The organism is Salmonella sp. 5800 (assembly GCF_046558195.1).
Lineage (GTDB): Bacteria > Pseudomonadota > Gammaproteobacteria > Enterobacterales > Enterobacteriaceae > Salmonella > Salmonella enterica.
Window position 1 is genome coordinate 1 of sequence record NZ_JBGDOX010000007.1, and the last position, 57,671, is coordinate 57,671.

Consider the following 57,671-nt stretch of genomic DNA (forward strand, 5'->3'; position numbering starts at 1 on the left):
TGGGCCCGAACGTGGCCGGGGTGATTGGCTCGGCCATTGCGGCGGGCGTGATGCTCAAGTACGTGCTGGCGATGTAATAGTGGATGGGATACGCATGTCGTATCCCATTTTCATCCAAATTTTTTCTGAAAGAAAAGTAAGTATGAACTGGTTCAGGTTCCGGTGATGCCGAATGCAAGAAAATACCGTAATTAAATATCTAAATACCAATATGTTTATACGGGAAATTACACGCTGGTTTGCCAGACGCTCGTTTCAAAACCGGATATTTCTACTGATCCTGTTTACATCCACCATCGTGATGCTGGCAATCACCTGGTATCTGACCGATATCACGAAAGAGCGCCTGCATTATCAGGTGGGCCAACGTGCGCTTATTCAGGCAATGCAAATATCCGCTATGCCAGAATTAGTTGAAGCCGTAGAGGCGCATGATTTGTCACGCATCAAAGCGCTGATTGACCCAATGCGCTCGTTTTCGGATGCGACTTACATTACCGTTGGCAACGAAAAAGGTCAGCGACTGTATCACGTCAACCCGGATGAGATCGGCAAATATATGGAGGGCGGCGATAGCGACGACGCGCTGTATAACGCTAAAAGCTACGTATCGGTGCGCAAAGGTTCATTAGGCTCTTCCTTACGTGGTAAATCCCCGATTCAGGACAGTACCGGTAAAGTCATCGGTATTGTTTCCGTCGGCTATACTCTGGAACAGTTGGAGAGCTGGCTTAACTTACAAATCAGCTCGTTGCTGTTCCCGATGGCGTTACTGCTGCTGGTACTGTTGTACTGCGCCCGCCGCTTCTCGCTGCATATTAAAAAGCAGATGCTTAACATGGAGCCGCAGCAGCTTTCACAACTATTAATTCAGCAAAGCGTGTTGTTTGAGTCGGTATTTGAAGGGTTGATCGCCATTGACTCCCATCACCGTATTACCGCCATTAACCAAACGGCTCGCCGCTTACTGAATCTGAGCCAACCGGAGTCTGAACTCATTGGCTATGCAATCCACCATATCGTGTTGCCGGAGGCCTTCTTTTACGATGCGCCGCAAAAAAACAAAAAAGATGAGATCGTCACCTTTAACCAAATGAAAGTCATCGCCAGTCGCATGGCGGTCATTATTGACAGCCAGCCTCAGGGCTGGGTTATTAGCTTTCGCAACAAAGACGATATCAATACACTCAGCCTGCAGTTAAGTCAGGTGCGGCAATACGCCGATAACCTGCGCGCCGTGCAGCATGAGCATCGCAACCTTATTTCCACCATTGCCGGACTGCTGTTCCTGAAGCGCTACGATAATGCGCTGGCGCTGATTCAGCAGCAGTCGGAAAGCCACCAGAAAGTACTCGATTTTATTTCCCATAATTTCCGTGACCACCACCTTGCGGGGCTATTAATCGGTAAATATTATCGGGCAAAAGAGCTGGGGCTGGAGCTGATTTTCGATCCTTCAAGCTTTGTTGAACACCTGCCGTCATCGCTCTCGCATAATGAATGGATTTCGATTGTTGGCAATTTATTGGATAACGCCTATAACGCCACCCTGCTCAATCGCGAAGGCTCGCGACAGATTGAGTGCCTGATCAACAGCGAAGGTAATGAAGTCATTATTGAAGTTGCCGATCAGGGATGTGGTATTGACGAAAATATCCGCCAGCATATTTTCGAGCGTGGAGTGACCACCCACAACAACGGCGATCACGGAATTGGATTATGGTTGGTGCACAGCTACGTCAAGCAGGCCAATGGCGACATTATCGTCGATAACAATAATCCTTTTGGCACCATTTTTACCCTCTATATCCCTTTTACCAGAGAAGAATAACATGGATAGCATTACGACACTCATCGTTGAAGACGAACCGATGCTAGCGGAAATCCTGGTGGACACCATCAAGCTTTTTCCCCAGTTTTCAATCGTCGGCATCGCAGACAAACTGGAAAGTGCAAAGAAGCAAATACGCCTCTATCAACCACAGTTAATTCTATTGGATAATTTTTTACCCGATGGCAAAGGGATCGATTTAATTCGTCATACCATCAGCACCAACTACACGGGGCGAATTATTTTCATTACCGCCGACAATCATATGGATACCATCAGCGATGCCTTACGCATGGGCGTATTCGATTATCTGATTAAGCCGGTACATTATCAGCGCCTGCAACATACCCTGGAGCGGTTCACCCGTTACCGCAGTTCATTACGTTCCAGTGAGCAGGCAAACCAGACGCACGTTGATGCCTTATTTAATATCCAGGCCAAAGAACAAACCGCAGAACCGAATAGCGGACTGCGGGGAATTGATGAAAACACCTTCAACCGGGTACGACAAATATTCGCCGACCCGCAGGCAGTACATACAGCAGACACTCTGGCGCAAATTCTGGGCAGCAGTAAAACCACTGCCCGACGCTATCTGGAACAAGGCGTGAAAAATAACTTTCTCGAAGCGGAGATCAGCTACGGGAAAGTGGGCAGGCCGGAGAGACTCTATCGCGGCAAAGTATGAGATTATGGCGCCAACATGTAATTACGGCGCATAGGCAAACACCTCAGCCACCCACTGACGAAAACCGTCCACATCCAGCGCCAGCGCCACCTGCGCGTTGGCGGGCTGCCCCAGACGCCCTTCAATATCTACCACCGTGGTACCGGCGGTATATTGCCCCTGCGTTTCTACGGCCACAAAACAGGATTGCAGGGTAAAAAGCTCCGGACGCACCAGCCAGGCGATCGCGCAGAGATCGTGCATCCGGACGCCAGTGCGCATACTACCGCTGCGATAATGGTTGAACAGGCTGTGCAACATCTTACCGGTGCGATTCAGCGCGGGCAGTTTACTCAGAAAATCTGGCGAGAGCATTGCCTGATTGGTGACGTCCAGCCCACACATCACAATCTCCAGACCGCTGCGGAACACCAGCGCCGCGGCCTCCGGATCGACAGCAATGTTAAATTCAGCATTAGGCGTAAAATTGCCGCGCCCTGCGGAACCGCCCATCAACACCAGACGGCGAATGTTACACGCACACTCCGGATAGTGCATCAGTAGCAACGCAATATTGGTCAATGGCCCAATCGCCACTAATGTCATGGGCTCCGGGGCGTTCATCAACACATCCCGGATAGCGATAAACGCAGGCTTCGCCAGCGGTTGGCGCTGATGGTCGACAAAATCATAGCCTTCCATACCGGATTCGCCGTGGACGTATGCCGCATCGCGTAACGGACGCAGCAGCGGCGTCGCAGCCCCTTGTGCAAGTGGCACATCGGCGTCCCAGAAATGCAGAAGCTGCAACGCATTACGGGTCGTTTTTTCAACGGAAACATTGCCTGCGACGGTGGTTATCAGTTGCAGATCAAGCTCGGGGGCAAACAGCGCAGCGGCAATCGCAGCCGCGTCATCAATGCCCGGATCGGTATCAAGAATAATGTGTAGGGATGCTGTCATTAATGCTCTCCTGACCTATTGTTTTATATCTTCATACTCAGCGCGACTGATACAGGTATCAGGCACATCGTCATCCGTCACCAGACGCGGACTTAGCTTATTACCTTCGACAAACGGAACTAATGGGCAAAAACGCCCTGGCGATACTTTGTTTTCCTGCCACTGAATATCAAGCGATTCGCGCTCAGCGCCGGGTTTTTCTGCCTGAATCACGGTACGAATATTATCGGTTAGCCGAAAAGGTTGACACGTCTCATCAAGGCTAAAAGGCGGCGCCAAATGACCATTTTTACGTACGAGCGGATAAATAATACGCCCATCAGCGTAGGAAGGTATCACGTAGCAGTTATACATTTTGCCTTTGCTTATCACAGGCTGAAAGTAGCTTTCACCGCGATCGATCAGTTCAATCGTTTTTCCTTTCCAGCGATACACATTGACGCCATGGCTGCAGCAACCGCCGCGCCAATAGCTGACAATCTGTTTATGTTCAGCATCGATCTCTGGTGAAGTGATTTCCTGATAAGACGCTGGCGCATCAACATAACGCTGTTTGGCGGGGTCATAGAGCCATGTTTGTACTGGAGCATCCGGCCCAGCAAGTAACTCTGTTACAATCGACAGATCCGGGTAGCCATCAAAATTGACATCCCCCCATTGAGGCATAAACGGGCTACAAGTGCCCACCGAGGCGGTATCTAAGGTCTGTATGAGTTTACCATCACGGTATAATTTTATCGCCGAAATGGCCGGCGTATTGCCGCAATCAATCTCTTTGGAAGGGTCGTAACCCCCTGCATCATTCGTGTTCGTGACCAGCACAATATCAAGGGAGTTTTTAGGTTTGAGGTAGATAAGAGCAACAGGAAAATGTCGTTTTTTATCTGCGGACGTCCATTCGCCTTTAATCTCACTGCTGGAGATTTCCGCATTCCAGTAACCCGAAAGCGCCTTTACGCGTTCTTCAAGATGTACCTCTTTATCCTGGAGCGAGCCGCGTAGAACAATCACTGCCTTGTGCTGATTGCAAGGTTCATAGCAGTAATACCCATTAAGAGAGTTACCAAATCGCGTGATATTAACGTTTACCGATTTCCCCGCGATAGTCCCGGTATAGTTTCGCTCCCAGGCGGGTAGCTCCAGCACCGTGGCGCTTGCCACGTCCATCCAAAAGCCGATGGCGAGTAACGTTGCCAATCCATATTTTATTTTGCCCATTTCCCTTATCCCTGTAGGCATTACAACCCAAAAACCAGCAACGATTGTGCTGGTTTTTCAGATGAATAGCAAAAAGGTGGGGCATTAGCAACGGATGACAACTACGCCTTATTTTTCCTGTCGCACATTGAATATCAAAAGAAATTCTTAAGATCTGGTCAGCGTAGCGTCATCAGGCAGATTTCTGAATTATGAAATCTTATTCGACCTCACGAACATCCACACGCAGCTCTTTCGGCACTTCGAAAACAATATTTTCTTCGCGCCCCTCAAGCGTGACAGCTTCGCCGCCGCCAAACTCGCGCAGACGCGCAATAACATTCTGCACCAGAATATCCGGCGCGGAAGCGCCAGCGGTGACGCCGACGCAGGCGGCTTCTTTCACCCACGCCTCCTGGATATCCGCCGCATCGTCGATAAGAAACGCGGTTCTTCCCATCCGTTGGGCCAGTTCCGCCAGCCGGTTAGAGTTAGAAGAGTTTTTCGAGCCGACCACCAGCACCACGTCAGCCTGCTCCGCCAGCGCCCGCACCGCTTCCTGACGATTAGTAGTGGCATAGCAAATATCGTCTTTGCGCGGGCCGACGATTTTCGGAAAGCGTTTACGCAGCGCATCAATCACATCGGACGTATCGTCCACGGAAAGCGTGGTTTGCGTCATGAAGGAGAGCTTGCCTTCATTTTTGACATTCAGCGTCCAGACGTCCTCTGGCGACTCAACCAGATACATCCCCCCTTCCGGGTTGCTGTACTGGCCCATGGTGCCTTCCACTTCCGGGTGCCCGGCGTGGCCGATGAGAATAGATTCCTCACCGCGACGGCTGGCGCGCGCCACTTCCATATGGACTTTCGTCACCAGCGGGCAGGTGGCGTCAAAAACGGTAAGATCGCGGCTTTTCGCCTCGTTACGCACCGCCTGGGAAACCCCATGAGCGGAGAAGATCAGAATGGCGCCATCCGGCACTTCGCTAATTTGCTCTATAAAGATCGCCCCGCGCTGGCGCAGGCTGTCCACTACATAGCGGTTATGCACGACTTCGTGCCGAACGTAAATTGGCGCGCCGTAAATAGCGAGCGCATTTTCAACAATGCTGATAGCGCGGTCTACCCCGGCGCAAAAACCGCGTGGGTTGGCCAACAGGATCTGCATGTTTATGCCTCCAGCGCCGGATCGATTTCCAGCACTTCAATATCAAAGTGAACGGTATGCCCGGCCAGCGGATGGTTAAAATCAACGGTAATCGAGTCGCCGTTGATTTCGCGAATCACGCCAGGCATTTCGCTGCCATCCATTGCGGTAAAAAGCATAATCGCCCCGACTTCCGGTTCGCCCGCCGCCATAAACTCACGGCGCGAGAAATACTGGATCAAGTCCGGACTGGGGACGCCAAACGCGGCGTCAGGCTCCAGCGAAAACGCTTTCTTTTCCCCTTCTTTCAACCCCAGAAGCTGCTGCTCCAGACCTTCGGAAAGCGAGGTATCGCCAAGACGGAACAGGGCTGGCTTGCCGTTATTGCGGGTAGATTCCGCCGTTGAGCCATCATCCAGTTTCAGGGTGAAGTGAACGAGGATCGCGCTGTTGCTCTGTACGGATTTAGACATGCAAATTGCTCACGTGTTTTGCCCGGAGGCACAAAGAACGATAAAACCGTAGGCCGGATAAGGCGTTTTCACCGCCATCCGGCACCACGTTTGCCTGATGGCGCTGCGCTTATCAGGCCTACAAAACCGGATAAGCGCCACCCGGTATTTACGCTTATGCCTGTTCTTTCGCTGTCGGCTTCGGCAAAAAGCCTTCCAGTACTATCAGCGCCGCGCCGATACAGATCGCGCTATCGGCAAGGTTGAACGTCGCGAAATGCCAGTCGCCGACGTAAAAATCGATCATATCGACAACGAAGCCGTGCCACAGACGATCGAACAAATTCCCCAGCGCGCCGCCGATGATTAACGCATAAGCGATGTTATTCAGCTTCTGCGTCGCTTTCGAGCGATACATCATCACCAAAAGAATTACGCAGATCCCTATCGCAATCCCGGCAAAGAACCAGCGCTGCCAGCCGCCGCTATCCGCCAGGAAGCTAAAAGCCGCGCCGTAGTTACGCGCATAATGCAGATTAAGCGACGGGAACAGCCCTACCGTATCCCCCAGAGCGAAATTCTGGAGGATCAGGTATTTGCTGCCCAAATCGATAATCAGCACGACTACTACCAGCCATAGCCAGCGTAGTCCTGTTGAACAGAGTGGTTTACTCATCAGGCAAATTTACGTTGTTCGCCATTACCGGCGATGTTGCTGACACAGCGTCCGCAGATATCTGCATGTTCCGCCACCTTGCCGACATCAGTAGTGTAGTGCCAGCAGCGCGGACACTTATCACCCTCGGCACGCGTTACCACTGCCTGAACTGTCGTATTACCAGCATTGTACTGAATATTTTCATCATCAATACCCCCCGCTTGCTCAGAAATCACGAACTGGGAAGTAATGAAGATAAATCTGACCTCTTCACCCAACAGTTTCAGCTTCTTAATCGTACCGTTAGCATCGTCAGCATATTTCAGCGTCACTTTTGCTTCCAGGTTCGATTTGATGCCATTGGCTTTCTGATTTTCCAGCTCTTTGTTGACCTGGTCCTTGATATAGCGGACATCGTCCCAGAATGCGTCATTAAATTCTTCATTCTCTTCCAGGCCAAACAACCCGTCGTACCATTCGCCGGTGAAGACATATTTTTCACGCTCGCCCGGCAGGTAGCCCCAGATTTCATCAGCCGTGAAGGACATGATCGGCGCCATCCAGCGAACCAGCGCCTCTGCGATATGATACAGCGCAGTCTGGCAGCTACGACGCGCGACGCTATCGGCCTTCGCGGTGTACTGGCGGTCTTTGATGATGTCGAGGTAGAACGAGCCCATTTCAACGGAGCAGAAGCGCATCAGGCGCTGTACCACTTCATGGAAGTCGTAAGCTTCGTATGCCTTCAGAATCTCTTGCTGCGCCGTTTTCGCGCAGCCCACCGCCCACCTGTCCAGCACCACCATCTCTTCCGGTTTGACCATATCGGTAGCCGGATTGAAGCCATTGAGGTTCGCCAGCAGGAAGCGCGCGGTATTACGGATACGACGATAGCTGTCGGCGGCGCGTTTGAGGATCTCGTCAGAGACCGCCATTTCGCCGGTATAGTCAGTAGACGCCACCCACAGACGCAGGATATCCGCGCCCAGTTTATTCATCACATCCTGCGGCGATACGGTGTTACCGATGGACTTGGACATCTTGCGCCCCTGACCATCGACGGTGAAACCGTGAGTCAGTACCTGGCGGTATGGCGCTTTGCCTTTCATCGCCACGCTAATCATCAGGGAGGACATAAACCAGCCGCGATGCTGGTCAGAGCCTTCCAGATACATATCGGCAGCGTGACCGGCGAATTCCGGACGTGCGTCAACCACGGAGTAACTGGTGGAACCGGAATCAAACCAAACGTCCAACGTATCCGGAACTTTCTCGTATTGATCAGCATCTTCGCCGAGGATCTCTTTCGGGTCGAGATCCCACCATGCCTGGATACCGTCAACTTCGACGCGTTTCGCCACCTCTTCCATCGCCGCCAGAGTACGCTCAATCGGCAGTAGCTCCTGCGTTTCTTTATGCACGAACAGCGACATCGGTACGCCCCAGGTACGCTGACGTGAGATACACCAGTCAGGACGGTTAGCGACCATTGATTCAATACGCGCCTGACCCCAGTCCGGGATCCACTGAACGCCTTTGATCTCTTTCAGGGACTGTTGACGAAGCCCTTCTTTATCCATGCTGACGAACCACTGCGGGGTCGCGCGGAAAATGATCGGCGTTTTGTGACGCCAACAGCACGGATAGCTGTGCTGCATTTTTTCGACATGCAGTAGCGCGCCTTTTTCTTTCAGCAGTTCAATAACGATATCGTTCGCTTTGAAGACGTTAACACCGTCAAGCGTTGGATATGTGCCTGGCAGGTAAGCGCCGTCCGGCCCAACCGGGTTAGCCGTTTCCAGGCCATACTTTTGACCGATCACGTAGTCATCCGGGCCGTGACCAGGGGCGGTATGTACCGCGCCGGTACCGGCGTCCAGGGTGACGTGATCGCCGAGGATCGCCGGCACGTCAAAGCCCATAAACGGATGGGTAAAGCGCAGCAGTTCCAGCTCCGCGCCTTTAACTGTGCCGAGAATGGTGTATTCAGCCGCGCCAATACGCTGCATGACGCTTTCAACCAGATCTTTCGCCAGAATCACCGCCTGGCCGTCAATCTGCACCAGCGCATAATCAAAGTCCGGCGCCAGGGAGATGGCGCGGTTAGCCGGTAGTGTCCACGGCGTGGTGGTCCAGATAACCAACGAGATCGGGCCGCTCACGCCCGGCAAACCAAACTTCGCTTTCACCGCATCCTGATCGACGGCGCGGAACGCCACGTCGATAGACGGCGACGTTTTGTCGTAATATTCAACTTCCGCTTCCGCCAGCGCGGAACGGCAGTCAACGCACCAGTGCACCGGCTTAGCGCCTTTGTGCAGATGACCGTTTTTGATAATTCTGCCCAGCGCGCGGATGATGTTGGCTTCGGTTTTGAAGTCCATGGTCAGGTACGGATGCGACCAGTCGCCCAACACGCCCAGACGAATGAAGTCCTTACGCTGGCCGTCAACCTGAGTGGCGGCATATTCGCGGCACTTGGCGCGGAATTCAGCGGCAGTAAATTTCTCGCCCGGCTTACCGAACTCCTGCTCGACTTTCAGCTCGATAGGCAGACCGTGACAGTCCCAGCCCGGCACGTAAGGCGAGTCAAATCCCGACAGTCCTTTGGACTTCACGATAATGTCTTTCAGAATCTTGTTAACTGAGTGACCAATATGAATGCTGCCATTCGCATATGGAGGGCCATCATGCAGAATGAAGGTTTTTTTGCCTTTTTTGGCCGCACGAATGATGCCGTACAGATCATCATCGGTCCAACGCGCCAGCATTCCCGGTTCACGCTTGGCGAGGTCGCCGCGCATCGGGAACCCTGTTTCCGGCAAATTCAGGGTCGATTTATAGTCACTCATCAGATTCTCGGTTCCGTATTTCGGTTTGATAAACACCGTCAGGATTACACCTGCCCGGCTAGCCCAAAAAACTTGCGGGCCGTTAACTCATCGCGTGCGATTTGCGCTTTTAGCTCATCAAGCGACGCAAATCGCTGCTCATTACGTATCTTTTTACGCAGTATTACATCTATATGGCGACCGTAGAGGTCCATTACAACGTCCAGCAGATGCACTTCCAGTTGTTGACGCACGCCAGCCACCGTTGGACGAGTGCCAATGTTCGCTACGCCGGGTAACGGCTTATCGCCAAGCCCGGTGACTTCCACCGCATAGACCCCTTTTACCGGGGAGACCTGACGGCGCAGCGGTAAGTTCGCCGTCGGGAAGCCAATGGTACGTCCCAGCTCGTCGCCATGAACGACACGCCCGGAAATAGTAAAGGGATGTCCCAGCAGGCTTTCGGCAAGCGCCAGGTTATCTTCCGCCAGCGCCTGTCTCACTGCGGTACTACTGATACGCACGCCGCCTTCACAAAAGGTTTGGGTGCTGGAAACCGCAAAACCATACTCCGCCCCCGCCTTCTGTAATAACAAGAAATCGCCCGCGCGGCTAGCACCAAAGCGGAAATCATCGCCGACGGCAAGAAATTGCACGCCAAGTCGCTCCACCAGCAGTTCGCTGATAAACGTTTGCGCCGTCAAAGCGGCAAAGCGGCGATCGAATTTCACGCACAGCACATAGTCCACGCCGCACTGCGCAAGGTAATGCAGTTTTTCACGCAGGCGCGTCAGGCGGGCGGGCGCTTTATCCGTCGCGAACAGCTCCAGCGGCTGCGGTTCGAAAATCATGACCACCACCGGCAGACCGCGTCTGCGTCCTTCTTCCTGCAAACCCTGCAGTAGAGCGCGATGCCCCCGATGTACGCCGTCGAAATTACCAATGGTCAGCACACACCCATGCGGGGCCTGACTGAGATTATGTATGCCGCGTATCAGCTTCATGTCTGACTCAAAACAGTGAAAATCGCAAGAGTATACCTTGTACAGCGGTCAAGGTTAACCGACTATTGCCCTGAGGAAACATAAAGAAGATGCTTTTCATCGCCATGCGGCAAACTCCGCCCCAAAACCCGCCGCTTAATGCAATTTTTCTCATGGAAAGGCTGTATTCACAGCACGCAAGCTGGTAGAATCCTGCGCCATCACTACGCAACGAGTGCTGCAATTTAAACGGCGCTTATTTGCACAAATCCATTGACAAAAGAAGGCTAAAAGGGCATATTCCTCGGCCTTTGAATTGTCCATATAGAACACATTTGGGAGTTGGACCTTGGCTAATATCAAATCAGCTAAGAAGCGCGCCGTTCAGTCTGAAAAGGCTCGTAAGCACAACGCAAGCCGTCGCTCTATGATGCGTACTTTCATCAAGAAAGTATACGCAGCTATCGAAGCTGGCGACAAAGCTGCTGCACTGAAAGCATTTAACGAAATGCAACCGATCGTGGACCGTCAGGCTGCTAAAGGTCTGATCCACAAAAACAAAGCTGCACGTCATAAAGCTAACCTGACTGCACAGATCAACAAACTGGCTTAATCGCCTGCTTGTTATCAGCTTTGTAAAAAAACCCGCGTAAAGCGGGTTTTTTTATGCCTGCTATCTGCCGTTTTGCTCGTCAACCGCTGGCGCTGATCTCACTCGTTCACGCTCTTACTAATCAGCCTATTTTTTCAGCTATCCCTCCCTTAGTCACATAATACTTGAAAGTTATTTTCTTTCACTGTTTTCCTTTTTTTATTTCATTACTGAAAAAATTGTGACCATCTTAGCAAATAAAAACATCGCTCATTCAAAAACTAATAAACGCAATCCTGATGTAAGATTTGATAATTGATTGATGCCGTCGGGTTAACTACTTTTCATGTACACCTTACTCACTCATTTTAATCTGAGGTTAAATTCAGAAACGACATAAAAATAATATTTAAAACTTGCTTAGAAAGTAGAGGTTGTTTTTCTGGGCGTATCGTACCAATATCGGAGTTATCATTATGAGTTCTGTCATTGAGGATACCCAGCCTTCCGGGTCAGCATCATTGTCTTTACTACAGCGTATTAGCTACGGCTCTTTGGATGTGGCGGGTAATCTGCTGTACTGCTTCGGTTCAACGTACATTTTATATTTCTACACAGACGTTGCGGGCATTAGCCTTGCCGTAGCAGGCGTTATCCTGCTGCTGGCGCGTATTATCGATGGCATAGATGCCCCCATATGGGGGATCATCATCGATAAAACGCGTTCACGCTACGGTAAATGTCGTCCCTGGTTTTTATGGTTACCGCTGCCTTTTGCGGTATTCAGCGCGCTGTCATTTTGGTCTCCTGATATCAGTATGACAGGAAAAGCCATCTATGCAGCAATATCTTATATGATTGCCAGCATTCTATTTACCGGACTTAATACACCACTCAGTGCAATATTACCCCTGATGACCTTATCTCCCAAGGAAAGACTGGTTTTAAATTCCTGGCGAATGACCGGTGGGCAAATTGGGGTTTTATTAATGAACGCGACCGCCTTGCCGTTAGTCGCTTTTTTAGGTAACGGTGATGATCACGCTGGTTTTATTTATACGGCAATTACGTTTGCCATTATATCCTGCGCGCTAACGCTCTTTGCGTTTAAAAACATTCGAGAAATGGATACGGATAAAATACAGCATGAACCTAAGTTGCCGATGAAAAAAAGTTTCGCGGCGATGAAAGGTAACTGGCCGTGGATCCTGATGGTGCTGGCTAATCTGATCTTCTGGATTGCCCTACAGCAGCGCAACACGACCATTGTCTATTATCTGACCTACAACCTCGACCGTAAAGATCTGGTACCGCTGATTAACAGCCTGGCGACGATTCAGATCCTGTTTATCATCGCTATCCCCTTCTTTAGCAAATACCTGGCTAAAACCTGGATATGGGTAGGCGGTCTGCTGGTCGCCACGTTTGGCGGCGTCATGATGTGGCTGGCAGCGGACAACATTACTTTCCTCATCGCCGCCTGGATACTCGGCAATATCGGCAGCGGTATCGCCTGCTCAATGCCGTTTGCCATGCTGGGCTTCGCCGTTGATTTCGGCGCCTGGAAGACCGGTATTAAGGCTACCGGCATTCTTATCGCCTTCGGCAGTACCTTCTGCATCAAGATGGGTAGTGGCCTCGGCACCGCTTTCGCCGCCTGGATCATGAACAGTTTTGGCTATGTCCCCAACCATGCTCAGAGTGCTGCGGGTCTGGAGGGAATTATCTGGGCCTTTATCTGGGCACCCGCCCTACTCTTCGCGCTCGCAGCGATCCCACTACTTTTCTTTCGCAAATACGAAGCGATGGAAGAGAAGATTCGCCACGATCTGGAAACCATCAACTCATAACGTTCTTTACCTTCACCCTCGAATATGGGAGGCACCACCATGCCATTTATGCAACAAGACCCGCGTCGTCTGGTCTGGCAGCAAAACGATCGCTATTTATGGATTGAACCCTGGGGCGAGAACAGCCTGCGCGTACGCAGCGGCCGTCATCTGCCGGTAATGAGAAATGAAGACTGGGCATTGACTGAGCCAGTCGCAGAAAGTCAGTGCCACATTGATTATGAGCACCACCAGGCAACGCTGACCAACGGCAAAATTATCGCTATCGTCAATCAAAAAGGACAAGTTACCTTTTACCGCCATCCACACAAACCCCTGTTGCAGGAGTTCTGGCGCCTGCGGGGCGAAATTGGCGAGGATGAATCATCTCACGGCCAGTACGTCAGCGCACTCAACCTTGAGGGACGCGAGTTCCGCCCTATTCAGGGTGGGAAATATTCACTGAAAGCCCGCTTCGAAGCCACCGAAGGGGAAAAAATTTATGGTATGGGGCAGTATCAACAGGCCAACCTGGATCTCAAAGGATGCGTGCTTGAGCTGGCGCAACGTAACTCCCAGGCCTCAGTACCGTTTATGCTCTCCAGTCTGGGCTACGGATTTTTATGGAACAACCCGGCAGTCGGACGCGTAACCTTTGCCCAAAACGTTACCGAATGGGAAGCGCAGGTCAGCGAACAGTTAGACTACTGGATCACGGCTGGCGATACCCCGGCAGAAATTAGCCGGGCTTACGCGCTGGCTACCGGCACGCCGCCGATGATGCCGGACTACGCCATGGGCTTCTGGCAGTGCAAACTCCGTTATCGTACACAGGAAGAGCTGCTGGAGGTCGCCCGCGAATATAAGCGTCGCAATCTGCCTATCTCAGTGATCGTTATCGACTTCTTTCACTGGCCGAATCAGGGTGACTGGATGTTCGATGCGCGCGACTGGCCCGATCCTGATGCCATGATTGCCGAGCTGAAATCGCTGGGAATTGAGCTGATGGTCTCCGTCTGGCCGACGGTGGATAACCGTACCGAAAGCTATCGGGAGATGCGCGAAAACGGCTGGCTGGTACAAACGGAACGTGGCTTGCCGATCAATATGGATTTCCTCGGCAACACCACTTTCTTTGATGCGACTCATCCGGGTGCGCGCGACTACGTCTGGGGCAAAGCCAAACGCAACTATTACGATAAAGGCGTGAAGTTATTCTGGTTAGATGAAGCCGAACCTGAGTTCAGCGTTTACGACTACGACAACTATCGCTACCATGCCGGGCCGGTACTGGAAGTGGGCAATATCTACCCACGTATGTACGCTAAAACCTTTTTTGACGGCATGAAAGCCGATGGCGAAGACCAGGTTATCAACCTGCTACGCTGCGCCTGGGCCGGCAGTCAGAAGTACGGCGCACTGGTCTGGTCAGGTGATATTCACTCCTCGTTTAGATCGCTGCGCAACCAGTTTGCCGCCGGACTTAATATGGGAATCGCGGGGATACCGTGGTGGACGACGGATATCGGCGGTTTCCATGGCGGTAATATTCACGACCCGAAATTCCATGAATTGCTGATTCGCTGGTTTCAGTGGGGCGTCTTTAGCCCGGTGATGCGTCTGCACGGCAACCGCGATCCGCAGATTTTACCCGCACAACCGTACCGGGATGGTATCGCCCAGTGCCCTACAGGTGCGCCGAACGAGGTCTGGAGCTACGGTGAGGAAGTATGCGACGTACTGACAGGTTGCCTGGCGTTGCGAGAAAAACTCAAGCCCTATATCAAAGCGCTGATGGAGGAAACCCATAAGTACAATACGCCAGTGATGCGCCCCCTGTTCTTTGAATTCCCCGAACAGGAAACAAGTTGGGCAATCACCGACCAGTATTGTTTTGGTCCTGACCTGCTGATCGCCCCCGTCATGCATGAAGGTATGCACGAACGTGATGTCTGGCTACCGGAAGGGGAAACATGGACGGATCTTGCGACCGGTGAAAGCTATTCAGGAGGGCAGACGCTGCAGTACGCTACGCCACTGAACAGAATTCCGGTGTTTATCCGCGAAGGTGGACAGTACCGTAGCCTGCTGAACTTGTAGAATGATTCCGGCTGCGGGCTAGTTCCGCAGCCGGAAGTATTACGGTAGGTATGTCTACTGTAGTTTAAACAATGCCGAGTAGTCCGCATTGCAAATACGCTGCACCGCCGGATGCTGGATCATTCTCTCGGCAAAAATCGCATGATATTCTTCCATGACATTCTCCACGCGCCCAATCTCTATTACCGACTCATCGGCATAAAAATCCAGTGAATAAAGGCTCGGCGCCACAAAAATCGCATCGTGCGTCGCGCCAAACGCCTTCATTAAGGCCGCGTCATCAAATTCACCGAGGATCTCAACCTGCAACCCCTGCGAATTAAACCAGTTCAACAACTTACGCCCCAGCATTGAGCGACGTCCCGGCACCAGCAACCGTCGCTCTTCCAGGCAGGCAGGGAACGCTTTTTCAGGAAGCGGATTCGTGCACCAGAAACTGACGCTGCATTCGCCGATTTTGACTGAGAATAGCCCCTCCTGCTGCGTGGAATCTATCGGGCAGTCGGAGATAATCATATCCAGCTTGTGCTGGCTGAGCTGTTCGAGCAACATTTCGTGCGTGGACTCGAAGCAACGCAGATGTATGGGTTCGTCCACCACCACCGCCGCATCCAGAACGCTGCTGACCAGACGCTTGGATAAAGCATCGGCGACGCCGACATCAAACAACAGGTTTGATTCTTTGCGGTAATTGACGATATCCAGCATCTCCTGGCTTAGCGTAAACATTTTGTCCGCATAGCGAAAAACCAGCTCGCCCAGTTCGCTGGGCTCAAGACCGCGTCCCTTACGTTTAAATAGCTTCCCCTGTAAACGCTCTTCCAGGGCTTTAATTTGACCCGTAATGGTTTGCGGCGTCAGAAAAAGCGCCTCTGCGGCACCCACGACAGAACCTTCTTTATAGACATGCCAGAAGTAATAAAGATGGTTGTAGTTAATATGAGACATGCTCATTCCTCTCCCTGTTCAATGTCGCAAGGGAGCGATTCATCGCTCCCCCTTTCCTTCGTACTGGTTATGCCGGCGCGTTCAAACGCGCGCGCAACCAGCTATACCCGACCACTGCGGAGAGCAATGAACCAATCAAAATGCCCAATTTCGCCCAGTTAATAAGTTCCGGATCGACATTGCCAAATGCCAGGCTGGCGATAAAGATGGACATCGTAAAGCCAATGCCACACAAAATGCCGACCGCCATGATTTGCTGATAAGTGGTCCCCTGCGGCAGATGCGCCAGCTTGAAACGCAGCGCCAGCCAGCAAAACAGGCTAATCCCCAGCGGCTTACCAATCAGCAGACCGGCAATAATTCCCAGCGGCAGCATGGAGGTCAGACCGTCAATCGTGACGCCCTGAAGAGAAACGCCGGCATTCGCAAAAGCGAAGAGCGGCAGGATCAGGTACGCGACCCACGGATGCAGAACATGCTCCAGACGCTTCGCCGGCGAGCGACCGTGTTTTTCTTTCAGCGGAATAAAGAAGCCGACAATGACGCCTGCCAGCGTCGCGTGAACGCCGGACTTCAGTACCGCCGTCCACAGCACTGCCCCGACCAGAATATATACCCCAGTCCGTCTGACGCCGCACAGGTTCAGCAGCGCCAGCACGGCAATCGCGAACGCCGCCACGCCCAGCGAGACGATAGAAAGATCGCTGGTATAAAACAGTGCGATAATAACGATGGCGCCGAGATCATCGATGATCGCCAGCGCCATCAGGAAAATTTTCAGCGCCAGCGGAACCCGGCTGCCCAACAGCGCCAGCACGCCCAGCGCAAAGGCGATATCCGTCGCGGCAGGAATAGCCCAGCCCTCGCGAGTGACCGGATCGGAGTAGTTAAAGGCCAGATAGAGCAATGCCGGTACAATCATCCCGCCGATGGCGGCAATCACCGGAAAAGCGGCCTGGCGCAGACTGGCTAACGAGCCTTGCATCAGTTCGCGCTTAACTTCCAGGCCAATCAACAGGAAAAACACGGCCATCAGCGCATCGTTGATCCACAACAGCATGTTTTTGTTGATTTCAAGCGCCCCAACCCGTAGCTGAACCGGCGTCTCCAGAAAATCATGATACCATCCACTGGTCGCGCCCATATTGGCCATCAGCATAGCCAGCGCAGCGGCGATGATGAGAATGATGCCCCCAGAGGCATCGCTGCTAAAAAATCGGTGCAGATGTTTCACTTTTTATTCTCTCAATCAGGTGAATTCTTCGAATCTACTATCTTACCTCGCCTGACTCATCGTTAAAATTAGATTATATATGATGAATAGCTCGTTTTTTACGAAATGAAGTCCGACTTACGCCGGACTTTTTTAGTGCAGTCAGTCATTGATGATAGACCGCTACGCGTACAGATCCATTTTATACACCCGGAAACTGGTAATATCGTAGCGATAGCCTTCCCCGTTCGTTTCCGCGTTTTTGTAGTAACCTGACGTCATGGTCGCTTCAAAAAGCACGGTTTTCTCCGTAGGCGCAATCTCCTGTAAAATTAGCAGCCCCATCGCCTCGCTGCCCGCCTGCGGATCGATAATATCGCTCTCGCCAGGCTGGCAAGAGATGGCGCGGCCATTTTCATCAAACGTGCAGTCGGCAAAATGCACCACAATATTGCCATTTTGTTGGATCGCTTTCGCGCTAACGCAGCTACTGTAGCCACGCGCGCCCAGCTCCTTGCCGTATTCAAATGGCCGCATAACGGTCATCTCATTCATATTCACCACGAAATGGACAATGCGACTGTAGTTATCCGGCGGTAACAGGCTTTTGCTGTCATCACGTGAACGGTAATTACCGTTATCAAATACCATAAACTCCACTATACCCGGCGTATTATTGGCGATTTCAACGACGTTATGCTGGCCCCACGTCCAAAAGTCACGGTCAGCCGCGTCGATATCCTCCTGTTTGCTAAAGTCGTAAAGCGCCACACCTTCACTGTCGACCGGGGTTAAAAGATAAGGCTGATAAGCGTCGTCCCAGTCTTCATGCGTTGACAAAATAAAGCGTAACGCTTGCGTTTGCAGATCGACGCCAAACACCGCGCTCTGATGACGCCCGGACGCAATTAACAACTTATTCGTCTCATTCACGTAGCTCTGGTTTATATGCAGCCAGTCTTTAACCGTCGGGTCTTCTCCCGGCGCCGTACCTGAAGGACGGGAAACCCGCGTCGTATCCAACACCTTCGCCATATCGTAGTAAGCGGTCTCCAGCCCGGTAGTCAGATCGACAACCGATACGCCGTCTTCATTGGTTTTCAAATCGTCGGGCCGACCCGAGGTATATTCAGAGGGCGCAACAATGGTATTGCTGTCCCACGGCCAGATAGAATGGTGAAATTGATTATCGAGATTATAGAATGTGTGAAGACGCCCCATCATGTCGAACTCATACATATCCAGATAGGTATTTTTCGCTTCTGAAGTGGTGAGGAAATGGCCATTATCAATTCGAACAAAATTATAAGACGGATAATCCTGAGTAACGTACCAGCGCACCAGACCATTCTGATCTAATGCGTAATTATAGCGATCGAAATGCGTAATAAAATAAAACCCTGGCGCCATCTTGTCCGCATCGGTAGCAGGTTGCGTCACGTTGATAATCGGAAAACCTAATACGACTTCCGCGGAATCTACCGGCGGTAACGGCTGTGTGGTGAGTGTATAGACAGCAAGTGGCGCATCTGCCTGAGAAAAGACAATATGGTTTTCAGTCTCCGCTACCAGCCCCAGAACCGGCAACAGATTTGCGCCTGGCGTAAGGGTGTAAAGATGTTCTATCGGCATCGCCGTTTTTGCCGCATCCTGGACCGTGACCATGATCTCAGCTGATTCCAGACTCCAGACCCCGGCATAAGCGCTTAAAGGCGCCGTGCCGTAAGGGTCTAACAACATGAGCGCATTTTCTACCGTATTCTCTTGCGTGACCTGCGTAAGGCAATTTTCATAAATAGCAGTATGGTTAAGCACCATTTCATTATTGATATCGATACCCTGATTAATCGCCGGACGCGGCGCAGGAAGGACAACAGACGTTGCAGTTAACGTATTCATGATAAATCTCCAGTGTATTAATCTCATCGCCCCTCATGGGGACCACGAAAATTAATACTCTGGATTTTTAAGCCGTCCGAATAAAATACCGCAACAACACCTCATCACACTTTTTATTTTAGCAATTCAGTTACGTGAAGCGTTATATTCAAATTTTAGGTAATCCAGTACGGCAACAACATTGCCAGGAGACATCCGGTTAAGATGCGGCAGGAAGGGATGGTTGTGAACATAGCGAATAAACGCCGTCGCGCTATTTAACGTCGCATGGCGTAACAAACTCACCTTTTTATTTCCTGTGAGATTGCATACTGCCATCGCATAATCCCGTGTGGAAAATGTACGCCAGACGTTGTTGCGAATTCCGCCGCTCAAAAACAACCGCGGAGGGAGATCGCGCTTGGGCGGCGTAACGCCTCTTTCACGCACAAACGAAATATGGCAGCGACCCTGACGAAGATAGCTAAAATTCGCCATCATACAGCCGCCCAGAATGAAGCATTCGTGATCGAGATAATGCTGGACATTCAGGGAGCGCTCATCCGTCAACGCCTGAACCAACTCAAAATGTCGATAAGCAGGTAATACGGGTTTTACTAACATCCCCGGATCGTTTTTATATAAAATGGCGGGGCCGTAATCTACATCAAATAATACATTGCGGCGCATGGTCAGCGCCTCTTTTCGCTGCACCAGATGCGCCAGCGTGCCGGATGGGAGCCGTTCTTCGTAATCAGAATGATACTGATAATCCGCCTCCACCGGTTGTGCGGAGTAATTCGTTGAGATCGCGACGACCTTACCGCTCTCTTCTTCCGCCGTCACCAACACGTATAAGCTGCTGTCGCCGCCGTTAAATTTCACGCGAAACGCCCGCGTGCTCATAGCGATGTCAAACGCGGGAAACACAAAATCGCGTTCCGCTTGATTAGCACGACGGGACAGTTTTTGTAATTCGCGGCTAAAACCCGTGCTGTCTATCACCAGCGCCGCCCGTATTTCAACTAGCGACGCTCCTTCGCCAATCAACGTGGCAAGGTTCTCTTGTCTGGCGTCGCCCCTGATAGCGGTATAGGAGATGAACGTTTTATTACACTGGCGGCAATACATACGCCGTTCACCTTTAGTGGAAAAACCATATTTTTTCAGCGACGTCCCGCCACAATGCGGACAGGACTTCACCAGACCTTTCCAGGATTGATTCGCCGCCTGGCGAAAAAGATTAAGCGATCTGGCTGAGATAATGGGGAACAAAAAACCGCACGCTCGACAGAGAACATTTTTCCCTTGCGGTAGATAGTCTGGACTCTCCAGAATCCCCAGATTTTTGCAGCCGGGCGTTTTGCAAGCATCGACATTAATGTGAGAAAACATATTCACTCCCTGCGAATACTACCTTCAAACAAATATTGACTTTATTTCTGCAGGTGAGATGCCTTTTTCATACAGGGTTCGCATGGCACTCATCGCCGTCGCGGTATGCGAGAAAAAAGCCTGATAACCTGCACACAGATAGTTATGATTGGTTGCGCCTGACACAGAGGGTAAAAAACGATGTTTCGGACAGCCGCCATAGCAGGCGAACTTCCATTGACAGCGATGGCACTCCTGCGCCATTGAACGCTGTTTATCGCTGCCGAACTGGCGATTTTGTTCGCCCTGATTCATTTGACGCAGCGTCTTCTGGTGGATATTCCCCAGTTTAAATTGCGGATATACGAAGTGATCGCAATTATAAACATCGCCGTTCATTTCCATCGCAAACGCGCTGCCGCAGGTGGGAGCAAAAACGCAAACCTGCGGCGGCAGGCCGCACCAGGCCGCCAGCGTCTGTTCAAATAGCTGGATGCCGATATCGCCGATATCCTCACGGATCCAGATATCAAATACCGCATTCAGAAACTGACCAAATTGCAGGCTATCGACCGACCACGGCGTCATCGCGATGTGTTTATCCTGCGGCTGCGCCAGCCCATTTTCCCCACAGCGTTCAACTAAAGGGATAAATTGCATATAGCGACTACCAATGCTTTTCAGGTAGCGATAGACCTGAACAGGATGATGCATATTGGTACGGTTAACTACCGTGAGGGTATTAAATTCCACGTCGTGCTGCGCCAGACAACGCACCGCATTTTCTACTTTTTCATGCGTCGGCTTTCCGGAGCGCGTCACTCGCCATTCATCGTGTAACGCGGCATCGCCATCAATAGAGACTCCAACCAGAAAGTCATGCTCCCGGAAGAAGGTCGCCCAGTCGTCGTTGATCAGGATGCCGTTAGTCTGGAAGGTATTGACGATGGTTTTGCCGCCACAATAGCGCTGCTGAAATTCAACGGCTTTACGATAAAACGGGATACCCATTAATGTGGGTTCCCCGCCCTGCCACGCAAAAATGACCTCATCAATATCCTGTGCGGCAATCTGCTGCCTGATGAAGAGTTCGAGGGTCTCTTCCGACATTTTGTAATGGTTTTTTCGATCCGGATAGAGCTTTTCTTTCTCCAGATAAAAACAGTATTTGCAGTCAAGGTTACACACCGATCCGGTTGGTTTAACCATGACCTGACAACTTTTCCCAAACATCATTACCTTCCCTGAAATAAAAGAACCTGATCCGGCACAGAGTGACCGGATCAGGTGGGCATCGCCCTAAGTGGCATACTTAATTTTTTATAATTATTCCATTAGCCCCAGGTGACAGGCGTCGGCTTATCGCCACGGGCTTTCATCAGCGAATCGTTATCAATATCCTTTTTATACTTCAGGAACTTACCGTAAAGCTGTTTCTCAATCTGCGGCTGTTTACCAATTTGATTGAGCGTCTCGAAACGATCGGTTTTCAGGTTATAGAGATATTTGGGTTTATTCTGGCGATCGATGATCATCTTCCAGTCGCCGTCGCGGATCGCCCACTCATCCGTCGGATCGTCCTGGAACGGCATATCGATACCGAAGATCAGCGGTTTCTGGCGTTTTAAGGTCTTGTCCTTCAGGAGCGGAACTAAAGACTGACCGTCGTAGGTACGATCGGTCGGGAGTTTAAAGTCCATCATGTTGGCCAGCGTCGGCAGCCAGTCAAGACCATATACCGGCGTGTCCGTTACCATCCCCTGTGGAATGTGCTTACCGTATTTGATGATTGCCGGTACGCGAATGCCGCCTTCCCACAGGTTGTCTTTACGCCCGCGCAGACCGTCAGTCTCGCCTGCGAGGTTCAGCTCGTAGACTTTACGCGCTTCACGCGTCACCGGGCCGTTATCACTGGTGAAGATGACAATGGTATTATCTTCTTCCCCCATCGCTTTAATTTTATCCAGTACTTTACCGACTTGCGCATCCATGTAGCTGATATTGGCGTAATATTCGCCGGTGCCGCGCCACGGTTTGTCTGCCCAGTCGCCGTAGAACAGATCCGGATGCTGTTTCTGGTAATCGGTCATGTACTGCGAATACATATCAAGGTATTTTTTCGGCGACGCCAGCGGGCTATGGACTTCGGTAAAGGCGACATATAAGAAGAACGGATTATCGTCTTTCTTATTATCCAGCCAGTTCACCACTTCAGAGCTCACAAACTCGCCGCTCATCTTATCTGCGCGGCCAATATGTTGGCCATTACGAATCCACCCCGTAGGATGCACCACGCCATAGCGCGGGCGCTCCTTGGCGTTGTCCAGCGTAGCATCGGTGACAAATCCCGCCGGATTAACCAACGTATAGTCAAAGCCCATGTCTTTCGCCTGCGGCTGATCGGTGCGATCGCCGCCCGCATTCAGGTGTAATTTCCCCATCATCGCCGTATCGTAGCCCTGCTGTTTTAGCAGATTGGCGATAGTCAGTTCATTACGCCCCAGCGCAACATCCTTGCCTTCCGGTATCCAGGAACGGATTCCGGTACGGAACGGCATACGACCGGTTAACAGGCCCGCGCGGGAAGGAGAACACAGAGGCGCTGGCGCATAATAGTCGGTAAACTTCACCCCCTCCTGCGCCAGTTTGTCTATGTTAGGTGTTTTAACGATGCGGTGCCCGTAGGTGGCGAGATCGCCATACCCTAAATCATCCGCCAGAATAATGACTAAGTTAGGGCGCTTTGCGGTTGCCGCTTGCGCGGTTGATAATACGCTTCCAGCGCATAGCGCCAACCCTATCATACTGGCAACGACTGTTCTTTTCATTTCAACTCCTTTGAGTTATCGCACGGTCTGATTACGATATATTTGCCGATAGACCCGGCTGCGGAATACAGCCTGAATTAATTGCACTATATATATTCGATTTGTCTTATATTTCTTCCATTAACATCGTTTTATCGTAGAAAATTATTCACACTCATTATAATATTAATACCATAAATATATTTCGTGCTAAAGAAAACACGCCTGAAGCAGTCTATAAAAAAAGAAATCGCGAACGAGTGATGCAGATCTCAAATATGGCCCATGTGTCAGAACCGCTATTGTGATGTCAATATATGTTGTTGTTTCAACGCTAACACCCTCATTTACTGGCAGTAAGTTGTCTTTGCGAGAAATTATCCCCATTCGAAGTTTCATTAATTTCATGCTATCCGGTGTGACTTTTACAACAGAGACATAAACTATAAATCAAATAGTTATCGCGTAATAAACAACATTATCTGACATGAATATTTGACGATTATATGTCGCTGATATTTTTGAGACATCTATCACCTACGTATAAAAAGACACTCCTTAGAATTCGCTTCTTTACACAACATTTCACTGTGTTTTTACCTCATGGAGTTGAGCATGAAAAATAAGAAATATATTAATAGTCTACTCGCCGCATGTGTTCTTTTCTCTTGCTTTAATGGCCAGGCAGCGGAATTGAAACGCGTATACGGTAAACTTAGCTTCGGATATGGCGACTGGAATAAAGGCTTTGTCAATGTCGATCGCGGCGAAGTGTGGAAAGCGGTAGCCGATTTCGGCGCCGTGTTTGACAGGGGCGAATTTGCATCATTTTATGAAATGAACGTGCTCAACCATCCGGTAGAAGGCCGTAACCATGTTACCCAATTTCTGGGACATTATAGGGTGGTAGAAGGCTCTAACTTTACCGCAATGATGAAACTCTATATGTCGATGGAGAATAAATTCGGTGATGAATTAAACATGATGTACGGGGTAGGTTATCTGGGTTTAACCAGCCCATCAGGCTTTATTAAGCCCTATTTCGCTGTTCATAACTTATCGAACGATTATACCTCTAAAAAGTATGGACAGGCGACAGGCTTTAACGGTTATGTTCTCGGTTGGGTCGCGGCTTATAACTTCGATATGTTTAATGAAAAGTTCGTCATTTCAAACTGGAACGAAGTTGAAATGGATCGTAATGATGCCTACGCCGAACAGCAGGGTGGGAAGACCGGCCTGAACGGCGCGGTAACGTTTACATGGAAATTTATGCCGCGATGGACCGCCTCCGTCTCTTACCGTTACTTCAATAATAAATTGGGGTATGACGGCTACGGCGACCGTATGAATTACCTGATCGGCTTCGAGTTTTAATAATTAATAAACTTGATGAATATTACTTAATTTCCCCCGTTTGTAGTCGTGGATGACACGACTACAGGCATTGTTTTTCTTTAATGTAGCGTAAATGGATGGTTTATATGAACAAAAAGTTTTCGATATCCCTACTGTCGCTGTGCATTGGTTTGTCTTCAGCCATTTCCTTTTCAGCCGATGCGCGTGACATCACAATTTATTATACAAACGATTTACATGCCCATGTGACCCCGGAAATTATCCCCTATGTATCCAAGACACGTCCGGTAGGGGGCTTTGCGCCCATCTCGAAAATTGTCAAAGATGCAAAAGCGAAAGAGAAAGATGTCTTTTTCTTTGATGCTGGCGACTATTTCACCGGACCTTTTATCAGTACGCTGACCAAAGGCGAGGCTATTATTGATATTTTAAATACCATGCCTTACGACGCCGTCTCTGTCGGTAACCATGAATTTGACCATGGCCATGAGAATCTGGTTAAACAACTCAGCAAATTGCAATTCCCGGTATTGTTGGATAATGTTTTTTACAGCGGCACAGATACGCCATTAATTAAAGAACCGTATACCATCGTGGAAAAAGATGGATTCAAGATCGGCGTCATCGGTATGCACGGCGTTTCCGCATTCTATGAAGCGATTGCCGCAGGCGTGCGTGAAGGCGTTGACTGCCGCGATCCGATTCCTTATGTGAAAAAACAGCTGGAAGAGTTAAAAGGGAAAGTTGACCTGACCGTGCTGCTCGCCCACGAAGGCGTGCCGGGTATGCAGTCCAGCGCAGGCGAGGCTGATGTCGCACGCGCTCTGAAAACCGACGTTGATATGGCGAAATCGCTGGAAGGCTATGGACTTAACGTCCTGATTACCGGCCATGCGCATAAAGGTACGCCAGAACCGATTAAAGTGGGCGATACCCTTGTCGTTTCCACGGATGCGTACACCATCGAATTAGGTAAACTGGTGCTTGACTGGAACCCGGAAACCAAAAAAGTGGACAGCTACAATGGTAAGTTGATCACCATGTATGCGGATACTTATAAGCCAGATCCGGTCACGCAGGCCAAAATTGACGAATGGGATAACAAGGTTAAGAAAATTACCGATGAGGTGGTCGCGCACTCTCCGGAAGTGCTAACCCGTTCTTACGGTGAATCCGCGCCAACCGGCAACTTAATCACCGACGCCCTGATGGCTACCGTTCCTGGCGCCGACGCCGCCTTCTATAACGCTGGCGGTATCCGTACCGAATTGCCTAAAGGTAATATCACCTATGGTGATGTGCTGAGTATGTATCCGTTCACCAACGATGTCATGAGCATGGAAATCAGCGGTAAGGACCTGAAATCCATCATGTCACACGCTGCCGATCTGAAAAACGGTATGCTGCACGTATCGAAAACCGTCCAGTTTAAATATGACAGCACCAAACCGCTGGGCCAGCGTATTGTTGAATTTGATATCAAAGGCAAACCGGTAGAAGACAATAAACTCTATACCGTCGCGCTGGATTCCTTTATCGGTAAAGGTGGTGGCGGATTTACCTTCACTAAAGGTAAAAATATCAAATATATAGGGATACAAACCGCACCGGCGTTGGTTAACTATATGAAGCAGGTTAATAATATTCAACCTGACCACACCATGCGCGTGGATGATATTAGCAAATAAGCCATAATGTTATGCGGTCGATAACCGGCCGCATAACATACTTAGTTATGCAAACAGCGGCATTTTGTATACCCGAAATGCAGAAATATCATAACGATAATTCGTGCCATTCGTCTCTTCGTTCTTGAAATAGCCCGACGTCACCATCGCTTCGAATAAGACCTCTTTCGTCTCTTTATTGATTTCTTGTAATACCAGTCGACCTAACGCCTGTTGCCCTTCATCCGGATCGACAAGATCGCTGGAACCTGGTTGCGCGGTAATGGTATGTTCAAACTCATCAACCGTCGTCGCGCCGAAGTGAATAACCAGGTGACCATTAGTCAATAAATGCTTAGCGCTCACAAAACTGCTATAGCCCCGGTTCCCGACTTCCGTTTTACCATATTCATACGGACGCGTTACGGTCATCGTGTTTAGGTTTATTTTAAACTGCACCACCCGGCCTGTGTGAAATAAAAACACATGATGCTATTTTATAAAAAACATCTGACACACTTTATAAAAAAGTAAAAAAGCATAATGTTATCCTGTTTAATCACAAATGATTCTCTTATTTCTTTGCGGTTCTCTACGCTTATCCGTACTGATGTAAGGAGTACTTTACCGCCAGTAAACACACTGACAGTGTGAAACTTACCTTATGAATATCAAAACGGAGTGAATTCATGAGACAATACACTATTAATAACGAATTTATTTATAATGAGTCGTTAAGAGAAATAATATCATTACATGATAAAAAAGTGCTAAAGGTGACGCTAATGCGTGCGCGTTGTTTAAGCTATCTTTTTGAAAATGCCTACAAGAAACTGATTACGCGGGAGATGATTTCACACGCAGTTTGGGGAGAGCGAAGTCAATTTGTTAGCGATGCTAATTTGACGCAACTTCTTTATCTGCTGCGACGAGATTTACAACAAATCGGGCTTTTCGAACTGTTCGTTACGCTCCCCAGGCAGGGGATAAAAATCGATGAAAGATTTATCATTGACGCTGCTGACATACCGCCACAAGCTATTCAACATCATACTCACCGATGTAATAAAATTATATCTATTGGTATTCCCACTCTTTTTTTATTGATCGTACTTTTCTTTTTAGCGCCATTTATCTGAAGATAAAGTCTATAGACCGTGTCCCGGGAAGGTGAGAACATTTTTCATAATATCCTCACACGACACTGACGGGACACCATCTGCGGTCTGCTACGCGGTTCAGTCATAGACAATGCGTAGCACTGTTAATTGCTTATCTTCATCCAAATAATCTCGTTTTACCGTTGCATGAGGAGACGATATCGGCGTGATAATATTCTCGACAATAATATAACGTTCAACTCCCTGTTTATTATGGCATTGAATTTCTAAGGTTCCCACGTCATTCCAGCAGCCTGCCTCAACAACCGATCCCATAAAATGAATCTGAGCGGTCGGTTTCGCTGTCCCTTCATGAACGATAAAGGAAAGTAAAATCACCGGTATGACGCAACGCATAGACTTCATTTTACTTTCACTCCTGTGCGTTCTCCTCTGAGCGAATATCACCCCTTCGCTTTCTGAATCGCCATTTGCAACATATCCTGAGTCGTGCTTCCCGGGATCACGGTCACCCGTTTTACATCACCGTTTTGCGTCTGAGGCATGACGACAAAAGCAGGCGTGCCGCTAAAGTCCATATGCTGCGCCAGTGCCTGGTTAGTGAGGAGCGCATCATGTACTGCACCGCTGCTTTGCGCTTCTTTTACGGCGGCCAGCTGCGTCGGCGTTAGATAATGTTGCGCCAGGGTATAGACATCGTGTTCCGTTAACGCGCCTTCCACCTTCCCTGTGGCATAAAGCGCATTATGCCAGTCGAGATATTTCGCCCCGCCCTGGGTAAGCCATACCTGCTCGCCGACTCTGGCCGCCAGTCCGGATACCGGCCAGCGGGAGGAAAAAATAGGAAACTCTTTGAAAATAAACCGGGTATCCGGGTTCGCCTTAATCAGGTTTTCGACCACAGGCGCCATTTTGCTGCACCACGAGCACTGGTAATCAAAGAACATCACCACCGCCGCTTTTGCCTCGTTGGGCCCAACGGAAGGACTGCTGCTACTGAGCAACTCAGCACGATACTGTAATGCCAGTTGAACATACGCCTGTTGTTGCGCAATCTGCTGACGCTGATGCAACGTCTCGCTGGCGGCGACCAAAAATTCCGGATGTTCGGCCAAATACGTTGCCACCACCTCTCCCACTTTATCCGGATGACTGACGATGTAGGCTTCCGCCGTCGGGCCAATTTGCGACGTCGGGGCAGAATCGGCGGCGATTGCCGAGGCGGATACGGCAACGCCTGCCAACGTCAACATCGCCAGTCGGGAAAGTTTTAACGCGTGATAATACATAATAAAAGTCTCGTTCGATAAGATCGGAAAGCCTCCCGCTATCGGGAGACGCCTGAAAAATAGGTTAATGAATACGCGTCAGATCCACGGTTTGCGCTGGCATTACCCGCCCATAGTCATTAATACTTTGCCAGCGCACAGTGCAGCGAACCGTGTGCCGGCACCAGTCCGTTTGACGCGTTGCAAAGGGAGCCACGACCCCGGCGTTGTCCTGGGCGCGCTCATTAGCGCGTAATAAAAAGAGCGTAACGTAATAGGGTGTCGGATTGCGTACCGTCGCGCCATCGGGGGTAAGCGACCAGATCAGATGCCGGTAGGCCTGCTGCGGATTGCCGGCGAGTCCCTCAGGGCGATAGAGCAATTTTAAAGCCGAACGAAACGCCATTTGTACACGGTTCGCTTCCGGTTTACCGGAGGGAATAGCGGCGATACTCAAGGTAAACAGACTTTCCCTGTCGGCGGGTAGCGGTCCGCCGGTATAAACCACCCGCATTGAGTTTTCCTGGCGCGCTGAAAGCATAAATAATGGCGGCGTGACCACGAAGGGCGTGATATTCCCTTCGTTTTTGGTTCCAGGCCAGCAGCCACCAGGTAAAATATGCGTATCAATTAACCAGGACGCTTCTGAATGGTTACTTACCGGTACGCTTAATGCCGGGGCGCCCGCATGATAGATAAAGCGAGTACCGCCAATTACCACGCCAGCCTGCGCCCATGATATGGGAAGCAAGCACCAATATATCGCGCAGCGTAAAAAGAGCTTATTCATAGGCAAGAATGAAGGTTGCGGAGGCATTGGCGTCCCCGGGCGTTACCGTGCCGCCATCGGCAAGATAACGCGCATAAAATTGCAGATGCGCCGACGCCTGACCCGGACTGAGCGTCACCACATCACTCTCCTGCCCCAGTGGGATTAAGGTTTTATTTTGATCATAAAGCGCAATCCCAATGCCTGAAGCGTCGCTTTCCCCTGCGGTAAGCGCCAATAAATCCGTATTAAGACTGTCCGCCGCACCGCTAAAACTGACCGTTACGCCGCTGGCAGTGCTGCCGCAGTTCTGTAAATCGATAGCAAAAGGTTGCCATGCGGAACCGTCGCCTGCGCGATAAAACTGCCGTTGAGAAACCGCGCCCATCGCCACGTTAATATTTTCCGAGCCTGGAGAGAGCGAACACGTATTGTCCGTGATGGTTCCGGAGACATAGACCCGGCCATCGTGCGCCTGGACGCCGGATGCCGCCAGCAGCATCCCGATGCCGTACAGGATATCGTTACGCATAATTACGATGGCTCCTCATTCATACTGCATATCGAAATACATGACCGCCGTCGCGTTCCCGGACGTGACCGTCGGCCGGGTCGATTTATAGCGAATATAAAAAGACAGCGTGTTGCGTCCGGCTTTCAACGGATAGACCACCGAGTCGGCATTATTGATACTGATGGTATCCTGATCATCATTCAGAATTTCCACCCCAACCCCGCTTGCTAACATGTTTCCGCTTCCCATTCCGGTGTCGGTTATCGCCAGTAGCGCGGGATTGTCCGGATCGGGTTCGCCGGTAAACCAGATCTTCGCCCCGGCAATTCCTCGGGAACAATTTTTGAGGTTGATATTAAAGGGCTTAAATTTTGTCGTTGTTCCCGTCGAAGGAAAATCGCCAACCGCAAACTGGCCTAAATCAATACTTTGACTGAGGCTGGAAATATCTATGTCGCAAGTTTGCGCCACAATAGTGCCGGTAAATTCGAGGTTATAAGCGAGGTCGTCAGCGCTGGCATTGATTTGTGGACACAACATTAGTCCCATGGCAAAAAGAGCGCAGTGTGATCTGTTCATTTAGTCAAAGTCCACTCGCAGGCTGGCCAGTGCGGTAAATGCCCCTTCCGCAGGCGTTTCGCCTGTTGTACTTACCGGGTAGGCCTGCAATGTGATGTTAGCGCGTCCGGCGCTATCGGTGATAAAAGGCGCGACGCTCTGTACATCATTGGGGATAAGCGCGTTTCCTTCATCGGTTTCGACCACTACGCCGACATCGGCATTATCCGAAGCGATAGCCTGGGGAACGTGGCTATCCGGCGTAGCGATAAGACGCATCGTTAAATTGACCTGCGAATCCAGGCCGCTGCACTTTACCGGTACGCTAAATTTTTTCGCCCGTACCCCCTCCGGCTTTTGGCCTGCATGGTTGAAATTGCCGCTGTATAATGCGCCGAAATTCACCAGAATCGTTTGTCCGGCGTTGATTTCGCAGCTTTGCGGTACGGTCACCGTTCCACTATAAAGAATGCTGTACACGACATCTGTCAGCGGATCGCCTGCGGCGGTCATGACATAAACATTGAACATAGTCTTAGGACTAATATTCACCGTGCCGACGAACGGTTTAACAATTTTGAGCTGAAACTCCAGATTTGAGTCACGAACGTAAAACGGTTGACCCGCTTTCACATTTTCATCATATCCCATCAGGACATTGTTCATTGGCGGATAGATATCGCCCGCCGAAGAATCCTCAATTCGCATTCCGCCTTCAAGGTAGTCCGGGTCCAGCTTTAAATATTTCCAGTTACCGCTCGTTTCTACGACCGGATATGGCGACACATAGGAGCGATAAGTCTGGCTATAGGTCGCCGCGCCGGCGGGACACACCGCCTGTACATTAACTTCCTGGCTTTTTTCCAGTTGAACCGTCTTTCCCACCTGGTTTTGTTCTGCCGTCAGAGTGGTCGTTAAATCGTAATTAATACTGGAAGGTACACCGTTAACGTTTTTACACACGTCTGCGAAGGCGTACTGCGATACGACACTTCCCGCCAGCAGAGCAAATAAAAGAGGTATTTTCATTTAATGACACTCCGCATGTTGTCGACTCAGAATCTGACGGGAGGAAGAGAGATGATAGGACGCGACGCACTGTTGATCCGGCAGGTTCCCCCAGCGAACGTGCAGAACGCCTTGCGCTGACAACCCGGAAAGATAGACTTCCCCGGCCTCGTCAACAATCGCCTCCGCATGGCGATCATTCACCGTCACCGTTGCGCCAAAGGGTACAGGCTTACCGTTATGATTCAGCGTTACCAGGGCACGCGCGCCAACCCGCGCTTTAAAGCTGGCCAGAACCAGCGCGCCTTCGGTCGGCACAACGCGAGTCACCGCGTCATCAATATCGACATCATCCGCCATGGCGTTAACGTCCAGCGCCATACGGTTTTGGCGATATGTCGTCGCATACGGCACCACCGCATAGCCACGCGCGTCCGTATGAATACCCGGCTGGTCGACAACGCCGACGTTGGCTGCGCCCGGCGCGGCAATCAAAATATTGGTATTGCCTAACGGCTGGCTTAGCGTCACTCCATGCGCGTGCGCCACCAGGCCGCCGCTCAGGCCATAATTCACCTGCTGGTAATCGCCGTTATCGCTAACGTTATAGCCAATGTTGGCGTTACCTTTCGCCCCATCGTATTCCAGGCTGGCGGCACCGCTTTCGCCAATACCGTGATTCTGATAGCCTTGCTGTATGTTGTAACTAAGATTGTTTTCGTCCAGCAGTGTGCCGCTAAGGCCCGCATTCTGCGTAACGTTATGCTCTTTGTCCGTACTGGTGCTAAAGGTAGCGTAAACATTGTGATGGCGCGTGACCTCATCATCGTGTTGCAGCCATTGACTTAGCGGCACCGAGATATTCAGCGCGAAAATTTGATCGCGCTCCGCATCGCCTGCGGATTTGTTATTGTTGTAAGAAACGCTCCATGCAATCCCCGCCAGCGTATCGCTGTATCCCACCTGCAACAAAGAATCCTTTTCATCAGTGTGCCAGTAACTTTGCTGACTGCCGGTAATAAAAAGCGATCCCAACCCGCCTAGCTGTTGATTGATATCGAGTTGTACTTTCCCCCTCCTGGTATAATAAAGATTGTAATAATCCGCCCATTCCGGCCTGCTTTTATCGCTGTCAGTCCGACTGTCATCGTCATAGCCGCTCATCCGTTTCCACGTGGTATCATCCAACGTGTAAAAGCCCGAGGTTGAATAGCGATAGCCCATAAGCTGTAAATTGGTTCCTGACTGTGCAAGCGATTTGGCATACAGGAAACGCAGCGATTGCCCCTGGTAGGTGTTATTATCCGCCAGCGTACTGGTAGCCTGGGTGACATCCAGCGACACCGCGCCCCAGTCGCCCAGATTTGCGCCGCTGCCGATCGCCAGCGCGTGATAATGACTGGAAAGTTGTGTTCCGCCATACAGCGTAAAACCATGCGGTAACCCCCATATCAAGGTCGCCTGACTGAATTTCACCTTCTCTTTTTGACTACTATCGCTGCGATACTCCGCCACCGTCGCCGCATACTTCAGCCGCCCTTCTCGTTGTAGAATCGGCACGGCGGAATAGGGCACGTTATAGCGATTAATAGAACCGTCGGACTCTTTGACTTCCACAGTCAAATCGCCGCTGGCGGCGGTGGGATAGAGATCATTAATAGTAAATGCCCCGGGCGGCACATAGCGCTGATTGATGATGTAGCCGTTTTGCCGAATGGTCACTTGCGCGTTGCTTCTGGCAATGCCGTGAATGGTCGGCGCGAAGCCCTTCATGCTGTCTGGCAACATATTGTCGTCAGACGCCAGTTGTAGCCCGCGAAAAGGAAGGCTGTCGAATAATGCGGAGGGGGTATAACTATCGCCTGCCGTCAGTTCTCCCTGCAAAAAGACCACATCACGTTCCAGATAAGTACTGATGTGCTGCCAGTCGCTGTCGCTATTCTGATCGCCGCTATTCGCGTTCCATGTGGAGTAGTCGCGTAACCGCCAGGCCCCCAGATTTAGGCCGCTATTCAATCCAAGAAAATAGCTGTTCTCCGCACTGCCGCCTGGGCTCCGATCCTGACTATTCGCGCCGGTAAAGGTGTAATTCAATAGCAACGCGTTAATACCTTCATCCCAGTATTGCGGTGGGATATAGCCTCTGGCGCTGGCAACCATCGCCGCCTGCGGGATGCTAATATCGAGACGTTGCTGCGCAAAATCAAAGCGGGTCCGGGCGGCCGGTATCGCACTGGCGAGATCCGGGCAACTTCCCGCCGCCGCCTTCGCCAACAGTGGAAACGCCCCGGTGTTTACCCCCATATTTTTAAGCATTTCAGGCGTCAGGCAGGCGCGTAATCCGCTGTCATCGGTGGGCGCGCTTTTTCCCGTCGTTTTCACCGCCTGGAAGGCTATGTCTCTGGTCGCGAGAAACGTATTGTTCAGGTAAACGTCAACGCGATACATTCCCGCCGCCTGGGCATTACGGGAAAAGGTCGATAAGTCGGCCACCGTAGACGGGTCGTCAGACAGAAACGCCGGGTTGAAATAGTTTTCCGCCCACCCCGGCGCAGGTGCCAATGCGATAGCCAACGCCAGCGGGGTTAATACGGGTTTAGTTACGCTGGAGTAATATCGCGTCATGAAAAGCTGATTACGCATAACATCATGAAGCTGGACAAACGCGTGCTGGCGTCGTTGCGCCAAAATCGTTTACCGTGCGCAAAGATACCTGGCCGGGCGTCGCCGGGAGAGTGATCGCGCCTTTCGGCGGTACCATAGTATTCGGCAGTTTTTTCCCCGCGCTGTACAGTTCAACCATCGAAACGTAGTACGGCGAAGGGTTAGTAATCGTTAGCTGGCCGCGCTCGTTACGGCAGCGAAGCGTCGACGGGGCATGAGCTGGCGCCTCCGCCAGATTTTTCGGGCGAATAAATAGCTTAATCACGCTTTGCGTCGCAATTTGCAGGGAGTTGCCGGTCAATTTATTTTTATCGACAGAGGGTATCGCTTTACTGTTTAAATAAAATACGCTTTCGCGATCGGTCGGTAATGACGGCCCGACATACATAATACGTAATATATTTTCTTTTTGAGGCTGGATCACAAAGAGAGGCGGCGTGATGATAAAATCCGTCGAGCGTGAACCATCGGCATTGGCGACCCATGACTGAATTAAAAAAACATTGCTGGCAGAAGAATTAATAATCGGCAAGGAGGTTTGCTTACTTCCCTGCGGATAAATCACCCTGGTCGCGCCCAGCGCAATGCCTCCCGCCTGCGCGGCAAACGACAGGCCGGCCGCCGACAGCAGTAGCAATAATCGAAGGAAAATCGGTACGTTTTTTTTCATCTGCGTAATATCCTGATGCCGTCGGTTTGTTACGCGCAGTGACGCGCGTAACGCCCCTTTCTCGCCTCCCAACAGACGAGAAAAAAATCCCGATAAGGAATCAGGAATAAACCATGCTAAATGTCGCCGTCGCGGTAACATTACCGGCAGTCGCCGTACCGGTAGCGATATAATCCACGCTAAGCGGAATAACGTTTTCGCCATCGTTCAAGGTAACAGTACTGGACGATTCACCGATATTCAGCGCCTGGCCATCTGGTCCATAAAGTTGTAATGCCACATTCGTCGCCGAACCTGCCCCAGCGGTATTCGCCAGTGAACCCGGCTGGTTTGCGTCCTGCTGGCCATTAAAAATCACCGCCGCATTCTGGCTGGTCTGAGTATCGCAGTCTTCCAGTTTAATGGTGAAATCTTCTTTTTGATTCGCCACCATACCGGCCTCGGTTAATTTACTGGCGCGGACCTGGCCTAATGTCACGGTCTGATCGACAGAGTCAGCGGAAACAGAACAGGCGGCGTCAACGACCTGTCCGACAAAATTTACCGTACCGCCAGTGACGGTTGTAGTATCCGCTTGCGCGGTGGACAACATTCCGCCAAAGGCAATTGCAGAGACCATTAATGCTAGTACAGGCTTTTTCATTCAAGCTCCTTTTAAATATAAAAATGAGGGTAATCAGATTTTTTAACGAAACGGCTGCTGATATTTCTTCACAGCAATATCACGACTTTTTCTTATGCGAAAAAAAGCGTCTTCTTGTTCTGATATAAATGTCAGAAGCAATAAAACAGCCACTCAACGTCGTGAGTTAATCTTTACGTTATAATGAGATAACGATGTTATTAATTATTAGCAAGCCAACGGCAAGTTGCAATCATCGACATTTGGTTTTAAAGGACTAGATGTAACACGTTGTTTTATATTGACTTTACACCAGCCGTTCGGCCCATCTCCTTTAGCCATATTGACTTTTTAAAAATAGCCTTCATAACAACCTTCAGTAAAACATTCTATTAACGATAACAGGCAAATTCAGTCGAGATATGTAAATATATCGTTGCATATAGTACATTAATACGCCACTGGCAGTTTTCCGAGCGCCGTCAGCCGCCCATTATCAATATGGATATACCCGCCTTTTTTTAGTTCAGACAGAATCTTCATGGTCCGACTGCGCGATATCCCGGTACGTCGTTGAATAAAATTCAACACGATAATGCTTTCCCGGTAGGCCTGTGGATAAGCCCAGATTTCAGTCAGCAGCGCCCGAACTTTCAGATAAGAATCGACGCCGACTAATTCACGATCGCGCGCGCTCATCACCATCAGACGGTAAGCCAGACAACGGGCCACGTCGTGCCACAAATCGCATTCATCGGCGATTTTTATAAAATCCGTCAGGCGAACAAATCTACCGGTACAAACCGTTTCTGCGAGCAAAAAGTGCTCCGGTCGCGCGGGGACGTTATAGGTAGCGCCATAGCTGTCAACCATACCCACGACCGATGGCGCAAACGATGAAGATATATGGAGTCGGTTGTCATCACGACAGAAAGAAACAACGCCTGACTCCAGTAATACAATGTAGTGTTCATCATTTGCCTGTAAATAAAACTCATCGCCGATACCCAGCGTAAACGGTTGACCAAATGGCAACAAGGCCGAAAATAAGGCATCAATCGCCGCGTGAGGTTTAGCCTGCTGAGAAAAAAGAAAAGAGTGTAATGAATTCTCATTATTATCTTTAGCAAAAGCATCGTTCATCATTTTTTTCATTAACGGTTGTCTACTCAATGTAGCGTCACAGTATAACCTCTCAAAAAGTACTTAAATTAATAATAAATAACATCGCTATGCAGTATTTCTGTATTCACAACGCACTAATACGCAATATTTTTAAGATTAAGACAATTCTTAATACAAAATGATTACAGAAAATTAATAACGAATTACGCATAAAGAATGAGAGGTCAGGGGGCGCAGGAAAAGAGATTCGAAAGAACGCACCTTCGAATCTCAAACTAATAGTCCAGATTAATGCAAATAAGCAGTGATATTATCTGAAATAGCGTGGATCAGCATAATACTCTACCATTTTATCCGCCAGCCAGCCGCCGTCTTCACCGTTAGAATGGATTGTCGTAATACTGATAGTAGAACCACCGCCCCATAAGATCGAAAAGACGTTAAAGTCCGGTAGGTTCAGCGCCTGCATCTGGCTCCAGTCATACCCTTTATCTTTACGTAAAAAGTCGCCGACGGTCGGGACGCCGTAAGTCGCGCTATTTAAGGCCGTATTGAGTAGCTGCAAAGAGAGCGTGTCAGGATCGCTGCCAATGCGGGCGTCACCCATAAAAAAGGTTCCGCCAGATGCAAAGTGCGCAGCGCTGATTTTACTGACACCCTCTTCTACTGTAGGCATATGGCCGCCTGGGATTTGCCACAGCATGGCGGGCGTCAGCAGCGCTTTCGTCACCTGTTTGACCATCGCCAGGTAATTAAGCCAGCATGTCGCATTCCAGCCATAGTGGGCAAGCGCATCAGGACTGAAACAGTCACGCTCAAATTTATCAAACGCAATAAAGTCCGGCGCATATTCTCCGCTATAAACGCCCAGTTCATGAATAAATTCGGCGATCGCCTGCCCTTCAGCTACCGGATCAGCGGTATCGCGCAGCACCCAGTCCGCCGTTCCTGTCGCCCAGACATTCGTCTGCCAGCCAAAAGCCACATCCGGGGCAAACTGACGAACAAGATAGTTCACCGCCTGAATATAGCCGTAGAGATCGTCGCTAAACGTCGGCAACGAAGGCGCGATAAAGCCAGCCATCGCCGGTAATGCTTGTATCGCCGCCGCCAGTTGGGCATTCACCGGCACACTGTTTTTTTGCCGTACTACGGTATAGCCATACGGTCCTTGCTGTAGCGCCCCCAGAAAATCCGGGTTAAGCACAAAGGTAGCCGGGACAGGATGCGTCTCATCTTTGTATGACTGCGCCGCCAGACACTGGGTAATAAAGTTACCAAAATGGTTACGTAGCTTTTGCGCATCCTGTAAATCCACCAGCGCGCTACCGCCGCTGGCATTCGCGGTATAAATGACCATTACCGGCATGACGCTACGCCCGGCTTCTTTTTCTATCTGGCGCACCAGCGCAACGGTTTTATGGATCGGTAACGTCGCGTAATCCAGAAAACCATCCCCGTTCACGTCAACCTCCGCGGCCGGAACCGGATCGCCGCCGCCGTCAAAACCATCGTATTTAAACAACGCGCTAAACGGTATATCGCGATAAAGAGAAACCGTCTCTGGCGCGTTAACCGTCACGCCGCCATGAGCAAGGTAATCAGGCCAACCTTTTACCTGTAGCGTCACGCCGGGCAGAAACTCCAGCGCCACATGGTTGACCTTTTGCAACAACCGTAGCGACCCGGCCTGTTCACAACGCCACGGCACGCTGTCGATGAAAATATCGTCCGTCTGAACATCATACAGCCCGGGCGCAAAGCGTAATGCCAACGTCTGCCGATCGCTACCGCTCTCCAGCATTAATGAGTATTGATATTTACCGCTACTGAACAGATAACGCTGCGGCGCGACGCCATCAGGCAGGCCCAGTAGAGTGGCATCCACCGTCACGAAACTCGCCGTGTCGATCGCTGCCTGCTGGTAAGCGACAGCAACCTCGGCAACCTGAGCCGCGGCAGGGATAAAACCCGTAAGCTGTATGGGTGCCGATATAAAGCGGTTATTAATCATCGCAGGCTGCAGATTGACCGTATAATGATGCCCCGCCAGTAGCCGGGTGATTAACTGCGGTTGGTTGGCGATAAGCGTGACGGTACGCTCATCCGCTTGCGTAGCATCGGCGATCTCAACGGTCAATTTCGCATTACCAAGCGCAGGGGCGTCAATCATCAGACGCGCGCTGGCATAACGGACAATCGGCAGACAGGATACCTGGACCTGCGCGGCGGCATCGCCGGATTGCAGCGTAACGGTAAAAGAGGACTCGACTGGCGCGATTTGCATCTCATCATTCGCCAGTGCCGGTACGGTAAGCCGATACGTTCCTGCGCTAAGATCGCTTATTGTCAGAACCTCTCCCCACTCACCGACAAAGCGCCGGGTTTCGCCGGCAGGAAACAGCAGCTCAATCGCCGGTTTGAGCGCCACGGTCTGCGTCATGGCAGGAAAATGAACGCAAATTTTTCCCTGACGGGCAGGGTCATGGGCCAACGTCGCGCTCAAATCGCTGATGGCAACTGGCATCTGCGTGGCGGCCAGATAGCACTGTAATTCGACGGTATCCCCCGCCGCCAGCATCAGCGCGCCGTCATGATTAATGGTGATGGTATTCTTCTCGATGGGCCATCCCCCATCGCTGGCCAGCGTCACGGCCTGATTCCCCAGCATTGTTCCCTGAAACGGACTGTAGGGATCGGGGTGCGCGCTGGCCGTAAAATTCAGTTGAAGCTGATTGAGATCTACCGCCTGAGCGTAGAGGTTGGTCAGCGTAAAGGTGACGCGTTGATACCAACTCGCGGTATTCAACTCGCTAACGTTAAGCGTAAGGCCGCGTTCCTGAAGGTCATTGTCCTTTTCCGGCACATCGGGTTCGGCGGGTTGTTCGTCTGCGGCGGGTATCGCTGGCGTCTCCTGATCGGATGGGGTTTCAGACTCTGCGTCTTCGGATGACGATGACGCCAGCGTCAAGGTGATGGCGGACATTTTTACCGGCACCTGCGTCGCCGCGAGGTTGAAAGAGAGCGTCCCGCGTTCGCCCGGCTGAAGAAGTAATGCATCGCTGTTATTAATGATGATGTTGTTAGTTTCCAGCGTGCCATACGAACTCTCATTCAGCGTAAGCGGCAGGTTCCCTTTGAGCGTACCGCCGCTATTTCCCCATGGATCGATGTGCCCGGAAGCCGTGAATGATATTGCGGCATGGTTCATATCGACCGGATTACCGCTCTCATTGATAAAGGTTAAGGTGATTTTTTGATACCAGCTGTTGACGTCAAATGCGCTGGCGTGAATGGAAATGGTCATGGTCTGCTCTTCCTCTGTCCCTGGTGGAGAAAAGCCCCGGTAAACCGGGGCTTGAATCATGAAGCCCAATACATCGTGCTTAATGCCGTGTATTAGTAAGCGCCAAGATCGGTCCATGCACCGCCGATACCGCAGTTCAGGTCAGGCTGGTCGCCCATAGACCACCATTTCACCTGATAGTTATGGCCTTTCCAGCTAACGATTTCGAAAGAACCCCAGTTTGCGCCATAAACGGTAGAAGCATCCCACTGCGCGTAAGGTGACGTTTTGTCATCTGCTGGCGTATCATCCTCAGCCGGCGTGGTATCTTCTTCCTCGTCCGGTACAGGAACGATAATCTCTTCTTCCTCTTCCGGTTCCGGTTGAACCTGAGATAGCGCAGGTACAGCCGTTAGAACAAAGCGCTGTTGAGAGGACGGTTCGTTGTAGCAGTCGCGTACAAACAGGGTGAACTGAAAGGCTGTTTTTTCGCTAACTTCCGGTACCACAACCTCAATGATTTCTGCCGTTTTGTCTGCCACAGCGATTTGAGAAGGCACGCCCCAGCTAAAGGACAACTCATCACTATCTTCATCAGAAGAACCTGCGCCAGACAGCTGTACCGTAGATCCGCCTACGACCATCAGTTCAATCGCCGCTTTCGGCGCGTGGTTGACTTTCTGCGCGTCGTCGCTATCGCTCTGTTCTTCACCATTTTCTACATTGATACCTTCGAAGTAGAACGGTTCCATATCGATAACTTCAGATTCGATTTCATAACCCAGACCTTCACGCACGGCGTTAACCAGCACGCCGTTGTCCTGATCGATAGTCCAGGTAAACACGCCGCCCAGGCCCAGTTTCGCTGCATATTCGCCTTTTGCTTTGACAGTACGCGGCGTATCCAGGGATAAAAACAGTTTGGATTCCGGGCTATACAGGTAGTCAGCGTCAGCGACCTGGTCGGTGTAAACGTTGAAACCGTTACGACCTTTCTGGTTTTCCAGATCCAGGTAGCTATAAATGACGTCATACCATTCGCTGGTGCCGGATTCGAAAGAACCTGTAGTGTCACCTGTTCCCGGGTTATAAGAACCTTTCAGCGGCGACAGGGATTCAATTTCTGCCTGACGAGCGTTACGGGTATAGCCGGCATAACCGATGTTGATACGATCAGCGGAGAAACCTTCCGCCAGCAGGTGATCAACGATGGTTTCGACAGCCCAGCCGCCCTCTTCCAGCGCTTTGCGGTTGGTATGGTGGCCAAGAGTTTCCGCCCATGGCGTACCGAAGAAATCATAGGTCATCAGGTTGATGCCATACAGGCCAGCAGCCAGCAGATCTTTTACTTTAGCGTGATCAAAAATCGTGGTCACCGCGGAAGCCGCGATAGAGATCTTCACATTGCTCAGACCAGCAGAATCCAGCTGTTTGCGCAGTTCGGCAATCAGCAGCGCGTAGTTAGCGCCATCTTCCGGACCAAACGGGTTGCCCGCCCCTTCATCGTTCGGATATTCCCAGTCAATATCCACTTCGCTGAACATCGGGAACTGTTTGAACAGTTTCACCACGCCTTTGGCGAAGATTTTACGAGAAGAGTCAGAAGCGGCGGTTTCGTGGAACCCGTTACTCATGCTCCAGCCGCCGATACTCATGGAGAGCGCCAGCGTGTGACCTGCGGCTTTCGCTTTTGCCTGCATATCACGCAGCGCGCCCAGCATACCTTTGGCGTTAGCCTGGGTCACGGTTTTCGGATCAACATCCCAGCCGCTGGTTTCAAAACCCAGGTTGATATAAGACTGGAAATCGCCCCACGGATCGAGGAAGGTCGGCTCATATTTCACTTTGCCGCACTGTGCTGCCGCTTCTGCTACGACGTCGCGGTTTTCTTTATCAATTTTTCTGAAACCGGTGATGCCAACAAAGCCGAAAATCAGTTTGTCATAAGCCGTCGGTGAAACGTTGGTTAAATCATAACCACGGCCCGGTTGGGACATATTGCCTTGCAGACGGCTGTCATACTGTGACCAGTCGGTGTAATAACCGAATACCTTCGGTTTAGTCGTGGAGTTTTTATATTTATTGTATACCGGTTTCGCAACACGAGCGGAAGTATAGCTTATTTTATCATCGCTTGTTGCAGGGTCAAAACCATTCGCTGCATGAGTAGTTTCAGTAATTGTATCGCCTTGAATCAGTTTGCTTGTAGCCATTTTAAAATTTCCTTTTACGTTTCAAAATTTTCGCAGCTCGTTCTGCGGGGTCCATAATCGTTACAGGCATAAAAAATAGCTAATCACAAAACATCATCTTTTTAGATGATATAAAAATCATAAAAATGAGGTTAACAACACCGTCTACCGAAGAGAAAACAACACCTCTCAGCGCCCGCTTAGTCCATTCTGGTGAGAACATAGTAAATATCATTTATCATGTAATTAAATATCATTTAATTACAATGAAATAATGTGATTACACTCGCTATAGACAATGACAATACAATAAAACCAGTGACATTTATTGGATTAAGACATTTCTCATACAATATAGTCACCACAGACAACCAGGATGTACATTTCTAAAGGAAGACGTTATGAAAACTTATATCATTAATAGCAACTGCATTTACAATGAAGGTAAATATGAACTGAGGACGGTCTCAAATTCACAGGTTATTAAAATGACTGCGATGAGAGCCAAATGTCTCAGTTTCATCATCGAGAATGCTCATCTGGAGATTATCGAGCGACAAAAAATAACCACCGCGTTATGGGGAAGTCGAAGCCACTATGTTAATGATGCAAATCTAACGCAGATTCTCTATTTAATCAGACGTGACCTTAAAGCGCTTGGTATTAACGATCTTTTTATTACCATTCCAAGACAAGGTCTCAAAGTTAATAGTGATATCGCCATTATCGCGACGGATAGCGAAACAAAGGGAAGAAAAAAACAGATTGTACGGCAAACCATCGCTGCCCTGACGACCGTATTTTCAGTAACGTTAGGTTCTCTCATGTATCTGCATATTCACTAAGCGAAGGAAAGGGAAGATGAATCCAATTATAGATGGAATTATTGCGCTTGAAGGCGGTTACGTATTTAACCCTAAAGATAAAGGCGGCGCCACCCATTGGGGCATTACCGAAGCCACGGCGCGAGCGCATGGCTATGCTGGCGATATGCGGGATCTGACCCGCGCTGAAGCCTACGCGATTCTCGAAGAGGATTACTGGATAAAACCAGGCTTTGATGTCATCTCGACGCTATCGTGGCCAGTCTCCTTCGAGCTGTGCGATGCGGCAGTCAACATAGGCGCTTACCACCCCAGCGCGTGGCTGCAACGCTGGTTGAACGTCTTTAATCACCAAGGTAAACGCTACCCGGATATTCATGTGGATGGCAATATTGGCCCGCGGACGCTTGCCGCTCTCGAACATTATTTGGCCTGGCGAGGCCAGGAAGGGGAAGCCGTTTTGGTGAAAGCTCTCAATTGCAGTCAGGGCACGTACTACTTAAACGTTGCTGAGAAAAACCACAATAACGAACAATTTATTTATGGCTGGATCAAGAATAGAGTGACCTAGACCAGGCTGAAAAAAGACGCGTAAAAGGCTCACGGATGAGCCTGATACCGTGAATGATAATTAATCTTAATTATTTCCTTCGATAATTTTTTTAATCCGCCGCCCAAGAATTTTTAAGATCGGACTCGCGAAAACACCGCCTAAGCCTGCCGCCAACAGAACAATGTTGAAACTGCATTCTTTTTCGATCGCAATCGCGCTTAACAAGAAACTGGTGAAGCAGGAAATCACGATCTGCGTTAAGCAATATTTTATACTTTCATGAGAACTATTATATTCTGTCTTATCTTTGCGTAAAAGATAGCTGACAAAGCCTCCCCACGCGCCAATCGAAATAATAGTGAGTAAGATCTCTAGCTCCAATAGCACAACTTCCGTTGTCGACACATGGTTGGGAATAGACATTTTAACACTCCGAAATCATTATAAATGAATAATTAACACAAGGAGTGTAAGCGCCCTGTCAGACGGGTGAAAATCAAAGCACATCATTTAAAACCATATTAAATCAAAGCGTAAAAATGAGGTGTATTAGCGACGGAAGGAGGAAAGCGTTTGTAACATACTTACCATCTCATTAATCGTCGATATATTTCTACTATTTTTATTCCAGGATGCATAGACCTGAACTGACTTCAAAGCCAGTTCGGGCGGAGGCTGAATAAATTTAATGTCATATTTACGATGGTTTTTATAAAAAAGCGCTAATTTCAAAGGCATCAATGCAATCAATGAGGTTCGTTCGATCATGCTCATCAAACCGTTAAGCGAATCACTGCGATAGCCGACAATACGCCTGCCAGTATAGTAAAGCTCATCCTTAAATAACTCGCTATCATGATATATCACTGAAGCCCCCATTCCCGGCTGATATAACGCATGACGCGAAGAATAAAAATGATGTAGCGACAGTTGTGAGAGGGTACTCAGCATGTGTTTACTGCTACAGATACAAACAAATGATTTAAAACTATCAATAATTTGATTCTCTATGCCGGACTCCAGCAAAGGTTCGGCACTAATCAACAGATCGCCTTGCGCAGTAAACAGAAGTTCGCTGATATGCTCCCGACTCATATTTCTGACAGTGAAATGATTTATCAAAATACGGTCAAATATATCGCTGTTATAGAGCTGAGAAAGATAATAGCTTTCAACAATATCACTGCCTAATAACGTTATCTGGAACGCTTCATCTTTTTTGCTATTACAGAGAAATGTGTCATCCACCAGTTTCATCACCTGACTGAAATTTTGGTGAATGTCGACAGCCTTAGCTGTGGGGATGAGCCCGCCTTTCCCTCTGCTAAACAGTTCTTCCGGGTAATAACTCTGCAGGCGCTTTAACGCCATAGAGACGGCAGCCGGTGTAATGCCTAACTTTTTTGCCGCCATAGCCGCATTTCCTGACAAAATAACAGCGTCAAGAATTTTGATTAAATTATAATCAAAGCTCTTGTTGGCACCTTTCGATCCCATTCGCTGTCTGCCTCCGGAAACTAAAAAAAGCAATATAGATAATACTCAAGATAAATCAATTCACAGCATCTAAAAAAGCAATCGTTAATGTCATCACATCACGTTTTTTTAAAGAATGAGCGTATACAAACCTGCTGATTAACATCAATTTGTTTATCAGTAAAACAAAATACCAACAAATGAGAGGATACGATGCGTTTAGCAGAAGCCTGGGCGCGTACAGGCAGAAAAAAGCCCGGATATGCACCCGGGCTAAAGAAAAATACAACGGTAAAAAGATTAGCGAGTCAAATCGTCAAAGAATTTTTTCACGCCGTCAAAGAAGCTTTTTGAACGCGGGCTGTTTTTCTCTCCCGTCGGGCCGCCAAAACTTTCCTGAAGATCTTTTAGCAATTGCTTCTGTTTTTCGCTCAGACCGACCGGCGTTTCAACCACCACACGGCACAGCAAATCGCCCTGCGCGCCACCGCGTACGGACTTCACGCCTTTGCCGCGCATACGGAACAGCTTGCCCGTTTGTGTTTCGCTCGGTACTTTCAGCATCACGCGACCATCTAACGTCGGCACTTCAATTTCACCGCCCAGCGCCGCCATCGCAAAGTTGATCGGCACTTCGCAATAAAGATTATTGCCTTCACGCTCGAAAATAGGGTGTTGTTTCACCTGGACCTGAACGTACAAGTCGCCTGCCGGTGCGCCATGCTCGCCCGCTTCGCCCTCGCCTGCCAGACGAATACGATCGCCGGTATCCACGCCCGCCGGGATTTTAACGGACAGAGTTTTACTCTTTTCAACACGCCCATGACCGTGGCATTTATGGCACGGATCTTTGATCAGCGTACCGCGTCCCTGACAGTGTGGGCAGGTCTGCTGTACAGCAAAGAATCCCTGGCGCATCTGTACCTGACCAGAACCATGACAGGTCGGACAGGTTTGCGGTTGCGTGCCAGCTTTCGCGCCGCTGCCGTGGCAAACGTCGCACTCCTCCAGCGTCGGAATACGGATCTCTTTGGTCACGCCACGCACCGCTTCTTCCAGGGTGAGATCCATGTTATAACGCAAATCAGCCCCACGCGCCGCACGTTGGCGACCACGCCCGCCGCCAAAGATATCGCCAAAAACGTCACCAAAGATATCACTGAAATCAGCGCCGCCATTGAAGCCGCCGCCAAATCCGCCGCCCATACCGCCTTGTTCAAACGCGGCGTGACCATACTGATCGTAGGCTGCGCGTTTTTGCGCATCGGTCAGCACTTCGTAGGCTTCTTTAATCTCTTTAAATTTAGCTTCGGCCTCTTTATCACCCTGATTGCGGTCCGGATGATATTTCATGGCCAGGCGCTTATACGCCTTTTTGATTTCACGCTCTTCCGCTGTTTTGGAAACGCCTAAAATCTCGTAGTAATCTCTTTTCGCCATCTCTTTTTATCTGCCCTTAACATGCATACACGGGCGGAGAGGAAACCTCTTCGCCCGTGCCAGTAATTACCCGTTCAAAGGGCGATTATTTTTTATCTTTTACTTCTTCAAACTCAGCGTCGACAACGTCGTCATCTTTCGCGTTGTTTGCAGAAGCGTCAGCGGAGCCAGCCTGCTGCTGCGCATGTTGCTGCTGAGCGATTTCCATCAGTTTCTGGGAAACCTGCGCCAGTTCCTGCATTTTCGCTTCGATAGCGGCTTTATCTTCGCCTTTCAGGGCAGTTTCCAGCGCGCTCAGGGCAGACTCGATAGCGGTTTTGTCATCAGCCGGCAGTTTATCGCCTGCTTCTTCAACCTGCTTACGGGTGCTGTGCAGCAGATGGTCGCCCTGGTTACGGGTCTGAACCAGCTCTTCGAACTTACGGTCGGATTCAGCGTTCGCTTCTGCATCGCGAACCATTTTCTGAATTTCTTCCTCGTTCAGACCAGAAGATGCCTTGATGGTGATCTTCTGCTCTTTACCGCTATTTTTGTCTTTCGCGGAAACGTGCAGGATACCGTCAGCATCGATATCGAAGGTAACTTCGATCTGCGGCATACCGCGCGGCGCCGGGTTGATGCCATCCAGGTTGAACTGACCCAGAGATTTGTTATCAGACGCACGTTTACGCTCACCCTGCAGCACATGGATGGTTACCGCAGACTGGTTGTCTTCCGCAGTAGAGAACACCTGGCTGTGCTTGGTCGGGATGGTGGTGTTTTTGGTGATAAGCGGAGTCATCACGCCACCCATCGTTTCGATACCCAGAGACAGCGGGGTAACGTCCAGCAGCAGTACGTCTTTCACATCACCGGTCAATACGCCGCCCTGTACCGCTGCGCCGATAGCCACAGCTTCGTCCGGGTTAACGTCTTTACGCGGCTCTTTACCAAAGAATTCAGCCACTTTTTTCTGCACCATTGGCATACGGGTCTGACCGCCGACGAGGATCACGTCGTTGATATCAGACACGGACAGGCCAGCGTCCTGCAGTGCGACTTTCAGCGGCTCGATAGAACGGTTCACCAGATCTTCAACCAGGCTTTCCAGTTTTGCACGAGTCACTTTGATGTTCATGTGTTTCGGACCGGTGGCATCTGCGGTAATGTACGGCAGGTTCACGTCGGTCTGCTGCGCAGAAGACAGCTCGATTTTGGCTTTTTCTGCGGCCTCTTTCAGGCGCTGCATGGCCAGCGGATCGTTACGCAGGTCAATGCCCTGATCTTTCTTAAACTCGTCAACGAGGTAGTTGATCAGGCGGGTATCGAAGTCTTCACCACCCAGGTGGGTATCACCGTTGGTTGCCAGAACTTCAAAGGTTTTTTCGCCATCAACTTCGTCGATTTCGATAATAGAGATATCGAAAGTACCACCACCGAGGTCGTAAACCGCGATAGTACGGTTGCCGACTTCTTTATCCAGACCGTAAGCCAGCGCTGCGGCAGTCGGTTCGTTGATGATACGTTTAACTTCCAGCCCCGCGATACGACCCGCATCTTTGGTAGCCTGACGCTGCGCATCGTTAAAGTAAGCCGGTACGGTGATAACCGCTTCAGTTACCGGTTCGCCCAGATAATCTTCAGCCGTTTTCTTCATTTTCTTCAGCACTTCGGCAGAAATCTGCGGCGGCGCCATTTTCTGACCTTTCACATCAAGCCATGCGTCGCCGTTGTCGGCGCCGATGATTTTGTACGGCATGATAGAAACGTCACGTTGAACTTCTTCGTCCTGGAAGCGGCGGCCAATCAGGCGTTTAATCGCAAACAGGGTGTTTTGCGGGTTTGTCACTGCCTGACGTTTAGCCGGCTGACCAACCAGAGTTTCACCATCCTGGGTATAAGCAATGATAGAAGGCGTAGTGCGATCGCCCTCGGCGTTCTCCAGCACGCGTGCCTGCGTTCCATCCATAATCGCTACACAAGAGTTGGTAGTACCCAGGTCGATACCAATAATTTTACCCATCTAAACGTCTCCACTAAAAATTCGGTCATCATGTGGTTGTGAATCTGTAATAAGGGCGAAACGTGCGGTTTCAACTACCCTGAATCGTTTTTTTTCAGACTCACCACTGCGGTTGACTACAAGATGGGGTCGTAACCCACGTCATCAAGGGGGAGATGAAAAAATTTTTTAGTGACGAGAGGGCGCGATGGAAAACCAGACAGATAAACATTCATGAAATAAATTAAACAACGAATACTATTCACAGAAAAATTGTAATAAAAAGAAAAGATTACAAAACTGAATCGTTGTCATGAGCAGAGTATGATAGACGGTAATTGCTTATTGAACCCGTCAAAGAGAAATTCCATGCGATCTGTGTTAACGATTTCCGCCGGCCTGCTTTTCGGCCTGGCGTTAAGTAGCGTCGCGCACGCGAACGACCATAAAATACTGGGTGTTATTGCCATGCCCAGAAATGAAACGAACGATCTCGCGCTGAAAATTCCCGTCTGCCGCATCGTGAAGCGCATTCAACTCACGGCGGATCACGGCGACATCGAACTTAGCGGCGCATCCGTCTATTTTAAAACTGCGCGTAGCGCCAGCCAAAACCTGAACGTCCCTTCCTCAATCAAAGAGGGCCAGACGACAGGCTGGATCAATATTAATAGCGATAACGACAACAAACGCTGCGTATCAAAGATTACCTTCTCAGGCCATACGGTAAATTCTTCCGATATGGCGAGACTTAAAGTCATTGGCGACGATTAATCGCTGTTATTTCTATTCCAAAAGCCAGACTGAAAATGAACGTCACCTATTTACACGACGAGGATTTAGACTTTCTTCAGCATTGTAGCGAAGAACAACTCGCCGATTTCGCCCGTTTGCTGACGCATAACGAAAAGGGCAAGGCTCGCTTGTCGAGCGTCCTTAGTCATAACGAGCTGTTCAAAGCGATGGAAGGTCACCCGGAGCAACACCGCCGTAACTGGCAGCTCATTGCCGGCGAGTTTCAGCATTACGGCGGCGACAGTATCGCCAACAAATTGCGCGGACACGGAAAACAGTACCGCGCGATTCTGCTGGATGTCGCAAAACGGCTAAAACTCAAAGCAGATAAAAGCATGTCGACGTTTGAAATAGAACAGCAACTGCTGGAGCATTTTTTACGTCATACCTGGCAGAAGATGGACGCGGCGCATAAGCAGGAATTTCTGCAAGCCGTAGACGCCAAAGTTTCTGAACTGGAAGAACTGCTGCCGCTGCTCATGAAAGATCGCCGTCTGGCAAAAGGGGTCTCCCACCTGCTTTCCACCCAGCTTACCCGCATTTTGCGTACCCATGCCGCAATGAGCATCCTGGGTCACGGATTGCTGCGCGGCGCAGGTCTTGGCGGCCCGGTCGGCGCGGCGTTAAACGGCGTCAAAGCGATGAGCGGCAGCGCGTATCGCGTGACTATTCCGGCGGTGTTGCAAATAGCCTGCCTGCGACGAATGATGGCAGCCGTTCAGGCGTGAACGCCCTCACAGGGGGAAATATTTTCTTTTCCCCCTTATTAGATCATAGACAGTCCTCTTCCCCCTGATTATTATGCCGCGCCCCGAATACGGAACTCGTTATTCTGGGAAACTATTTCACCATTCAATTATGATGATTTTGAGGAATTATGGGCAACACTAAGTTGGCTAATCCGGCACCGCTGGGCCTGATGGGCTTCGGCATGACCACCATTCTGCTTAACCTGCACAATGCCGGTTTTTTCGCCCTGGACGGTATTATTCTGGCGATGGGGATTTTCTACGGCGGTATCGCGCAAATTTTTGCCGGTCTGCTGGAGTACAAAAAAGGCAATACCTTTGGTTTAACGGCCTTTACCTCTTACGGTTCGTTCTGGCTGACGCTGGTCGCTATCCTGCTGATGCCGAAAATGGGCCTGACGGATGCGCCTGACGCTCAGCTACTCGGCGCTTATTTAGGTCTGTGGGGCGTGTTCACGCTGTTTATGTTCTTTGGTACGCTGAAAGCCGCCCGCGCGCTGCAATTTGTTTTCCTGAGCCTGACCGTACTGTTCGCTCTGCTGGCGGTCGGCAATATCACCGGTAACGAAGCCATTATCCATATCGCAGGCTGGGTTGGTCTGGTTTGCGGTGCCAGCGCTATTTATCTGGCGATGGGTGAAGTGCTAAACGAGCAATTTGGCCGCACTATTCTGCCAATCGGCGAAGCGCACTAAATCTCTTTATTCCTCCCGCATCGGGAGGAATAACCCTACTATCAGTATCTTCCGGTCAGGATGACATATTCTCACGTCTGGCGCTCTTCGGACGGAAAGCGGCAACCACTTCCGGCGCGGTTTCGACATACGGCCCGTCAAGCAGCTGTATGCAATACGGCACGCTCGCAAAAATGCCCGGCACGCTAACGCTGCCATCGTCCGCTTTTACGCCTTCCAGCGTTTCTTTGATCGATTTTGGCTGTCCAGGCAGATTAAGAATTAACGCCTGTTTACGGATAACGCCCACCTGGCGGGAAAGAATGGCGGTCGGCACAAAGCGCAGGCTGATCTGGCGCATCTGCTCGCCAAAACCTGGCATTTCACGGTCAGCGATGGCAAGGGTCGCGTCCGGCGTGACGTCGCGACGTGCCGGACCGGTACCGCCAGTGGTCAGCACCAGATGACAGCTCATCTCATCGACCAGTTCACACAACGTTTGCTCGATAATTTCCTGTTCATCAGGAATTAAGCGCCGTTGGACCTCGAAAGGCGTGGTCAGTGCAGAAGCGAGCCACTCCTCAAGCGCAGGAATGCCTTTATCCTGGTAAACGCCGCTTGAAGCGCGGTCGGAGATAGAAACTAAGCCAATACGTAAGGTATCCATAATTATTCCGTTAAAACAGTCTCGTTAAACAGAATGATACACTGCGAAGGGAAGGACAGACAGGTTTCAGAAGAGGTAGCGTGACCCATATCAGGGCCACGCGTTAATGATTACAGCAGATCGCCGATCATTTTTTCCAGTTTTTCCTGGTCTACCGCAAACTTACGGATACCATCCGCCAGTTTGTCAACCGCCATCGGATCCTGGTGATGCTGCCACAGGAACTCGGCTTCGGTAATGCGTTCCGGACGCGCTTTGACTTCGCCGGAGAAAGAGAGCTTACGCTCAATCGCCCCTTCGCTTTCCGCCAGTTCTTTCAGCAATGCCGGCGCGATAGTCAGACGGTCGCAGCCCGCCAGCTCCAGAATTTCGCCTACGTTACGGAAGCTTGCGCCCATAACGACGGTTTCGTAACCATGCTGTTTGTAGTACTCGTAGATTTCCGTTACGGAAACCACGCCCGGATCTTCAGCTGGCGCATAGTCTTTCTTGTCGGTATTGGCTTTATACCAGTCAAGAATACGACCTACGAACGGCGAGATCAGGTAGACGCCCGCTTCGGCGCACGCACGCGCCTGCGCGAAGGAGAACAGCAGCGTCAGGTTACAGTTGATGCCTTCTTTTTCCAGCTGTTCGGCTGCGCGAATGCCCTGCCAGGTGGACGCCAGCTTGATCAGGATACGATCGTTGCTGATACCCGCATCATTGTAGAGTTTAATGATACGTTTTGCTTTGGCGATAGACGCTTCAGTGTCATAAGACAGACGCGCGTCAACTTCGGTAGAAATACGCCCCGGCACCAGCTTCAGGATTTCCAGGCCAATATTCACCGCCAGCTTATCGGTCGCGTCAACAACCTGCTGCGCGCGGTTGCTGCTCTGCTGTTTCGCCCAGGCGACAGCATCGTCAATCAGCTTACGATATTCCGGGATTTGCGCTGCGTTAAGAATGAGAGAAGGGTTAGTTGTAGCATCCTGCGGCTGGTACAGCTTCATTGCCGCGATATCTCCGGTATCAGCCACTACGGTGGTGAACTGACGAAGGGAGGTCAATTTGTCCGTCATGATAGAGTTTCTCTTTAAACAGCTTGTTAGGGGATGTAACCGGTCTACCCTGATGATAACACGACGCACTCACAGCGCAACCGCCTACATGCACCTGGCTGCCCTTGTGCACTGTTTGCGTATCTGCCAATGGTTGATGCGCAATTAAAGGATACCGCCGTATTTATGGTAAACTGCCGTTAATATTAGTCTGACAAGGTCATCTACATCATGGGTCACGCTTATACAGGATCATCAAAGCGTGACGGCATCAACAAGAGGGACGTTAATGCCTGAGTTTTTCAGTTTTATTAACGAAATACTCTGGGGCTCGGTAATGATTTACCTGCTGCTCGGCGCAGGATGTTGGTTTACCTGGCGTACCGGATTCATTCAATTTCGTTATATTCGCCAATTTAGCCGCAGTCTGAAAGGCAGCTTTAGCCCGCAGCCAGGCGGTCTGACGTCATTTCAGGCACTGTGTACCAGCCTCGCGGCGCGGATTGGCAGCGGTAATCTGGCCGGCGTGGCGCTGGCTATCGCCGCAGGCGGTCCCGGCGCGGTATTCTGGATGTGGGTCTCGGCCATCATTGGTATGGCGACCTCCTTCGCCGAGTGTTCGCTTGCCCAGCTTTATAAAGAACGTGACCCGACAGGCCAGTTCCGCGGTGGCCCGGCGTGGTATATGGCGCGCGGGCTGGGAATGCGCTGGATGGGCGTGGTTTTCGCCCTCTTTCTGCTCGTCGCCTACGGGTTGATTTTTAATAGCGTGCAGGCGAATGCCGTCTCACGCGCGCTCCATTTCGCCTTCAACATTCCGCCACTTATCTCCGGCATTGCTCTGGCGTTCTGTGCCCTGTTAATTATCATTCACGGCATAAAAGGCGTCGCCCGCCTGATGCAATGGCTGATTCCCCTCATCGCGTTATTGTGGGTCGCCGGCAGCGTGTTCATTTGCCTCTGGCATATTGAGCAAATGCCTGGCGTTATCGCCTCGATAGTCAAAAGCGCACTTGGCTGGCAGGAAGCCGCGGCAGGCGCAGCCGGATATACGCTCACTCAGGCTATTACCAGCGGTTTTCAGCGTGGGATGTTCTCTAATGAAGCGGGAATGGGGTCAACGCCTAATGCGGCCGCAGCGGCAACGTCGTATCCCCCTCACCCTGTCGCGCAGGGGATTGTGCAAATGATTGGCGTATTCAGCGACACCATTATCATCTGTACCGCCAGCGCGATGATTATCCTGCTGGCGGGGAATCACGCGTCCCATTCGTCAACAGAAGGCATTCAGCTTCTCCAACATGCAATGGTTTCGTTGACCGGTGAATGGGGCGCCAGCTTTGTCGCGCTTATCGTCATTCTGTTCGCGTTCAGTTCTATCGTCGCCAACTATATTTACGCCGAGAACAATCTGTTTTTTCTGCGGTTACATAACGCAAAGGCCATCTGGCTATTACGCCTTGCGACGCTTGGCATGGTTATCGCCGGTACGCTTATCAGTTTTCCGCTGATATGGCAGCTCGCTGACATGATCATGGCCTGTATGGCCATTACCAATCTGACGGCGATTTTGTTGCTCTCACCGGTGGTGTATACCCTCGCCAGCGATTATCTGCGACAACGGAAACTGGGCGTAAGACCGCAGTTCGATCCGCGGCGCTTCCCGGATATCGAACCACAACTGGCGCCAGATACCTGGGATGCGGCATCGCGCGACTAAGCCGACAATCGCAACCATCGGTCAACTCTGCGACGTTTTTTTGCTAAAGTCGCAGAAAATTCCCTGCAAGGACTGGATATGCTGATTCTGATTTCACCTGCAAAAACGCTTGATTATCAAAGCCCGCTGGCCACGACCCGCTATACCCAGCCGGAGCTATTGGATCACAGCCAGCAGCTTATTCAACAGGCCCGCCAGCTTTCGGCGCCGCAAATTTCCAGGCTGATGGGAATTAGCGACAAACTGGCGGATCTCAACGCCACGCGTTTTCATGACTGGCAGCCTCATTTTACGCCGGATAATGCACGCCAGGCGATTCTGGCGTTTAAAGGCGATGTTTATACCGGCCTACAGGCGGAAACGTTCAACGACGCGGATTTTGATTTTGCTCAACAGCATCTGCGTATGCTCTCTGGCTTGTATGGCGTATTGCGCCCGCTGGATTTAATGCAGCCTTATCGTCTGGAGATGGGGATTCGCCTGGAGAATCCGCGCGGCAAAGATCTTTATCAATTCTGGGGCGATATCATTACCGATAAGCTCAACGAAGCGCTTGAGGCGCAGGGCGATCGGGTGGTGGTGAATCTGGCCTCCGAGGAATATTTTAAATCGGTGAAGCCAAAGAAACTGAATGCCGAACTGATTAAGCCCGTGTTCCTTGATGAGAAAAACGGCAAGTTTAAGGTGGTAAGCTTCTACGCCAAAAAAGCGCGCGGACTGATGAGTCGTTTTATTATTGAAAACCGCTTAACGAAGCCGGAACAGCTTACCGCGTTTGACCGTGAAGGGTATTTCTTTGATGAAGAAACCTCCACACAAGACGAGCTGATCTTTAAACGCTACGAGCAGTAACGGCATCGCCGGATGGCGGTTACGCCTTATCCGGCCTACAAATCGACACCACCCCATAGGCCCGGTAAGCGACAGCGCCACCGGGCGCAATGGTTACTGGCGGGTCATCATCAGCTTACGCAGGGCGGCAAAATCCGCAGGCAGATGATGTGAAAGTAGCGGCAGGTCGGCGCGTTCGGCGAGCGCTTCAGGCAAGGCCAGCGTTTCTCCCAGAATGGACTCCACGCTTTCTTTAAACTTCGCCGGATGTGCCGTTCCGAGAAACAAGCCATACTCGCCAGGGTTTAACTGGTCGCGTAATGCCCGATACGCTACCGCCGCATGAGGTTCCGAGATATAACCTTTCGCTTTCAGCTCGCGCATCGTCTGCTGTGTCGTAGTATCATCTACCGCCGCATAGCCCAGCTCAGTCAGACGCCAGATTTTACGGCGGAATAGCTCCTCCACGCGCGGCCAGTTATTCGGCTGGCTGACATCCATCGCATTCGACAGGGTCGCCTGCGTCGCTTTCGGCGCCCACTTCCCGTCATGCAGAAAACGCGGCACCGTGTCGTTGACGTTGGTAGCGGCGATAAAGCGTTTCACCGGTAGGCCTAACGACTTCGCCAGCAGTCCTGCCGTCAAATCGCCAAAGTTGCCGCTGGGTACGGAGATCACCAGTTGGTTACGCGCCTCCTGCGGCAGTTGCGCCACGGCTTCAAAGTAGTAGCAAATTTGCGCCAACAGGCGGCTGATATTAATCGAATTAGCCGAATTCAGCCCCAGCGCCGTTTTCAGATCTTCGTCATCAAATGCCTGTTTCACCAGCGCCTGGCAAGCATCGAAATCGCCGTCGATCGCCACGGTTTCAATGTTGCCGCCCAGCGTACAGAACAGTTTTTCCTGCAACGGACTGATTTTACCGCGCGGGTAGAGAATGACGACCCGCACATTTTCCAGGCCATAGAACGCGTGAGCCACCGCCGCGCCGGTATCGCCTGACGTTGCGGTCAGAATCGTCACCGGTTTGTCGCCGCTGATATGCGTCAGCATTTGCGCCATAAAACGCCCGCCGAAGTCTTTAAAGGCCAGCGTCGGACCATGGAACAGCTCCAGGCAGCCGACATCGCTTTCTACCTGCGCTACCGGCGCCGGGAACGCAAACGCCGCGCGGACGCGCTCTTCCAGAATTTGCTGCGGTATTTCATCGCCAATAAATGCCGAGAGGATCTTTGCGCTACGGCTGACAAAGTCCTGGTTGAGCATCTCATCAATTTCCGTCAGGCTAAACTCCGGCAGTTCGTGCGGAAAAAAAAGTCCCTGCTGTTTGCCCAGTCCTTGCGTGACGGCCTGCGCAAAGCTGACCTGCTCATTATGGTCTTTCAGATTATAGAGTTTCATTGATTATCCCACTACTCGTGCGCCCGCCGTATCCAGCCGGCAAATATGAACGAAGCCTTCCTGATTTTGCAGATAATGTTTGCTCAGCCAGTCCGCGACGCGCTGCGCCGTCTCCGGTTTATCGCATAGCGCAAACAGCGTCGGCCCCGACCCGGAAATCCCGCTCGCCAGCGCGCCGATCTCCGACACCGCCTGCCGCGCCTGGCTAAAGCCCGGCAGTAAACGCGCGCGGTATGGTTCGGCAATAACATCTTTCATCAGCGCGGCGGCAAGCTGCGGCTGCCGCGAGTAACAGGCGTGAATAAAACCGGCCAGATGCCGTCCATGCGCAATGCAATCCTGACGGCGATACTGCGCAGGCAAAATGGCCCGTGCTTCTGCGGTGGAAACTTTAATGCCCGGATAAGCCAGTACCCATAGCCACTCATCAAAGCCCGGCACCTGCTGACTAATAATGCCGTTTTCTTCAATCATCAACTGCATACCGCCAAGAAAGCACGGCGCGACGTTATCGTAATGGATGCTGCCGGAGATACGGCCTTCCAGCTCGCCCATCAGCGCCAACAGACGCGTGTCGTTTAACGGTTTGCCGCAGTGCTCATTCATCGCGACCAGCGCGGCGACGACGGAACAGGCGCTGGACCCTAACCCGGAACCAATCGGCATATTTTTTTCCAGCGTCATCGCCACCGGGATGGTTTTCCCCAATGCCTGGCAAAAACGTTCCCAGCACTGATAAACAATATTTTCACGCGGCTCCGGCGGCAGTTTATCGGCAAATCGCCCCAGGTTATGCAGACGGAAATGGTCCGCTGCTTCAACGGATACCACATCGCCCAGCAACGTGCCGTCAACGGGTGTGACGGCTGCGCCCAACACGTCGAAACCGACGCTCATGTTCGCGCTGGAAGCCGGGGCATACACTTTCACCATGTTAAACTCCTAACTTCCATGAGAGGGTCCGTAACAGATCGGCAAACACGCCCGCCGCCGTCACATCATTGCCTGCGCCGTAGCCGCGCAGCACCAACGGCAAGGGCTGATAATAGTGGCTGTAGAACGCCAGCGCGTTTTCACCGTTTTTCACTTTGAAGAGCGGATCGTTACCATCAACTTCGGCAATCTTCACGCGGCACACGCCATCCTCTTCGATATTGCCCACATAGCGCAATACCTTACCTTCATCACGAGCTTTTGCCACACGGGCGGCAAACGCATCGT

The 57,671-nt window shown here is 50.7% G+C and carries 50 protein-coding genes and 2 pseudogenes (1 of these 52 running past the window's edge); 16 read left to right on the forward strand and 36 right to left on the reverse strand.

Annotated elements, in window-relative coordinates; translation table 11 throughout:
* The 3 genes and pseudogenes from ACLJZ5_RS13935 to ACLJZ5_RS13945 form a co-directional block, all read left to right on the forward strand.
* Nucleotides 1-77 (forward strand): annotated as a pseudogene (locus ACLJZ5_RS13935) (oxaloacetate decarboxylase beta chain); the annotation flags it as partial.
* Between the two features lie 134 nt (nt 78-211).
* Complete coding sequence (locus ACLJZ5_RS13940) at nt 212-1,831, forward strand: sensor histidine kinase (protein ID WP_031617787.1); 1,620 nt, start codon at nt 212-214, stop codon at nt 1,829-1,831.
* Nucleotide 1,832: 1 nt separating this feature from the next.
* The gene (locus ACLJZ5_RS13945) at nt 1,833-2,519 is read left to right on the forward strand and encodes a response regulator (RefSeq protein WP_000377415.1); all 687 of its coding nucleotides are present in this window, start codon (nt 1,833-1,835) and stop codon (nt 2,517-2,519) included.
* 21 nt (nt 2,520-2,540) lie between these two features.
* Here ACLJZ5_RS13945 and rihC read toward each other — a convergent pair whose 3' ends face one another.
* From rihC to ACLJZ5_RS13985, 8 genes are all read right to left on the reverse strand, one after another.
* Nucleotides 2,541-3,461 (reverse strand): ribonucleoside hydrolase RihC, encoded by a 921-nt coding sequence (gene rihC / locus ACLJZ5_RS13950; protein ID WP_023993816.1) that lies wholly within the window; start codon nt 3,459-3,461, stop codon nt 2,541-2,543.
* Between the two features lie 15 nt (nt 3,462-3,476).
* Nucleotides 3,477-4,679 carry an XAC2610-related protein gene (locus ACLJZ5_RS13955; RefSeq protein WP_024797421.1) on the reverse strand — a complete coding sequence of 401 codons (1,203 nt, stop codon included), beginning with the start codon at nt 4,677-4,679 and terminating at the stop codon, nt 3,477-3,479.
* A gap of 199 nt (nt 4,680-4,878) precedes the next feature.
* Entirely contained in the window at nt 4,879-5,829 is a 951-nt protein-coding gene (gene ispH, locus ACLJZ5_RS13960; protein WP_001166428.1) for a 4-hydroxy-3-methylbut-2-enyl diphosphate reductase, read from the reverse strand.
* A gap of 2 nt (nt 5,830-5,831) precedes the next feature.
* Nucleotides 5,832-6,281 carry an FKBP-type peptidyl-prolyl cis-trans isomerase gene (fkpB, locus tag ACLJZ5_RS13965; protein ID WP_000047269.1) on the reverse strand — a complete coding sequence of 150 codons (450 nt, stop codon included), beginning with the start codon at nt 6,279-6,281 and terminating at the stop codon, nt 5,832-5,834.
* Between the two features lie 154 nt (nt 6,282-6,435).
* Complete coding sequence (gene lspA / locus ACLJZ5_RS13970) at nt 6,436-6,936, reverse strand: signal peptidase II (RefSeq protein ID WP_000042736.1); 501 nt, start codon at nt 6,934-6,936, stop codon at nt 6,436-6,438.
* A complete protein-coding gene (gene ileS, locus ACLJZ5_RS13975; protein ID WP_001563101.1) occupies nt 6,936-9,770 on the reverse strand; it encodes an isoleucine--tRNA ligase in 2,835 nt (944 codons plus the stop codon). The genes lspA and ileS overlap by 1 nt, the downstream gene beginning before the upstream one ends.
* Before the next feature lie 44 nt (nt 9,771-9,814).
* Nucleotides 9,815-10,753: a bifunctional riboflavin kinase/FAD synthetase gene (gene ribF / locus ACLJZ5_RS13980; RefSeq protein WP_000767311.1), complete on the reverse strand. Its 939-nt coding sequence runs from the start codon at nt 10,751-10,753 to the stop codon at nt 9,815-9,817.
* A 7-nt stretch (nt 10,754-10,760) separates the two neighbouring features.
* Entirely contained in the window at nt 10,761-10,976 is a 216-nt protein-coding gene (locus ACLJZ5_RS13985) for a DUF2575 family protein (protein WP_001538903.1), read from the reverse strand.
* A gap of 105 nt (nt 10,977-11,081) precedes the next feature.
* On the opposite strand from ACLJZ5_RS13985, the gene rpsT reads away from it, so the two are divergent.
* From rpsT to ACLJZ5_RS14000, 3 genes are all read left to right on the forward strand, one after another.
* Nucleotides 11,082-11,345 (forward strand): 30S ribosomal protein S20, encoded by a 264-nt coding sequence (rpsT, locus tag ACLJZ5_RS13990; RefSeq protein ID WP_001518655.1) that lies wholly within the window; start codon nt 11,082-11,084, stop codon nt 11,343-11,345.
* A 455-nt stretch (nt 11,346-11,800) separates the two neighbouring features.
* A complete protein-coding gene (locus tag ACLJZ5_RS13995) occupies nt 11,801-13,174 on the forward strand; it encodes an MFS transporter (RefSeq protein WP_000099988.1) in 1,374 nt (457 codons plus the stop codon).
* Between the two features lie 39 nt (nt 13,175-13,213).
* The gene (locus ACLJZ5_RS14000; RefSeq protein ID WP_024797420.1) at nt 13,214-15,253 is read left to right on the forward strand and encodes a TIM-barrel domain-containing protein; all 2,040 of its coding nucleotides are present in this window, start codon (nt 13,214-13,216) and stop codon (nt 15,251-15,253) included.
* 54 nt (nt 15,254-15,307) lie between these two features.
* On the opposite strand, the gene nhaR is transcribed toward ACLJZ5_RS14000, so the two are convergent.
* From nhaR to ACLJZ5_RS14030, 6 genes are all read right to left on the reverse strand, one after another.
* Nucleotides 15,308-16,207 carry a transcriptional activator NhaR gene (gene nhaR / locus ACLJZ5_RS14005; protein ID WP_000062872.1) on the reverse strand — a complete coding sequence of 300 codons (900 nt, stop codon included), beginning with the start codon at nt 16,205-16,207 and terminating at the stop codon, nt 15,308-15,310.
* Between the two features lie 61 nt (nt 16,208-16,268).
* Nucleotides 16,269-17,435 carry a Na+/H+ antiporter NhaA gene (gene nhaA / locus ACLJZ5_RS14010; protein ID WP_000681340.1) on the reverse strand — a complete coding sequence of 389 codons (1,167 nt, stop codon included), beginning with the start codon at nt 17,433-17,435 and terminating at the stop codon, nt 16,269-16,271.
* 162 nt (nt 17,436-17,597) lie between these two features.
* Complete coding sequence (locus ACLJZ5_RS14015; RefSeq protein ID WP_024797419.1) at nt 17,598-19,313, reverse strand: aryl-sulfate sulfotransferase; 1,716 nt, start codon at nt 19,311-19,313, stop codon at nt 17,598-17,600.
* Between the two features lie 126 nt (nt 19,314-19,439).
* A complete protein-coding gene (locus ACLJZ5_RS14020; RefSeq protein ID WP_077914018.1) occupies nt 19,440-20,693 on the reverse strand; it encodes a cytoplasmic protein in 1,254 nt (417 codons plus the stop codon).
* Between the two features lie 18 nt (nt 20,694-20,711).
* Complete coding sequence (locus ACLJZ5_RS14025) at nt 20,712-21,902, reverse strand: anaerobic sulfatase maturase (protein ID WP_024797417.1); 1,191 nt, start codon at nt 21,900-21,902, stop codon at nt 20,712-20,714.
* 98 nt (nt 21,903-22,000) lie between these two features.
* Entirely contained in the window at nt 22,001-23,494 is a 1,494-nt protein-coding gene (locus ACLJZ5_RS14030; protein ID WP_024797416.1) for a sulfatase, read from the reverse strand.
* Between the two features lie 594 nt (nt 23,495-24,088).
* On the opposite strand from ACLJZ5_RS14030, the gene ACLJZ5_RS14035 reads away from it, so the two are divergent.
* A complete protein-coding gene (locus tag ACLJZ5_RS14035; protein WP_024797415.1) occupies nt 24,089-24,850 on the forward strand; it encodes an outer membrane protein OmpK in 762 nt (253 codons plus the stop codon).
* 98 nt (nt 24,851-24,948) lie between these two features.
* Nucleotides 24,949-26,520 carry a bifunctional metallophosphatase/5'-nucleotidase gene (locus ACLJZ5_RS14040; protein ID WP_000262864.1) on the forward strand — a complete coding sequence of 524 codons (1,572 nt, stop codon included), beginning with the start codon at nt 24,949-24,951 and terminating at the stop codon, nt 26,518-26,520.
* Between the two features lie 45 nt (nt 26,521-26,565).
* Here the strand turns inward: ACLJZ5_RS14040 and ACLJZ5_RS14045 are convergent.
* Nucleotides 26,566-26,964 (reverse strand): annotated as a pseudogene (locus ACLJZ5_RS14045) (aryl-sulfate sulfotransferase); the annotation flags it as partial.
* 224 nt (nt 26,965-27,188) lie between these two features.
* Here ACLJZ5_RS14045 and ACLJZ5_RS14050 point away from each other — a divergent pair.
* Nucleotides 27,189-27,638, forward strand: a complete 450-nt coding sequence (locus ACLJZ5_RS14050) for a transcriptional regulator (RefSeq protein ID WP_001250361.1) — start codon at nt 27,189-27,191, stop codon at nt 27,636-27,638.
* 99 nt (nt 27,639-27,737) lie between these two features.
* On the opposite strand, the gene ACLJZ5_RS14055 is transcribed toward ACLJZ5_RS14050, so the two are convergent.
* The 12 genes from ACLJZ5_RS14055 to ACLJZ5_RS14110 all read right to left on the reverse strand — a co-directional run bounded on the left by ACLJZ5_RS14055 (nt 27,738) and on the right by ACLJZ5_RS14110 (nt 42,317).
* Nucleotides 27,738-28,025, reverse strand: a complete 288-nt coding sequence (locus tag ACLJZ5_RS14055) for a hypothetical protein (RefSeq protein ID WP_000839834.1) — start codon at nt 28,023-28,025, stop codon at nt 27,738-27,740.
* Nucleotides 28,026-28,063: 38 nt separating this feature from the next.
* Entirely contained in the window at nt 28,064-28,909 is an 846-nt protein-coding gene (locus ACLJZ5_RS14060) for a DsbA family protein (RefSeq protein ID WP_000291393.1), read from the reverse strand.
* 64 nt (nt 28,910-28,973) lie between these two features.
* On the reverse strand, nt 28,974-29,705 hold the full coding sequence (gene bcfG, locus ACLJZ5_RS14065) for a fimbrial chaperone BcfG (RefSeq protein ID WP_077914019.1): 732 nt from the start codon (nt 29,703-29,705) through the stop codon (nt 28,974-28,976).
* Nucleotides 29,671-30,189, reverse strand: a complete 519-nt coding sequence (locus ACLJZ5_RS14070; protein WP_001243231.1) for a fimbrial protein BcfF — start codon at nt 30,187-30,189, stop codon at nt 29,671-29,673. The genes bcfG and ACLJZ5_RS14070 overlap by 35 nt, the downstream gene beginning before the upstream one ends.
* A gap of 15 nt (nt 30,190-30,204) precedes the next feature.
* Complete coding sequence (locus ACLJZ5_RS14075; protein ID WP_001082038.1) at nt 30,205-30,750, reverse strand: fimbrial protein BcfE; 546 nt, start codon at nt 30,748-30,750, stop codon at nt 30,205-30,207.
* Nucleotides 30,751-31,758, reverse strand: coding sequence for a fimbrial protein BcfD (locus ACLJZ5_RS14080; RefSeq protein WP_000701240.1), 1,008 nt, complete (start codon nt 31,756-31,758; stop codon nt 30,751-30,753). It lies immediately after the preceding gene.
* Entirely contained in the window at nt 31,759-34,380 is a 2,622-nt protein-coding gene (gene bcfC / locus ACLJZ5_RS14085; RefSeq protein WP_024797412.1) for a fimbrial usher BcfC, read from the reverse strand.
* 4 nt (nt 34,381-34,384) lie between these two features.
* Complete coding sequence (bcfB, locus tag ACLJZ5_RS14090) at nt 34,385-35,071, reverse strand: fimbrial biogenesis chaperone BcfB (protein WP_024797411.1); 687 nt, start codon at nt 35,069-35,071, stop codon at nt 34,385-34,387.
* A gap of 100 nt (nt 35,072-35,171) precedes the next feature.
* A complete protein-coding gene (locus tag ACLJZ5_RS14095; protein WP_000743357.1) occupies nt 35,172-35,714 on the reverse strand; it encodes a fimbrial protein BcfA in 543 nt (180 codons plus the stop codon).
* 429 nt (nt 35,715-36,143) lie between these two features.
* Complete coding sequence (locus tag ACLJZ5_RS14100; RefSeq protein ID WP_024797410.1) at nt 36,144-36,848, reverse strand: winged helix-turn-helix transcriptional regulator; 705 nt, start codon at nt 36,846-36,848, stop codon at nt 36,144-36,146.
* Between the two features lie 280 nt (nt 36,849-37,128).
* Nucleotides 37,129-40,125 (reverse strand): hypothetical protein, encoded by a 2,997-nt coding sequence (locus ACLJZ5_RS14105; protein ID WP_024797409.1) that lies wholly within the window; start codon nt 40,123-40,125, stop codon nt 37,129-37,131.
* Between the two features lie 92 nt (nt 40,126-40,217).
* Nucleotides 40,218-42,317, reverse strand: coding sequence for a glycosyl hydrolase family 18 protein (locus ACLJZ5_RS14110; RefSeq protein ID WP_024797408.1), 2,100 nt, complete (start codon nt 42,315-42,317; stop codon nt 40,218-40,220).
* 380 nt (nt 42,318-42,697) lie between these two features.
* Here ACLJZ5_RS14110 and ACLJZ5_RS14115 point away from each other — a divergent pair, with 380 nt between their 5' ends.
* Both ACLJZ5_RS14115 and ACLJZ5_RS14120 read left to right on the forward strand, forming a co-directional pair.
* Entirely contained in the window at nt 42,698-43,141 is a 444-nt protein-coding gene (locus tag ACLJZ5_RS14115) for a transcriptional regulator (protein ID WP_000860681.1), read from the forward strand.
* 16 nt (nt 43,142-43,157) lie between these two features.
* On the forward strand, nt 43,158-43,691 hold the full coding sequence (locus ACLJZ5_RS14120) for a glycoside hydrolase family 108 protein (protein ID WP_024797407.1): 534 nt from the start codon (nt 43,158-43,160) through the stop codon (nt 43,689-43,691).
* A gap of 66 nt (nt 43,692-43,757) precedes the next feature.
* Here the strand turns inward: ACLJZ5_RS14120 and ACLJZ5_RS14125 are convergent, their stop codons facing one another.
* From ACLJZ5_RS14125 to dnaK, 4 genes are all read right to left on the reverse strand, one after another.
* Nucleotides 43,758-44,096, reverse strand: coding sequence for a phage holin family protein (locus tag ACLJZ5_RS14125; protein ID WP_031617789.1), 339 nt, complete (start codon nt 44,094-44,096; stop codon nt 43,758-43,760).
* A gap of 126 nt (nt 44,097-44,222) precedes the next feature.
* A complete protein-coding gene (locus ACLJZ5_RS14130; protein ID WP_024797406.1) occupies nt 44,223-45,170 on the reverse strand; it encodes a LysR family transcriptional regulator in 948 nt (315 codons plus the stop codon).
* Between the two features lie 279 nt (nt 45,171-45,449).
* Nucleotides 45,450-46,589 (reverse strand): molecular chaperone DnaJ, encoded by a 1,140-nt coding sequence (gene dnaJ, locus ACLJZ5_RS14135; protein WP_001119009.1) that lies wholly within the window; start codon nt 46,587-46,589, stop codon nt 45,450-45,452.
* A gap of 85 nt (nt 46,590-46,674) precedes the next feature.
* Nucleotides 46,675-48,591, reverse strand: a complete 1,917-nt coding sequence (gene dnaK, locus ACLJZ5_RS14140) for a molecular chaperone DnaK (RefSeq protein WP_000516126.1) — start codon at nt 48,589-48,591, stop codon at nt 46,675-46,677.
* Nucleotides 48,592-48,939: 348 nt separating this feature from the next.
* Between dnaK and ACLJZ5_RS14145 the strand changes: the two genes are divergently transcribed.
* The 3 genes from ACLJZ5_RS14145 (at nt 48,940) to satP (ending at nt 50,809) form a co-directional block, all read left to right on the forward strand.
* Nucleotides 48,940-49,344 carry a DUF2541 family protein gene (locus tag ACLJZ5_RS14145; protein WP_001258082.1) on the forward strand — a complete coding sequence of 135 codons (405 nt, stop codon included), beginning with the start codon at nt 48,940-48,942 and terminating at the stop codon, nt 49,342-49,344.
* Between the two features lie 35 nt (nt 49,345-49,379).
* Nucleotides 49,380-50,093 (forward strand): acidic protein MsyB, encoded by a 714-nt coding sequence (gene msyB / locus ACLJZ5_RS14150; RefSeq protein ID WP_001103472.1) that lies wholly within the window; start codon nt 49,380-49,382, stop codon nt 50,091-50,093.
* Between the two features lie 149 nt (nt 50,094-50,242).
* Nucleotides 50,243-50,809 (forward strand): acetate uptake transporter, encoded by a 567-nt coding sequence (gene satP, locus ACLJZ5_RS14155; protein ID WP_000528525.1) that lies wholly within the window; start codon nt 50,243-50,245, stop codon nt 50,807-50,809.
* 55 nt (nt 50,810-50,864) lie between these two features.
* On the opposite strand, the gene mog is transcribed toward satP, so the two are convergent.
* Together mog and tal are read right to left on the reverse strand one after the other, a co-directional pair.
* Entirely contained in the window at nt 50,865-51,455 is a 591-nt protein-coding gene (mog, locus tag ACLJZ5_RS14160; protein WP_000380373.1) for a molybdopterin adenylyltransferase, read from the reverse strand.
* Nucleotides 51,456-51,565: 110 nt separating this feature from the next.
* On the reverse strand, nt 51,566-52,519 hold the full coding sequence (gene tal, locus ACLJZ5_RS14165) for a transaldolase (RefSeq protein ID WP_000130179.1): 954 nt from the start codon (nt 52,517-52,519) through the stop codon (nt 51,566-51,568).
* A gap of 268 nt (nt 52,520-52,787) precedes the next feature.
* Between tal and ACLJZ5_RS14170 the strand changes: the two genes are divergently transcribed.
* Both ACLJZ5_RS14170 and yaaA read left to right on the forward strand, forming a co-directional pair.
* The gene (locus ACLJZ5_RS14170) at nt 52,788-54,218 is read left to right on the forward strand and encodes an alanine/glycine:cation symporter family protein (RefSeq protein WP_024797405.1); all 1,431 of its coding nucleotides are present in this window, start codon (nt 52,788-52,790) and stop codon (nt 54,216-54,218) included.
* A gap of 78 nt (nt 54,219-54,296) precedes the next feature.
* Entirely contained in the window at nt 54,297-55,070 is a 774-nt protein-coding gene (gene yaaA, locus ACLJZ5_RS14175; RefSeq protein ID WP_024797404.1) for a peroxide stress protein YaaA, read from the forward strand.
* 93 nt (nt 55,071-55,163) lie between these two features.
* Here yaaA and thrC read toward each other — a convergent pair whose 3' ends face one another.
* The 3 genes in view from thrC to thrA are tightly spaced (at most 3 nt apart) and all read right to left on the reverse strand, a layout consistent with a single transcriptional unit that may run on beyond the window.
* On the reverse strand, nt 55,164-56,450 hold the full coding sequence (thrC, locus tag ACLJZ5_RS14180) for a threonine synthase (protein WP_024797403.1): 1,287 nt from the start codon (nt 56,448-56,450) through the stop codon (nt 55,164-55,166).
* Between the two features lie 3 nt (nt 56,451-56,453).
* Entirely contained in the window at nt 56,454-57,383 is a 930-nt protein-coding gene (gene thrB, locus ACLJZ5_RS14185) for a homoserine kinase (protein WP_000241685.1), read from the reverse strand.
* Between the two features lies 1 nt (nt 57,384).
* A protein-coding gene (gene thrA / locus ACLJZ5_RS14190; protein WP_001264680.1) for a bifunctional aspartate kinase/homoserine dehydrogenase I crosses the window boundary here: on the reverse strand, nt 57,385-57,671 show its final stretch. 2,176 nt of this gene lie beyond the right edge of the window; only the last 287 of its 2,463 coding nucleotides appear in the window; the start codon falls outside the window, past its right edge — the gene reads right to left on this strand; the stop codon is at nt 57,385-57,387.

Coding starts and splice junctions, on each gene's coding strand:
- ACLJZ5_RS13940 (WP_031617787.1), top strand. CDS start 212: ATGTTTATACGGGAAATTACACGCTGGTTTGCCAGACGCTCGTTTCAA.
- ACLJZ5_RS13945 (WP_000377415.1), top strand. CDS start 1,833: ATGGATAGCATTACGACACTCATCGTTGAAGACGAACCGATGCTAGCG.
- rihC (WP_023993816.1), bottom strand. CDS start 3,461: ATGACAGCATCCCTACACATTATTCTTGATACCGATCCGGGCATTGAT.
- ACLJZ5_RS13955 (WP_024797421.1), bottom strand. CDS start 4,679: ATGGGCAAAATAAAATATGGATTGGCAACGTTACTCGCCATCGGCTTT.
- ispH (WP_001166428.1), bottom strand. CDS start 5,829: ATGCAGATCCTGTTGGCCAACCCACGCGGTTTTTGCGCCGGGGTAGAC.
- fkpB (WP_000047269.1), bottom strand. CDS start 6,281: ATGTCTAAATCCGTACAGAGCAACAGCGCGATCCTCGTTCACTTCACC.
- lspA (WP_000042736.1), bottom strand. CDS start 6,936: ATGAGTAAACCACTCTGTTCAACAGGACTACGCTGGCTATGGCTGGTA.
- ileS (WP_001563101.1), bottom strand. CDS start 9,770: ATGAGTGACTATAAATCGACCCTGAATTTGCCGGAAACAGGGTTCCCG.
- ribF (WP_000767311.1), bottom strand. CDS start 10,753: ATGAAGCTGATACGCGGCATACATAATCTCAGTCAGGCCCCGCATGGG.
- ACLJZ5_RS13995 (WP_000099988.1), top strand. CDS start 11,801: ATGAGTTCTGTCATTGAGGATACCCAGCCTTCCGGGTCAGCATCATTG.
- ACLJZ5_RS14000 (WP_024797420.1), top strand. CDS start 13,214: ATGCCATTTATGCAACAAGACCCGCGTCGTCTGGTCTGGCAGCAAAAC.
- nhaR (WP_000062872.1), bottom strand. CDS start 16,207: ATGAGCATGTCTCATATTAACTACAACCATCTTTATTACTTCTGGCAT.
- ACLJZ5_RS14015 (WP_024797419.1), bottom strand. CDS start 19,313: ATGAATACGTTAACTGCAACGTCTGTTGTCCTTCCTGCGCCGCGTCCG.
- ACLJZ5_RS14025 (WP_024797417.1), bottom strand. CDS start 21,902: ATGATGTTTGGGAAAAGTTGTCAGGTCATGGTTAAACCAACCGGATCG.
- ACLJZ5_RS14030 (WP_024797416.1), bottom strand. CDS start 23,494: ATGAAAAGAACAGTCGTTGCCAGTATGATAGGGTTGGCGCTATGCGCT.
- ACLJZ5_RS14035 (WP_024797415.1), top strand. CDS start 24,089: ATGAAAAATAAGAAATATATTAATAGTCTACTCGCCGCATGTGTTCTT.
- ACLJZ5_RS14040 (WP_000262864.1), top strand. CDS start 24,949: ATGGTTTATATGAACAAAAAGTTTTCGATATCCCTACTGTCGCTGTGC.
- ACLJZ5_RS14050 (WP_001250361.1), top strand. CDS start 27,189: ATGAGACAATACACTATTAATAACGAATTTATTTATAATGAGTCGTTA.
- ACLJZ5_RS14055 (WP_000839834.1), bottom strand. CDS start 28,025: ATGAAGTCTATGCGTTGCGTCATACCGGTGATTTTACTTTCCTTTATC.
- ACLJZ5_RS14060 (WP_000291393.1), bottom strand. CDS start 28,909: ATGTATTATCACGCGTTAAAACTTTCCCGACTGGCGATGTTGACGTTG.
- bcfG (WP_077914019.1), bottom strand. CDS start 29,705: ATGCCTCCGCAACCTTCATTCTTGCCTATGAATAAGCTCTTTTTACGC.
- ACLJZ5_RS14070 (WP_001243231.1), bottom strand. CDS start 30,189: ATGCGTAACGATATCCTGTACGGCATCGGGATGCTGCTGGCGGCATCC.
- ACLJZ5_RS14075 (WP_001082038.1), bottom strand. CDS start 30,750: ATGAACAGATCACACTGCGCTCTTTTTGCCATGGGACTAATGTTGTGT.
- ACLJZ5_RS14080 (WP_000701240.1), bottom strand. CDS start 31,758: ATGAAAATACCTCTTTTATTTGCTCTGCTGGCGGGAAGTGTCGTATCG.
- bcfC (WP_024797412.1), bottom strand. CDS start 34,380: ATGCGTAATCAGCTTTTCATGACGCGATATTACTCCAGCGTAACTAAA.
- bcfB (WP_024797411.1), bottom strand. CDS start 35,071: ATGAAAAAAAACGTACCGATTTTCCTTCGATTATTGCTACTGCTGTCG.
- ACLJZ5_RS14095 (WP_000743357.1), bottom strand. CDS start 35,714: ATGAAAAAGCCTGTACTAGCATTAATGGTCTCTGCAATTGCCTTTGGC.
- ACLJZ5_RS14100 (WP_024797410.1), bottom strand. CDS start 36,848: ATGAAAAAAATGATGAACGATGCTTTTGCTAAAGATAATAATGAGAAT.
- ACLJZ5_RS14105 (WP_024797409.1), bottom strand. CDS start 40,125: ATGACCATTTCCATTCACGCCAGCGCATTTGACGTCAACAGCTGGTAT.
- ACLJZ5_RS14110 (WP_024797408.1), bottom strand. CDS start 42,317: ATGGCTACAAGCAAACTGATTCAAGGCGATACAATTACTGAAACTACT.
- ACLJZ5_RS14115 (WP_000860681.1), top strand. CDS start 42,698: ATGAAAACTTATATCATTAATAGCAACTGCATTTACAATGAAGGTAAA.
- ACLJZ5_RS14120 (WP_024797407.1), top strand. CDS start 43,158: ATGAATCCAATTATAGATGGAATTATTGCGCTTGAAGGCGGTTACGTA.
- ACLJZ5_RS14125 (WP_031617789.1), bottom strand. CDS start 44,096: ATGTCTATTCCCAACCATGTGTCGACAACGGAAGTTGTGCTATTGGAG.
- ACLJZ5_RS14130 (WP_024797406.1), bottom strand. CDS start 45,170: ATGGGATCGAAAGGTGCCAACAAGAGCTTTGATTATAATTTAATCAAA.
- dnaJ (WP_001119009.1), bottom strand. CDS start 46,589: ATGGCGAAAAGAGATTACTACGAGATTTTAGGCGTTTCCAAAACAGCG.
- dnaK (WP_000516126.1), bottom strand. CDS start 48,591: ATGGGTAAAATTATTGGTATCGACCTGGGTACTACCAACTCTTGTGTA.
- ACLJZ5_RS14145 (WP_001258082.1), top strand. CDS start 48,940: ATGCGATCTGTGTTAACGATTTCCGCCGGCCTGCTTTTCGGCCTGGCG.
- msyB (WP_001103472.1), top strand. CDS start 49,380: ATGAACGTCACCTATTTACACGACGAGGATTTAGACTTTCTTCAGCAT.
- satP (WP_000528525.1), top strand. CDS start 50,243: ATGGGCAACACTAAGTTGGCTAATCCGGCACCGCTGGGCCTGATGGGC.
- mog (WP_000380373.1), bottom strand. CDS start 51,455: ATGGATACCTTACGTATTGGCTTAGTTTCTATCTCCGACCGCGCTTCA.
- tal (WP_000130179.1), bottom strand. CDS start 52,519: ATGACGGACAAATTGACCTCCCTTCGTCAGTTCACCACCGTAGTGGCT.
- ACLJZ5_RS14170 (WP_024797405.1), top strand. CDS start 52,788: ATGCCTGAGTTTTTCAGTTTTATTAACGAAATACTCTGGGGCTCGGTA.
- yaaA (WP_024797404.1), top strand. CDS start 54,297: ATGCTGATTCTGATTTCACCTGCAAAAACGCTTGATTATCAAAGCCCG.
- thrC (WP_024797403.1), bottom strand. CDS start 56,450: ATGAAACTCTATAATCTGAAAGACCATAATGAGCAGGTCAGCTTTGCG.
- thrB (WP_000241685.1), bottom strand. CDS start 57,383: ATGGTGAAAGTGTATGCCCCGGCTTCCAGCGCGAACATGAGCGTCGGT.